Consider the following 57,671-nt stretch of genomic DNA (forward strand, 5'->3'; position numbering starts at 1 on the left):
CAATTGAGTCACTGGCGGAACATGCGGGATTATCTCCCTCCAAGACTCTCTACTCTTTTCAAGCAACAAACCGGCCAGTATTATCAAATGGCGAGACGAAAAGCGCATAGCCTATGCCTGTCAATTATTAGCGCATAGTAATAAACCGATAAATACTATTGCCGATCAAGTAGGTTATAGTGACCCTTTATACTTTACTCGCTGCTTTCGACGGCAGATGGGTAGTTCACCACGGCAATACCGTTGTAGCTATCAAACGACCAATCCTTATTAAAAGTTATTTACGAGCGTTATCCATGGCTAGAAAAATATTTAAATACGTTTTAATTCTGTTCGGTTTATATTTGATTTACGCCAGCTATCAGGCCTATCAAATACTGGATGAAGCAGAGTTATTTAAAACACCGGTATTTGAAACAGAACCGCCCACACTACCCGCCCCAATTCAATGCGTCACCGACACAAAAAGGGATTCTAGTATTTTCAAAAAACCAATGGCTTCCGTCACCAGGAAGCTATTATTGCCGCGAATCAGCTATTCGAAAATTATGCGACTGCACAAGGCTGGCCGATTTTCTTCACCGAAAATGGTGCTATCCATAACCCTGAGCAATTAGCCCGCTTTAAAGTCATTATCTGGAATAACAATACTAATGACGTGCTCACGGTAGATCAGCAAACCGCTTTGAAAAATTATATCGCAGGCGGCGGTCACTGGCTGGGTATTCATGGCGCAGGCGGCAGCCGCAAACATGAATGGCAATGGTACCCACAGCAATTGCTAAAAGCGCAATTTATTGGCCACCCGATGTTTCCGCAATTTCAAACCGGCACCATTATCATCGATAACAACCAACACCCGGCGACGCAACATTTAGCGAGCCACTGGCAACGCGAAGAAGAGTGGTACAGCTTTGATCGCAGTGTCAGAAATATTGAAGGTGTCGAAGTTCTCGCCAGCCTCGATGAATCCAGTTATAACCCAAAGCTGGATTTATTAATGGATAATGATCACCCGCTGATATGGACCCACACCATAGGTAAAGGCATTGTGTTTTATACCGCGCTAGGCCATCAAGGCAGTGCGTATCAAGAGCCTGAATATAAACAACTTTTGGAAAACGCCTTGCAATGGTTAATGCAACAATAAATAACCAGAGATATCATGAAAAATAACGACGAAAAAAATACTGCCCAGCACGCAATTATATCCACCCTGCTTTTAGCCCTGAGTGCAGGATTAACTGCCTGTAATGATGCCGAAGTCGCGACTACCACTGATAGCCCAGCGGCTAAAGCCATTACCGTACAAACGCAAACATTAGCCGCACAAAGCTGGCAAGGTGAAGTCAACACCTATGGCGTGGTAGAAGCAGCGGAAGAAATAAATCTCAGCCTGGATTTTTCTGCCATCGTTGAACAAGTCTTGGTAAACGAGGCCCAAGCGGTTAAAAAAGGTCAGTTACTGATTACCTTTGATCAGGAAAAACGCCAATTGCAATTCAACCAAGCCAGCGAAAATGCATTACAAACTCAAGCCGCTTTAGACGAAGCGTATTTAATGCTGGAACGTAGAAAATCACTGGCTGCTAATGACACGGTTTCGAAAGAAATCCTGGATAATGCTGAACTCGCGCTCAACCGCGCTCAGGCACAACACCGGGAAGCGACCGCCGCCAGAAAATTAGCTCAACGCGAATTAAACGACAGTAAATTATTCAGCCCGGTCAACGGCGTCATTGATATCAAAGCCGTAGAAGCCGGTGAAAACATTACTGCAGGCAGTACACTGCTGACGTTGCAAGCCATTGATACCTTGCGCGTTAAAACCTGGGTAAGTGAAAAAGATATCCGTTTAATTCGCAGTGGTGCCGAAGCAACGATTACCTTATCCGGCCTGCCGGATCAGCCGCTACCCAGTATTGTCGAATCAGTCGGCGTCAATGCAGATGCCAATACTGGAAATTTCCCCGTCAAACTCATTCTTGAACAACGCAATCAATTGATTCGGCCTGGCATGACCGCGCAAGTGGCGATTAAAGGGGTAGTACAGGAAAATCTGTTAATGCTGCCCGAAGCAGCTGTAGTCGACAGAGACCGTAAACGTGTGGTCTTTGTCGTTAACACCAACACTCAACCTTTGACCGCTCTACGCAAGGAACCGTTATTAAGTGTGGGCATGGGCAACCAAATAGTTGTCCTCAGCGGGCTAGAGCCAGGAGTTCAAGTCATTGTTGATGCTCAGGATAAAATCATCAATGGCTCTGCTATTGTTGTGAGCCCATAATCTTATGCATGCGATCATTAATTTTTTTATTGGTAGGCCCTTACTAGTCAACCTGATCATGGTACTGGTATTTATCCTTGGCGCACTCACTCTGGCCAATATGCGTTATGAGTACAACCCTAAAGTTGATATGGGCTCGGTGAATATCACCACAATCCGCGCCGGCTCTGGGCCTGAAGATATCGAACTCGCCATCACTCTGCCGCTGGAAGAAGAGCTGGTCAAAGTCGAAGGGATCGATAAGATCTACTCCAACAGCATGGAAGGCAGTTCGGTTATTTCTATTCGCTTGCAAACCGAGTTGGATAATAAAGATAAAGTATTAAGTGACATTCAAAAAGCGGTTGACCGCGCCGCTACCAGGTTACCTAATGACTTGATAGAAAAACCCTTTGTAGAAGAGCTCTCAACTCTGATCACACCCGTCATTGAAGTCCATGTAACTGGCCCAGCCCCAGAGGCACTGTTAAGAACCGTGGCAAAAAAAGTTAGCGATGGACTGCGTGAAGTGGATGGCATTGCCAGCGTGGTAAAACAGGGCTATCGACGTGCCGAGGTCAATATTCAGGCACAACCGGAAAAAATGGTACAGCGAGGCATCAGTTATAAAGAACTGATTGGCGCTATTAACACACGCAATGTCCGCGACAGCGGTGGTTCTTTAGAATCTTTCACCACGGAAAAAAAAGTCGTTACCATTGGCCAGTTTGAACATCCGAAGCAAGTTGCTGATGTCATTATTCGCAGCGAAGAACCGGGTAACGTTATTCGTATCAGCGATGTCGCCACCGTCATTGAAGGTTTTGAAGAATGGGAGGTACAGTCGCGCACTGACGGCCAACTAAGCATCGCGCTGATGGCCCGCCGCAATGGCTCTGCGGATGAATTACATACAGCGCAAGCAGTAAAAGATTATATCCAGTCAATTCAATCCACTCTGCCAACTACAGTGGAACTGAAATTAGTCAACGATATGTCACGACTGACTCACAATATGCTGGATGTGTTAGTGGGTAACGCCTTGCTCGGTTTACTCTCTGTTTTCGTTATCTTATGTTTTACTCTTAATGTTCGTTTTGCTATTTGGGTCGCCGTCGGAATTCCCTTTTCGATTGGCCTAACGTTTATGTTGTGTGATGCCATTGGCGTCACTATTAACAGTATTACCTTAACGGCTATTATTTTACTAATGGGTATATTGGTAGATGACGCAGTGATCGTTAGTGAAAACACACAACGGCTCCGCGAACAAGGAATAGATGCCAATCAAGCGAGCCTGCTAGGCGCAGCACAGGTATCACAACCGGTTATTTTCAGCGCACTCACCACTATACTTGCCTTTCTACCACTGCTGTTTTTAACCGGTTACGATGCTGCCTTTATGGTGAGTTTTCCAATCACTGTTATTATTCTGCTAATGGTGTCACTCTTTGAAAGCCAGTGCCTGCTACCTTCTCATCTGGCCCATACCCGTTTAACCATTTCAAACAGCGGCAATAATAATACTTTGCTTCAAAAGCTGAGCGTGCGTTATAGAAAAATAATTTACCGTTTATTAGCACGTAAATACCTCACCATTGCTGGCTTCATTGGACTATTTATAGTGGTGATGACACTGGGGGTTTTAACCATAAATTTTGACCTCTACCCAAGCCCGGATATCGATACCATTAATATTAAAGTGGAACTGCCCACCGGCAGTAACTTTGAGCAAACTGTCGCCAAGGTCATCGATATTGAAAAACAGATCCGCCCCCAAAATAAGTCCTGACGACCTATTAAATATTGCCTCACAAATCGGCCATCACAATACCGACCTTTACGGTACTGTTGAAGGCAACAATGAAGCATGGGCAGTAGTATCCATATATTTAAAACCTGTAGGACAGCGTAAAACCAACACCTACCAACTGAGTCAGCAATTACGAAACTGGGCACAAACTCAAACCGGCTACCAACGGCTGGATGTTCAACCCTTGACTGATATCCCCGTCGTCGGCAAAGCCGTTGAGGTAGAAATTATTAGCAATGGCGATGAACGTTTTGCGCTTGCCGAGCAACTGCAACAATGGCTTTCTGAACAGCCTGCAGTGACCAATAGCTGGACCAGTTACAACCCTGGTAAAGATATTCTGGATTTAAAAATCAATTACCCTTTGCTTGCCGCCAGATCACTGTCAGTGAGTGACGTGACCCAAGCGGTGCGTATCGCTCTGGATGGCGAAATTGTTGATGAACTACAAACGCTGGACGAACGGGTCCGCTACCGGCTGCAATTACCACCCTCTAGCAACAGCGTGTTACAGACATTAGAAAATCTCGCCATCATTAATTCCTCCGGCCATGCTATTTATTTAAAGTCAGTCGCAGATTTTCACTTACGTTCGGGTGAAGCGGATATCAAACACTACTTTGGTAAACGCACAATCACGGTATATGCCGACATCGACCGGCAAGCTATTAGCCTGGACCAAATAAACCAGCAAGTGGCAGAATTTATCGCCCGACAACAATGGCAGCAGCACTATCCTTCTACCCGTATTATTCAAACCGGTGAACTGGAACAAACCCAGGAATCCATTGGCAACCTGGGCAGCGCTTATCTCATCGCCATGCTGGGAATATTTGGCCTACTGATCTTACTCTTCAATTCGCTGCTGCAACCGCTACTGATTATGCTCTGCCTACCCTTCGGCTTAATCGGTGTGGTCATCGGCTTTGGTATTCAACAAATTACTTTGGGTATGATGGCAGTGACCGGCGTGATTGGGTTAATGGGGGTATTGGTTAATGACTCGCTAGTGTTAGTTCATACCCTAAACGAAAAACAACAGGACGCCGGCCTACTCAATATCGATGCCATTGCCGATATTGCACAACAGCGTTTTCGCCCGATTATCATCACTTCAGTGACCACCGTTATCGGACTACTGCCGACAGCCTACGGCATTATGGGTAGTAACTCCTATATCACGCCGATGGTAATGGCGATGGCTTGGGGGGTAATGTTTGGAGGATTAGTATCGTTAATATTACTGCCTTGCTTGTACACCGCATTACAAGAGCTGAGACATAAATTTTAATGTGGATTTTCCAACAGCTGCCCAACAAACATAATTAACTTACACAATCATATTTGTCGATAAAACTTACAACTACTAGTTAGTAATATTGGGGCTGTATACGGCCTTACAACGCACAACAGCGATAATAAGATACCGCCAGAAAGTTTTTGCACCAAAAAGAGGCGTCGATATCATATTATCTCCCCAATTGTCGCTCAGCATTACATATCAATCGATATATTTACTAAAAGAATAAATACTACCGACCATTAGCCTTCAAGGCTATGTTTTATATAGATAAATATTATTTGGACTATTTCTTGCTGTATTTAATCAATGTATTAAGTACCTAAGCTTAATGCTGCAAACTCTCGAGACCTTCGCGTCTAAATAAAGAAGCCACAGAGTTTCATACGCGCAGGTCAATAACAATAATAGTGTGGGGTACTCCCCGCCATACACAAAAGGACTAACTCATGCAACAAAGAAACACATCAAGACTAGCGGGGCTCTGTCTTACCTTAGCTATGAGCAGTATGGCTTCGGCCACTTCCTTTGATTTTACTGGTTTACCCGTCACTGGCCCTTGGGCCGGGCTTGGATCAGGTACGGCACCTTTTCTTGATATAGCCAGCGCCGATAGCCAAATCAATGCGCATATCACAGCAGTTGCCGGTGGTACCCATATTGGCGTATTAACATTAGACGGCATCGGGGTGGCAGATGATGACACTTTAGGGCTGTTTGATCTGGCGGGTCTGGAAAGCGGTGAAACTCTTCGTATCGACTTTGACCAGACAATTGATATTGGCACATTGACCATGCGCCAATGGGAAGGACCGGATAGCGTTGTATTAGTAGGCTTTGGTGACGGTCAACAAATCGTACTTGATGACGATAGCTGTGGCTTATGTACTGCTGAAACTTTTGCCGTTAACTTAAGCAATGTTAACTACCTCACGCTAACAGGCTCCAGCAGTATCTCACTGTTAGCTGGTTTGGGAGATGTACAAATCAGTGCTGTTCCCGTCCCAGCTTCAGCATGGTTATTCGGAAGCGCACTGTTAGGATTAGCAGGTATAGGTCGCAAACGAGGTTAATCTCCCGCTATTTACTCACAAAACGCGGGCGCCCTCTCCCGCGTTTTTTATTGCACCTTTACTAATAATTTTACATGCCAATAAACACTGGCTCTCGCTTTTCAAATAAAGCCGTCACGCCTTCCTGCATATCTTTGGTTTCTACCAACGGGATGAATTGCTCTAACTCGTATGCCAGGGCATCAGCCAATGACGCATCCTGACCATGATTGATAACTCTGATAATAGCCGCTACCGCTAATGGCGGCTTGGCAGCCAACTCATTGGCAAAGTCCAATACCGTAGCGTCAAAATTCTCAGCCACGATTACTTCATTTATTAAATGGTAAGCCTGTGCCTGCTGCGCGGTAAGCTTGCTACCACGTAGCAATATTGCCAGCGCATTGGCCCTGCCAACCAAACGTAGCAGCCGGTTAGCGCCACTCCACAAGGGCGCTCCCCCTAAATTTATCTCCGGCAAACCCAGCAACGCGCCCTGCTCTGCTAAGCGAAAATGGCACGCCATGGCCAGCTCCAAACCACCCCCAGACAATAACCCTGAATTGCAGCGATTATCGGTTTCTCCATCGTTGCAATTTGATTAAACAGTTGAATTCGCTGTTCAACGAATTTATTAGGCCCAACCTCTTCGGCGATATGGGCTTCTTGTAAATTGGCGCCTACTGAAAAGTGTGTTGCTTCACCCTCGTCTATACTCTCACCTTTAATAACTATGGCGCGCACTGATTTGTCAGCCGCCAATACCGGTAACAACTGCTCCAATGCCATCACTTGCGCCACACCAATGGGGTTCATGGGTGGATTGTTTAAGGTAAGGAATCCCACACTACCCTGTTTACTGACGATTACTGCTGGCTCCAACATTATAAACTCCTAGTCAATATTATCCTGTAAGAATTGACGCACATCCTTATCAATAGTGGTTTTAAACGCCGTTAACATTAGTCCCAGTTTCAAATTAAAACGGATTGAATGCGCCTGTATGTTAATTTCACCGCTGGCGCCACTGCGCTTAAAACGCAAGCAATCTTCCGAGGGCCAATCACAATTCAGTTGATAGCGGGCAGTCATGGCTTCGGCAAGTTCCACAAGCTTCAACTTCACCTCGTCTCTCGATAAGCTAAATTCGTGCTGGATAGTAATAGTTGCCATCAGTTAACCTCAAAAACATTAAGGAATACTCCTGAATGCGCAAAACCGTAATGGATATATTGTAACCATCACCCAGTTTCACCCAATAAGAAAATTAAGAGGCTGGGATTCTCCCATCCTTCAAGCAAGGAGAAAAAAGACAGCATCAGGGGCATGGATTCGGTGATTCCAGATGGATCATCTCAATGGACGCCAACAGCTCATCACTCAACGACATATCTACAGTTTCGATATTCATCTTTAACTGCTTCATAGAGGTGGCACCGATAATATTGGAGGTCACAAACGATTGCTGATTTACAAAGGCCAATGCCATCTGCACCGCATCCAGCCCGTGCGCCTTCGCCAAGGCCACATACTTAGCTATCGCGATCTGACCAGCCGCTTTCTCGTAACGACTAAAGCGGCCAAATTTCACTAAACGGCTGCCTTCAGGCCGGGCACCATTTAAGTATTTGCCACTAAGCGCCCCTTGCCCAGCAGGCGAGTAAGCCAGTAATCCAACACCTTCACGATGGGAAAACTCCGACAACCCTAATTCAAAGCTACGATTCAGCAGATTATACGCATTCTGGATGGACACCACTTTGGGCAAACCCTTTGTTGCCGCGTAGTGTAAAAACTTTGACAGCCCCCAAGGGGTTTCGTTAGAGACACCGATATGCCGAACTTTACCGGATTGAACCAAGTCTGCGAGCACTGACAATGTATCCTCAATTGCCACAGACTCATCATCATAGTGTTGATAATTTGGGCTACCTAAACCAAAATTATTGAGCTTGCGATCAGGCCAATGCAGTTGAAATAAATCCAGATAATCCGTTTGCAAGCGCTGTAAACTACCCTCTATCGCAGCTTCTAATTGCTCTCTATTGAGCCGCGTTTCTTTACCTCTAATCCAATCATAAGGGCTGCGACCGGTGACTTTACTGGCAATCACTATTTGTTCACGGTCTGAGCGTTTGGCCAGCCAGCTGCCAATTATTTTTTCCGTGCTGCCTTGGGTTTCTGCCTGCGGTGGCACCGCATAACATTCCGCGGTATCAATAAAATTCACCCCATGGTCAAGGGCATAATCCATTTGTTGGTGGCCTTCCGTTTCACTGTTATGGGACCCCCACATCATTGACCCTAAACAAATTTGGCTGACTTTTATCCCGGATTGTCCTAGTGGGCGGTATTGCATGAGAACCTCTGAGTAGTTTTTGAATTTAAATCAAATAATAATTTCTAGAATAAACGGCCGTCATACTAGCAGAGGCTGTAAAAAAAGGGACATTTTCTATATTATTGCCGCCTCAACTTACCGTCTACCACTGATCTATCGAGGCTAATATCATCGCCATGGAAAACAATACCCGAGAAGCTTTCGGCGTTACTATTCTGACTTCACAACATAAAGCCATCCGCCGCACCAAACGTGAACAAGAGACGCCATCCATTCATGGCAATAAATTTTGGGGGTCCAGCTATTTAATTATGGATTACTTGCAACAAAACCCACCCCAAAATGGCTGCAAAGTTTTAGAGCTAGGCTGTGGTTGGGGACTAGCAGGGATTCATTGCGCCAAACATTATCAGGCAGTGGTTACCGGTGTAGATGCCGATAGCGCGGTATTCCCCTACCTACAACTGCATGCCGAAGCCAATGATGTTGCTATCAAAACCAAACGGCAGTACTTTGAAAAAATCACCACTAAACAACTAGCCGAGTACGACTTGATCATAGCTGCCGATATCTGCTTTTGGGATGAACTGGCCGACACCGTATTTAACTTAATTAAACGTGCGTGCAAAGCCGGTGTAGGCAAAATCATCATCGCCGACCCTGAGCGCGCCCCGTTTTTCGATCTGGCCGAACGCTGTATAGATCAATATTATGCTGAGCTGGAACACCGCGCTATCGATCAACCCCGCCGAGCGACAGGCTGCCTGTTAATTATCGAAAACGCCTGAAGAAGCTAGTGTTACATAACTAAATAGTCTTAATAAGCTCATTCACAAATGCGGCTGCTTGCTATACATTTTTAACCGGCAGCCACCCAAATACTGACTCTAAGTAATATACAAATCGTCGGGGGATCATCTAATGAGTTTAGCACCCACTATAAGTAGTTATTTATGCGATCATCAAATCAGTTACCAAATTCTTAATCATCCGCTTAGCAAAAGCTCTTTGGAAACGGCCATCTTCGCTGAAATTAATCCCGACCAACTAGTGAAAGCGTTAGTACTGGAAAACAGCGCCGGTGAGCTCGCTATGGTACTGACCACAGCCAATAAAAAAATTCAGCTGCATAAGTTAAATCGACAACTACATAGATCCTACACTTTAGTCCCGGAGTTCGAATTGGAAGAGCTGTTCCGGGATTGTGAACTAGGTGCTATCCCCGGTCTGGGACAAGCTTATGGCTTAACGACTTATGTCGATAGCGCGCTACTAACACAACCAGATTTATATGTTGAAGCTGGTGATCATCAAGAACTCATCCATTTCAGTGACGCCCAATTTCATTATCTGATGAGCAGCGCTATTGTACTCGATAATATTTAAGGACCCTGCCCAGGGATTTAAGCGAGAATAAAAAATAGCGTCATTGCCATAGAATTCATCAAACTGAAATATTAACGTCACATTGCTGTCATTCGTGCTTACTAACCTAAGCACTATGAAAATCATTGACGATCTATACCAATACGACCTGCGAATGTTGCTATGGTGCAGCCGGACACAGCATGCGGCACTGCACTGCAGGCTTGCCAAGAGTATCTCTAGGACCGGGGATGGCTACCTACAACTTTGTTTACCTCTGTTAATATTGGTACTAGACCAGCAGCAAGGCGATGAATTTTTTAGTTACGCCGCGCTCGCTTTTGCATTGCAAATGCCGTTGTACTGGATACTTAAAAACTGCCTGCAACGGCAGCGCCCCCCCGAAGCCATTCCTACCTTTGAAAGTATTATCATCGCCCATGATAAATTCAGCTTTCCTTCAGGGCATAGCGCGGCCGCTTTTTTGTTAGCCAACCTAACGTTTATTTTCTACGGCAGTATCGCCTGGCCCTTATTTGTATGGGCGACACTGGTAGCAATGTCCCGAGTCGCGTTAGGCGTGCATTACCCCACTGACATTATTGCCGGCGCACTATTAGGCTCTGCCACTGCGTTTGTTATCTGTTATTAAATAAATCCTAGCTCGAGAGATATCACTGAGATCAGGCCACCGGTGAGAACATATACATGAAAATACTTTATGGTGTACAGGGAACAGGCAACGGGCACATCACCCGAGCTCGCGTGATGGCAAAGCAATTTGCTTTAGCAGCACAGATACAACCGATTGAAGTAACCTATTTATTTTCAGGTAGAGACGCGGATAAGTTATTCGATATGGATTGTTTTGGTAAATATCTCCATCGCCAGGGGTTAACGTTTGTTAGCGAGGCGGGCGAAATTAATTATCAAAAAACCCTCAGCAATAACAAACCACTGCAATTTATTCGTGACATTAAAAGCTTACCATTATCAGACTACGATTTAATCATCAGTGACTTTGAACCTGTCACAGCCTGGGCGGCTAAACTCCAAGGGAAACCTGTGCTCGGGATAAGCCATCAAAATTCTTTTGCTTATGATATCCCTACCGCCAGTACAAATTTCATCGCCAATTCTATTATGCGTAACTTTGCACCAGGTAGATGGAAAATCGGACTACACTGGCATCACTTTGGTCACCCTATTTTACCACCGATTATCGACACTGAACTAAAGCCAAAAGCCTGCAATAGCAGTGTGTTAGTTTATCTACCGTTTGAAAATCAAGATGACGTTACTGAGTTATTACACCGGTTCCCGAGACAACATTTTGTACAATACTCGCCCGATCTTGACAACGGTACGCTACATAATGTGCAGCTGCGAAAGACTTGCCATGATGGATTTAAAGCAGATTTATCCAAGTCAAGAGCGGTTATCTGTAACGCAGGCTTTGAGCTAATCAGTGAATGCCTGCAATTGAATTTACCTATTCTTGCCAAACCCCTACAGGGTCAAATGGAACAGTTATCCAATGCGGCTGCTTTAGAAAAATTAGGCTATGCCACGACTCTCAACGTATTAGATCGTGAAACAATAGCGGAATGGCTAGTGCTAGCCAAAAAGCCCCATTATTAAAATTCCCCAATGTAGCCAAAGCCTTAGTCGATTGGATACTGCGGGGTGACCGTGAAAATCCACAGCAGCTTTGCCAGCAACTCTGGAATGACTTCCCCTCGCCACAGCAGCCGCTGAATAATCTTGTGCCACTACATTAATCCCTCACACATAGTTAAACGCCTTCTCCTTGCTAAAAAACACTGATATTCAGCTGAAAAGCTGGTAATTTATCGGCTGGCTGTAGCAAGCGCCCCGACTAATAAACCGAAGGACTGAATCATGAAACTGCTATTTCCCTTATTCTTTGCGAGCATCCTATTATTTTCCACTTTCGCAGCGACCGAAAATCACCAGAACACCACGTTTAAAGTTACCGAAATTAATAAGTCATTGATATTACTACAAGGTAAAGGGGGTAATATCGCTCTAAGCAGAGGTACAGATGGCTTACTGATTATTGATGATGATTATGCCGAGATGTCTACTGCTCTGAAACAGAAAATTGATCAATACGGCGGTGTAAATACATTAAAATATATTATCAACACGCACTGGCACGGTGATCATACCGCAATAATGCCAACCTTGGCGATGGTGTTGATATTGTCGCTCACAACAATGTTCGTGCGCGTCTAAATAGCCGTCAGGAAGTAGCATTTTTCAACATGGTATCGGAACCCTACCCCAAACACGCTCTACCTAATATCACTTACCCTGAATCCATGCAGCTGCACTTTAATGATGACACTCTCAACTTACAGCATTATCCCAATGGCCATACTGACGGCGACACCGTCATCTTTTTCACCAAGGCAAATGTAGTACATATGGGCGATCATTTATTTTTTCCCATGTTTCCTTTTGTAGATCTGGGTAGCGGCGGCAATGTCGTGTCCTATGCAAATAACATTGCTGAAGTCCTGAAAAAATTAATGGTGAAACTGTCGTCATTCCAGGTCACGGCCCCCTTACCGACAAGCAAGGGTTAAGCGAATATCATCAAATGCTCACTGGCACACTCGCCGAAGTAAAAGCCATGAAAGACAGTGGACTTAGCTTAAAAAAGGCGCAGGAAAAAGGATTAAGCAGCCAATGGCAGCAATGGAATGGCGGGTTTATTAAACAAGATGTCTGGATAAATTTTATCTATGGCAGTTTATAACAGCAACGTATCAGTGACTGCTCAATAAGCATCGAGCACAGCTGGAAATTTTGCTACCTATTATTCAAACATAAATAAGTAGCAAATACTTATTCATACTATGGACTGCATTAATTAGGTAAAGTGTAAGCAATCTATTTATGTACAATTAAGTAACGACTAAGGCAGAGTAAAGAATGAATAATAAAAATGCCGATAAACCAATCCTACCATCTACACCTGTAATCAATAGCAATAATCCCACTCCTGATATTGGTAAAGACAGAATCGCCAGCGATCGCTTTTCAAGCCCATCGTATATGCAGCAAGAATGGCCACAAGTATGGCGCCGTGTGTGGAATATGGGGCCCAGAATTGAACAGCTAAAGTCCAGTGGTGACTTTGTCACCCACGAATTTGGTCGTGAGTCTTTTATTTTTATTCGTGATCAGGAAGACCAATTACGCTGTTTCTTTAATGTCTGTCAGCACCGGGGCAATAGACTGATCCATGACTCCGGGTGCGGTAACCGAAAAATATTGAAGTGCCAGTTTCATGCATGGGCCTGGAATATTGACGGCACAATTAAAGCCGTACCCGACGCCGACACCTTCCCGCAACTTGCCAACGGCCTACCCTGTGATGAACTGGATCTAGCAGAGATTAGAATTGACTGCTGGGGAGGCTGGATCTGGTTTAACATTGACGGCAAAGCACCACCATTAACTGAATTTTTGGGCGTTATCCCTGGTCATCTAGCCCCCTACCAGATGGAAAATATGCGGCTCTATGAATACAACAGTTTTCTCTGGGACTGTAATTGGAAAGCAGGCTGCGATGCCTTTAACGAGTCCTATCATTTTCGCGGCATCCATCCACAAATGCTGAAATGGTCTGAGGCTAAAGCCTCAATTGAACTGTTAGGTGAACACAGCCGGATGATAAATCGCTATGGCACTACCAGTCCACCCTACCATAACGACACTGAAATTTTTCCCGAGTTAAAACAATGGATGTCGTTTTATGGCATGGATCCCGAAGCCTATCAGGGAAAACCTGAAGATGTTCGTCTAGCCAAACAAAAATATTCAAGGGAGATGCAAGACACAAGCCACTATCCTTACCAACAGCTTCGTGATGACCAGCTATCAGATGTTTACCACTATTTCGTTTTCCCCAATATTGTATTTAATACTTTTGCTGAGGGCATTAACACTTTTCGCTTTCGACCCCACGCAACCGACCCAAACAAAATGTACTATGACCTGTTACTACTTGCCCACATACCCGCTGATCAGGAGGTTAAACCAGTGCATCGCACTCATAACACCCGAGTGCAATACAGTGACGTATTTCAAGTACCACAACCCACAATCATTACTGACGTCATGCAACAGGACGCAGACAATCTGCAGTTTGTACAAGCGGGTTTAAGCTCAGAAGGTTTTAAGGGTATGTACCTGGGTGATCAGGAGCTGCGGCTTCGTCACTTCCACAATACTCTGGATAAATATATGGATGACCCACTAACTGCCGATTGAATGTATTGACTGAAGGTAGATCTATAAACTGCCTTTAAAAAATTTGATGCTGCAGAAATCAACATCACAGCAGATAAGCTCGATTGTCTATTTCCTAACAGCCATACTTTTGGGTGATCTACTGCGTTCAATCACCCTATATTCTTACCGCATTAGAAGTATAGATATCACAAAGGACATTTACATGAACCTCCAACAACAAACTATTTTAATCGGTGGATCCGGGTCGGGTATTGGCAAAACGACAGCACTGCATTTGGCAAAAAAAGGAGCCAATCTGGCGCTAGGTGATATTAACCTGGGAGCTGCACAAACAACGGCTGACGAAATCAACGCCAACGGAGGCAATGCTCTGGCTATTGCCTACGATCAAGCCGATACAGCTTCTATAGAACATTTAGTAGCCACTGCAGCTGACCACTTTGGCGCTATACACGGCCTGTTTGCCAATGCGGCAGATCTAAAAATTATTTTGGAAGACAGTAACATACTGGATATGGACTTAGCCGTTTGGCAGCGCACACTACAAGTAAACCTGACAGGAACAACTGTTTTAATTCGGGAAACGCTACCGCATTTACTGAACAACAAGGGGGAAGTATTGTCTGTACGTCATCAGCGGCGTCCACTATTGGCGAACGCGAACGCCCATCTTATGCCGCTTCAAAAGCAGCTATTAATTCTCTCTGCCGTCATGTCGCGTCACGCTGGGGTAAGAAAGGCATTCGCTGTAATGCTTTGGCACCGGGTTTTATTGCCACTGAAACAACCAAAGAAAATATGCCTGCAGAAATATTAGATGCCATGCTCAAAGGTTATAATAGCGATCGCCACGGCAACACTTTGGACATTGCCGCCGCAGTTGCTTTTCTAATGTCAGATGAAGCCGGCTGGGTGAATGGACAAGTTTGGCATATCAACGGTGGCGCGTACTACGCCAACTAAAAAATGTGGAGTTTAGTTAACACTAAGATGCTGCAGCGCCTTGATTAAAGGGCACCCGCCAGGTGACATAAAATGAGGGGATCGCTGCCAGTAATACCACAATAAAAAACTGTTGGTAACCTAGTAGCTCCACCAAAAAACCACTGACCGAACCCATCGACCACATACACAAGCCCATAAATCCTGTGCCAAAAGCGTAATGAGTCGTTCGAAACTCTCCTGGTGCCAACTGTTGCATCATATAAATCATATGGCCGGTAGCGCCCATACCGAAAAAAAACTTTTCCAAAGGAATCGCCGCAGCTACTAGCCAAAAACTTTCAGGCTGATAAAGACTAAGCAGCACGTAAAAAATATTCGGAATATTTACCGCGCAACATAAAAACATCAGGCTCGGCTTTAGATCCCGGCGCACAATAAACCAGCCGCCTGCAACTGAACCTACTAAAAATGCTGAAAATCCTAGCGAATTGATATTACCCAAGGCGATATTATCTAAACCCAGACCACCATTACTCAGCGGGTCCATCATAAAAAATGGCACAATTTTTTCTAATAAACCCTGGCTTAATCGATAAAAAAAAGCAAAGGCGATCATGATGCCAATATCTTTTTTTAAGAAAAAACTGGTAAAAGCATGGGTCAACTTAAGCGTAGGTTTTTCTACCACCGGCACTGATGCAGGCGGATCAGCTGGTAATAGTGCCTGATGAATTAACGCAATCAATAGTAAGATGACAGATAGCAATGCAAAAATAATTTGCCACACAGACACCCAACTGCCAAGCGTGCTGAATAAATGACCGCTATAAGCCACCATAGCACCTGCGCCCACTATTGGCCCAAGCCCCCAACTTAAACTTTGTAAACCGATAAACTTGGCCTGCTGCTTATTATCCAAAGCATTTAAATAAACACCGTTGCTCGCAACATCCTGAATAGAGCCGGCAAAAGAGACCAACCAAAGAATAGCAATAACAATCGCAACATAGGCTGGCAATTGCAGGCACAGTGCCACCAAGCCAAAACCCACGGCAATACACAGTTGGGAGCCAACTACATAAAACTTTCTGGTTTTAAAGGTATCAACCAGTGGAGCTAATAAGGGTTGAATCGCATAAGCGAGATAGAACTGACTGGCATAGGCCGCAGCCTCGGCGTAGCCCATACCCAAATTGCGAAACATAATTGCAGAGACTACAACCAGAATTTGGTTTACCAGCCCCATCGCAAAAAAGCTAGATGGCACCCATAACAGTGGTCGCTTGAGCTGCTCAGACCTCAACACAGTATACACATCATAAAATTATACCCGCCTAAGATGACGGCGCCGCTACAGTATTGCGAAAGACCAATTGCCAGGGCAATAGATCCGGTGAGCAAGTAAATTCGGATGATTTAATCTGTGCTATCAACTTATCGGCGGCCTCCTCACCCACTAACTGCGTAGGCTGACGAATGGTGGTTAACTGCGGCCATATTTCGCTAGCGATAGGACTGTCATCGACACCGGCCACCGATAACTGCTGTGGAATTGCAATGTCATTTTCATGCGCGGCTGCCATCACACCGGCAGCCATATGATCGTTACTGGCAAAAATGGCGGTGGGAGGTGTCGCCAGAGTTAACAATTTTTCGCCGCAAATTTTTCCGGATTCAAAGTTAAAATCCCCTTGCACAATATATTTTTCATTTATCGCAACTTTATTCTCAGCCATCGCCGCACGAAAGCCCTTCAATCGCACCACAGCATCACGACGTTCAAGGTTACCAATCACAAAGCCAATCCGCTGATGGCCTTTATCGATGAAATATTGGGTCATGTCATAGGCAGCCTGGTAATCATCACAGAATACTGACTTTGTTGGGTTGGTTTTACCCTTGGGAGAAATTCTTACATAGGGTTTTTCCAATCGTTCCAAACAATCGATCACAGATTTCATATCTGAGATTGGGGGAATTAATACCAAGCCATCGGCATTCGATTGGCGAATCATCGATTCCACTTTATTCAAAGTGCTCTCGTCATCATCACCACAGGGGTGTACCAGTAATGAGTAGCCATGCACCGTTAATTTATCGATTAAGCCAGACTGAATATCATGAATATAGTTACCACTAAAATCCTGATACAACATACTGATCAAAAATGACTGATGCGTCGCTAAGCGACGCGCGGACATATTGGCATGATAGTCAAGAATTTCCATCGCCTGCTGCACTTTGAGCCGGGTATTCTCATTAACGTTGGCCTCATTATTCAGCACCCTGGAGACGGTTTTCTTGGAAACACCGGCGTGATTGGCCACGTCCATCATCGTTGCTTTTGAGGTTTTACTTACACTCACTCGACATCCTTATAAATAATTTTTCTGGGCTAATAATACACTAAATCGAACACAATCCAGCGACAGTTAATACATTCACTGCTAACACTAAATTACCAATGAAACCAATAGTACAACGCCAAAGCCGGTAAAACCGACGATAGTGGATACCAAAGTCCAGGACTTTAGCGTGCTTGCTTCATCCAAATGTAAATACCTGGAAACCAACCAAAAACCGGAATCATTCACATGCGACAGTGCGGTAGCACCGGAAGCGATGGCAATCACCATTAATGCGCTTGCCTGCACAGTTAAATCCAATGACTCCAGCACCGGCGCCGTTAATCCGGCTGCTGTAATCATTGCCACCGTAGCTGACCCTTGCGACACACGGACTAATAAGGCAATCAAAAAACCAAAGACATAGGGGGTCAAATTAAAATCAGCAACAAAACCAGCCAATATTAATCCGGTTTCAGAATCGACTAAAATCTGTTTAAACACCGCCCCGGCACCAGTCACTAACACAACCACACCAGCAGGCTCTAATGCTTTAGTCATAACTTCCCGCAATTGCACTGCGGATAGCTGACTCCCCTTTCGTAGCAATATATACGCTAATAAACAAGCGATCATCAGCGCAGTAAAGGGATGGCCAATAAATACCAAGAGCGAGAAAAGGGGTGACGTAGGCAACCACTGAGCTGCTACTGTTGCCAATACAATCAATAGCAAAGGCGTCAAAATGATCAATGCTACCGTCACCAGAGAAAAGCGGGGCTCAGTGCTACCGCCTGTATCTTCGGCCAGTGCTGTTAAAAAAGTTTCGGCCTTTTGAAATTGAAATATTCGGGCAAATACCGGCCCCGCTAAAATCATCGCCGGAATTCCCGCTATCACACCAAATATTTACCCACCCGAGGTCGGCACCCAACATATCAGCCACTGCAATAGGACCTGGGGTCGGCGGAATAAAAGCATGGGTTACTGTCAATCCGGCTAACGTCGGCATGGCGAAAAACAAAAATACTACGATTGCTTTTTTTAGCCAGTGAATACAACATTGGCACCAGGATAATAAAAGCCACATCAAAAAAAACAGGGATGGCAATAACAAAACCAATAGCACCCAATACCCATGGTGCTCGATCTGTGCCTGTTCTATTAAGTAAGCTACTCGCCAAACTTTGCACGCCCCCAGAAACCTCCAGCAATGCGCCAAACATTGCGCCAAGGCCGACTACCACCGCGACAAACCCCAGCGTACCTCCCATTCCATGCTGCATAGACTTAAGTACAGCCTGTGGGTCCATGCCCACTCCCAAGCCAACCAACATGCTGACCAATAACAACGCAATAAAGGCAGGAAGCTTTATCCGTAATATCAGTACTAGTAAAAAAACCAGTCCTGAAAAAACAACCAACAAACTTGTCAGGTTGTTACTCATCATGGCAAGCCGTGGGTATTAGTTTCAATGCTAAGTAATAAATCATCAGCTGTTATAAATAATGTGCTGCCCCCCACGCCGCCAAAACTACAATTCGATGCCGATCTATCCAGCTTAATCATGCCCAATAGCAAGCCTTTAGAGTTGAAGATATATATACCCCCAGGGCCGGAAGCAAAAATATTTCCTCGTTGATCTACCGCCATACCATCTGGCAGACCGGCCTTACCCGCGGCGACTGCAGCGGAAGCGTCATAGAAAATCTCAGTACTGAGTACTACCCCACTCTCATCTAGCGAGTATTTTTTCCATAACGGGGACTCAGGGTCAGAATTGGCAACATACAGCGTCCGTTCATCCGGAGACAACCCAATACCATTAGGGAAGCTTAAGTCCTTATCAATAGCTGTTACCTGCCCATCGATATCCACACGATATACACCATTAAAATCCAGTACTTTATGTGGTGATTGATTGAGCCCTTTTAAACCGTAGGGTGGATCAGTAAAAAATAACTGCCCATTTTTCGACATTACCAGATCGTTAGGACTGTTAAACGCGTTACCTTGATAGTGTGCTACTAGCGTCGTTTTATTTTGATCGCTCAAATTAATTTTTGATAGGCTGCGGCGACCATGATCCGCTGCAATAATAGACGCGTTATCAAAGCGAATTAAACCATTGCTGCCGGCCTCGCGTAAGTGTTCGCCCCCCGCACCCTCAAATCCCGATGGAAACATAAATACCATTAGCCCGGTCTTCTCATTCCACTTGAATATTTTATTTTGGGGTACATCTGACAGCAACAAATATGGCGCTTTAGCATCATTTATCCATACCGGCCCCTCTGACCACTCAAAGCCACTGGCCAGCACATTAATCACCGCATCATTTGCTATCAACGAATTAAGATCTTTCGAATAGCGCTCGATGGTGCCAGTAAATTGCTTTACATCGGTGGCATCAGGGGAAGTTTTAACCGCTTCTGCCTGTAATCCAATTGAGCTAACAATCATTAAAGCCATTGAAAGTTTTTGCAGTTTTTGCGGCGTCAAACTCTTAACAAAAAAATATCTAAACATGATTTTCATCCAAAAATTATTCTTGATATATAAATGAACCGGACAAACCAGATGCAGCATCGGGACCAACCCAAACATTAAACCGACCAGGTTCGATTACATATTGCATTTGTTGATTGTGAAATTTCAGCATTTCAGGCGTAATCGTGAATAGTACTCGCCGCTGCTCACCAGCAGCGAGGGATACTCGTTGAAAACCCTTTAGCTCTCTTACTGGCCGTGTAACATCTGCCACCACGTCCTGAATATAAAGCTGGACCACTTCTGTTGCTTGCTGATCGCCAATGTTTTTCAGCAATACGCTAACCTCTAAACTGTCGGCAGCGCTGAGTCGTTGCTGATTCGATAGCTGTAATTTTTGATAACTAAATTCAGAGTAGGTTAAGCCAAAGCCAAAAGGAAACGCCGGCCTAAAACCAAGATCCAGATAATGTGAGTCATTCCCTAACGAACTTTGCCAAGCCTGTACAGGAATATCATTGATAGCAACAAAGTCTTTATCATTTGCGGGCCTACCGGTATTTTTATGATTGTAATAAATAGGAATTTGGCCCACCGCTAATGGCCAAGTTATTGGTAGGCGCCCCGACGGCGACTGCTCTCCTAATAATAGCTCCGCGATTGCCGGACCTGCCATAGTCCCGCATAAAATGACACTAATACCGCATCTACTTTATCTATTATCGTCGACAAAGTATTGGGGCGACCTGCCATCAGTACCAACACGATAGGTTTACCCAGTGTAGATAATCGCAATAACAAGTCCTGTTGCGCGCCAGGTAAATCAATATCAGCGCGACTATGTGCCTCACCCGACAGGATGGCTTCCTCACCAGCAAAAAAAACAATCACATCCGATTGATTAGCCGCAGCAAGCGCTGCAGAAAACCCCGCATCATCCACATCTCGGCTGTAGCCAAGCCCGGCAGCGTAGTGCACTTGGCTATCGCCAACAATGCTCTTTATCGCCGCTAACGGTACCTGGCTGTTCACTGCCCTACCGTCAAAAACCCAAGTGCCCATTTGCTCATGCGGGGCATTAGCCATCGGTCCTATAATGGCTATCTGCTGATGTTTATTCAATGGCAATATTCGATTGCTGTTTTTTAAAAGCACCGCACTTTCTAACGCAGCATCTTTGGCGCGAGATAAATGCATTTCGTTCAATATAGAAGACTCACTAGCCGTGACGCGATAGGGTTGATCAAACAGGCCCAATCGAAATTTCATCCGCAATACATTTCTAACTGCACTATCCAATTCAGTTTGCCTTAGCTTTCCTGCCGCCAGCAATGTCGCCAAGTGTTGCTGATACGCTTTACTTGTCATCTCAATATCAAGCCCTGCGCTGAGTGCTAACTGCGCTGCATGGGAGGAATCCTCAGCAAAGCCATGGGCAATCATTTCAGTGACTGACTCCCAATCACTGACTACCACCCCGGCATACTGCCACTGTTGCCGGAGAATCTCTTGCAACACAAATTTATTTCCGGTCGCCGGCACTCCGTTTAATTCATTAAAAGAGGTCATCATGCTGGCAACACCGGCATCACTCGCGGCTTTGAATGGCTTTAAGTAAACATCTCTTAACTCCCATTCCGATATCATCGCGATGTTGTAATCGCGGCCGCCTTCAGCAGCGCCGTAGCCAACTAAATGTTTCGCGGTAGCGGCCATGCTATCGGCACGGGTTAGATCATCAGTTTGAAAACCCTCAACCATGGCTACAGAAAACTGCGAAGCCAGAAACGGATCTTCACCAAAGGATTCAGCAATACGCCCCCAGCGTGGATCTCGTGCAATATCCATCATCGGCGCAAAGGTCCAGCGTATACCAAACTCACTGGCTTCTTTCGCTGATGTTCTTGCCGCCAACTTGGCTTGTTCTGGATTCCAACTAGCCGCCAACCCCAATGGAATAGGGAAAATTGTTTTAAAACCATGAATAACATCGCGAGAAAAAACCAAGGGAATACCTAAACGGCTTTCTTCCACTGCCAGCCGTTGTAATTCATCAACATGATCTACTTCCATTACATTAAGGAATGTGCCGATATGACCGCTACGGACGGCAGCTTTTAGTTGCTCAGATAAGCTACCTTTTTCCCTACTGGATGTTCCGCGCATCGCTAACTGACCAATTTTTTCATCCACTGTCATTGACGCTAGCAACGCATCTATTTTCTGCTCCACTGCCATATCCAGTTCGCACATTGCGATCAGCGGTTTAAAACTAACTAAAACGCCAACACCTATTTTAAATAGGGCAGGAATCCAATATAAACATTTGCCTTTCATCTGTTACGCTCTATTATCTAAATTTTCAATAAATTCAAAAAATCAACACACAGCAATAATATGAACCATAAACACGAGAATAATAAACCACAGCTACTGTTAATCATGGGTGTTTCAGGCTGCGGAAAATCATCGATCGCCAAAACTCTGGCCGAGAAATTAAATTATCGTTATCTTGATGCTGATGATTTTCATACTGAACAGGCCAAAACCTTAATGGCTCAAGGCAAAGCAATCACTGATGCTATTCGAGCCCCATGGGTTAAATCAATTTGCGACCACCTCAACACGCTAGCCGTCAATGAAACCCATTGTGTCTTAGCTTTCTCAGGGTTAAAAAAACAGCATCGTGAAAAATTTTATACACTGCCCTTTCAAGTTAAAGGATATTTGTTATCAGGCAGCAAAACATTAATACAACAACGAATAAGCGCCCGCAAAAATCATTTCATGCCACCCAGCTTATTGAACAGTCAATTCGCTGCACTTGAACTACCCTGCTCAATAGAACCCATTGCGACGGTCGATATCAATCAAACGATCGCAGCTATTTGCGACACTATTATTAGCCAACTTAAATAGCCGTATCGCTAAAATAATCAGATAGTCCCCTCTACACCAAGCCACCAACGCACCAAAGCCTCATCTGCCAATCAAGTCACACCGGGCAAAAAATCGCTGCCAAAAGCTTGGAGTGACTGTACACCTAAACCCTTTATATAAAGACTTGACACCGGTGTCAACTTAGACTTAAATTAAGCTGTACTGTTTATGTTGTGTTTCCGAATCAAACAGTACCCAGCAAGACTGGGTCTCCCCCATTAGGCCACTTTATGTGGCCATTTTTTTAATTCAAAAACCAAACACGTTAAAATTCATTTGAAGGTATCAGTCGTAAATTATCAGGATCAACAGAACTTTCCGTCGGAATCCATGGCGCGAGACAATCACTATCTTTCAAACATGGATCGGTTAACGCTAACAAAAATTCAACCAAGTCATCAACCTGCTGATCGCTCAAGTCGAGTATGCTAAGTGCCGATTCCCCTTCTGCTTGTAACGTTTCAAATTGCGCAAGCGCTAGCTGCGTATTGGCTTCTGCGTTTTCAGCACTAATACCAGTTTGTACATTTTCCGATAGACTTGTCAGCTCAAAATCGTAGGCCTCAATAGCCGCTCGTGGATCAAGGTGGTGAACAACCATATCTCTTAAACTCAGATATGCGCCATCATGGCCATAAGGTGCTGTCATCTCAACATTCAGTAACGCCGGTGTACGGAAAGCATATTTGTATTTATCAATCCAGGTTTCGCGAAAGCGACCAAAATCATCATCGCCAGTCAAACCATTTTCCTTACCACGGCCTATCTGTGGAATGGCCAACACATGAAAATCTTCATCGGTATAAAAATCACCACTGTGGCAGGCTGCACAATCTGCACCGCCATTATCAACTGTGTTATAAAACAATAATGCACCGCGCTTTGCCGATTCAGAGATAGCTGTCTGATCACCAGCGATATAAGCATTCCACGGATTATCAATAAAGATTTGTGACCGTTGATATTCACCCAATGCCAATGCAATATTTTCATAAGTGATTAATGTCATCGCATCATCAGTACTGGCAAAAGCTTGCTGAAACTCCTGCAACCAACTGTTAGGAATTGACTGGTCGGCTAAGCGTTCTGCCAAGGCATCGCGAACTTGCTTATTACGAGTAGCTGTTTTCTCTCTGTTATTATTCTCATCTCCACTCTGAACTAAAAACTTAGCCCGCATTTCCTCTTCGGAGGTGACCGGGAAAAAAGCTTGCGCCTGAATCAAATTAAGCGCACTGGCATCCGCGCTTTGTGGCCACACATCCGGAGTGCGAATATCTGACCCTTCGCCATTACTGGAAACGACATTACCCAAAATTTCGACCCGGCCATCGTGAAAAACTGTCTTATCGTACAGCCCAATGTTAAACGTGGTCGGCGAATTTCTGGGTACGGTAGGTCCACCATCATAGTCGAAGCCGCTGCTAGCATGCTCCCGGCCGGGGCCAATAAAATCCGGATCTACCGCATCCACACCAATAGGCAGCGCCAGCGCATCGCCGCCGGCGAGTAAGGGGTGGTGACAACTAACACAGGCAGAGTCCAATTGACCGCCCAGCGCCTTGGTGAAAAAAAGTTTCATACCAAGCTGAGCTAGCGGATCATCGATTGTAGGTAGATTACGGCCAGCGGCAGGATCGCCGGTTAAATTATTAGCCTGGATGACAACATTCAGCTCGGCATCTTCAACCATCACAGGACCGCTATTGACGACTGCGGAATCACTGGAGCCACCACCGCCGCCACAAGCCGTTAGACCTAAGGTAGAGGTAAGTAGCACCGAGACCAGTGTTTTTGCTTTTATTATATTTTTAATAACCATTTAAACCCCCATCACTTAGCTATAGCAGTATAAATCTCGCTATAGCTTGAGTATTACTCTATCACCAAAAAATAGTATACAAAGCCGCTAATATACCGATTACCGCAGTAGATCCCACCTTGAAATCCAGAGCTGCAGCTGACCGACCGTCCATGGCATCAATAAATTTATCTTCAGCAGAGTTGGAATTATTCAATAAACTGACTACAACCATCATTATTACCAATACCAGAAAGACAATCCCCATCCGATCAATAAAAGGGATGTCCGGAGTCAAATACTTCATTCCTGCAGACAGAGGAATAGTGAGTAAGGCCGCCAATAATGCTGAGGTAGCGGACGCTTTCTTCCAGAATAATCCAACCAGAAATATGGCAACGACTCCCGGTGATACAAAGCCGGTATATTCCTGAATAAATTGAAATGCCTGATCAAGCGCACCAAGCGACGGCGCGACAAACAGTGCAATAAGAAACGCAACGATCACCACCATACGCCCCACAAAAACTAACCGTTGTTGCGACGCGTTAGTATTAATGTAATTCCGATATATATCCATAGTAAAAATAGTAGAAGTACTATTGGCAATGGATGCCAGTGACGAAACAATTGCTGCAACCAAGGCAGCAAAAGAAAGCCCCTTCAATCCCGCCGGTAACAAACTCAACAAAGCGGGATAAGCTTTATCCGATTTAATTAAGCCCGTATCAACATCGGTCATCGCCAAAGTAAAATCACCGACGCCGGCTTCATTTTTTACAATTACATAGGCTGCGATACCAGGAATAACTACCACCAAGGGCATTAATAATTTAAGCCCGGCTGCAAAGAGAATACCGCGTTGAGCTTCATGAATATTTTTTGCGGCTAAAGCGCGTTGGGTAATATACTGGTTACAACCCCAATAACTTAAATTCGCTATCCACATACCACCTATTAATACCGATAAACCTGGTAGATCAATATACGCATCGCGGGTACCACCATTGCCATCGCTGATCATCATTTGGCCTGGCTCGAAAATCATATGAAAATGGTTTGGTGCCTCTTCTTTTAAAATTGTAAACCCAGTCCAAACATCTCCAGTACCGACCATCTCCAGCGCCAGATATGTGGTTACCAATCCCCCCAACACCAGAAAAAACACTTGCACTACGTCGGTCCAGGCCACAGCCGTTAAACCACCATATACAGAGTAAAGCATGGCGAAAGCAGCCAAGCCGATGACGGCATAAATAAATGGTATGCCCATCATGCTTTCGATACTTAATGCTCCGAGATACAACACCGCTGTTAAGTTAACGAATACATAGACCAACAACCAGAAAACAGCCATAACCGTTCTTACTCGGCTATCATAGCGCTGCTCTAAAAATTGCGGCATGGTGTATATACCTTCTTTCAAAAAGACAGGTAAAAAGAACACTCCCACCAATAATAAAGTTGCTGCAGCCATCCACTCATAGCTAGCTATAGCCAAGCCTAGTGCAAAACCTGACCCGGACATACCAATAAATTGCTCTGCTGAAATGTTCGAAGCAATCAGCGAAGCACCAATAGCCCACCACGGCAATGCCTTACCAGCTAAAAAATAATCTTCAGCATTTTTTTCATGCCCTTTTTTTTCTCTGGACACCCACAAACCAATACTAATAATGAGTAAGCAGTAGCCAACAAAAACAATTAAATCTACAGTATTCATAGTGATAGCCTTCTATTTATTATTGCTGATCTTTACTCACACTTAATTGAAGCGCTAGCGGCGCCCTTTCGTGACAACACAACATTACCAAACTCAATTTCAGCGGCAGCAGCACTTTGTAAAGAAAACCCGAAGTAATATTTGCAATATTGACCCCCTCATTAGTAAAACACTTTAAAGCCACAGAGACACTCTTCCACTGCTCATCATCTTCAGAATTTAACAATCTATTAATAGCTAAACCGCCTGCACAGTTATCGCCACACTTCATTAACACTTTTAATTTTCCCGCTAAAGGCTTGTTCACTTTGATATCAAAGGCCAGTACGCCGTTTTCCTGATAGGGTGAGAAATCCATCGGACTGTTTACCGCAACGTAGACTTCCGATGTTCTTTCTCCACTCCAAGTTACCCTGCGAACATCTTCCTGTACTTTTCTATCGGTCGCTTTAACCGTAATCGTATTAAATAATCCTTGCTGATAACTGCGCGTGATCTTGATACTGTTATCACCTTGCTCATGCAAATATAACTGCCACGGTAACGGCGGTTCTTTATCGAACAATACAATTTCATCAAAAGCTGCGGCTGAATCAGCGGCACCCTCTTCACTTAAATTATTGCCGACTGTTTCAGTATTGGTAGCCGCATAAGACAAACCGTAACCATAGGGGAATAAAGGTGAATAGTTATCATCGCCAATATTGACTAACTGTTCAGGTGAGTTTGGCCAGGAGAATGACAAGCGCCCCTGAAAGTCATAGTTAACAGAACCATCAGCACGCTTGAATAATACGTCCGCAATACCTTTCGCTTCAGTACCTGGTAACCATACGGCGACAAATGCATCTGATTGATTCAACTCAGGGTTTACCCACAACGGCCGACCCGAAATAAACAGCGAAACAACAGGAGCCTGGTAAACTTTAACTTTCTTTAACAGTGCCAGATCCGTTTTATTTCCGGGCTGATATTCCAAAGTAGAAATATCACCATGCATCTCTGCGTAAGGGTTTTCACCATAAACCGCAATAACTACATCAAATTTTGCTTCGCCTTCAGCTGGTAGTTCATCTTTTTTAGCATAGACAACTTGGCCACCAGCCGCCTCGACCGCTACCCGAATACCGCCCAAAATTGAACTCCCGCCGGGGAAATCCTCATTACTATTACCATTACCCTGCCAGGATATCGTCCAACCACCGGCCTGCTTACCAATATTATCGGCAGCAGCACCGACAACCAGCACTTTTGAATTAGCCTTGATAGGCAATATATTGCCATCATTTTTCAACAGGACCAGTGATTTCCTTACCGCTTCCCGGGCAATATCTCTATGTTCAGCGGCGCCAATTAATTCGGTTTTATTTGAGTACGGCCGTGTAATCGGGCCACCACGGTCAAATAAACCGGCGCGCATTTTTACCCGTAAAATTCTACGTACAGCATCATCGACCCGAGCCATTGGGATCGCACCTGATTCAGCTTGCTGTAAGGTATTTTCGAATAAGGCTTTCCAATCTTCCGGCACCATAAACATATCAATACCGGCATTAATCGATTGCGCGCAACTTTTATTGTTACAACCAGCTACTTGACCATGACCATTCCAGTCACCAACCACAAAACCATCAAACCCCATGGTGCCTTTTAATACATCTGTCAATAAATATTTCTGGCCGTGCATTTTGTCACCATGCCAGCTGCTAAAAGAGGCCATTACTGTCTGTACACCGGCTTCCAACGCAGTAAAATAACCTGCCGCATGGATATCCCGTAAGGTTTTTTCATCGTCAATATTATCGCCCTGATCAATACCGCCTTCGGTACCACCATCCCCCAAGTAATGCTTGGAGGTCGCAATGGTTTTTGTGTCATCTAAAAAGTCACTACTACCGGCAACACCCTGTAAACCCTCAACGATTTTCTCAGCATAGGCTGCAACAATATCGGGGGCTTCAGAGTAACTTTCATAGGTACGTCCCCAGCGGTCATCTCGCACCACGGCTAAGGTCGGCGCAAAAATCCAACCGATCCCTGTGGCGGAAACTTCTTTGGAGGTTGCAGAACCAATTTTTTCGATTAACGCAGGGTCATTAGCGGCACCTAGCCCAATATTGTGCGGAAATATAGTCGCCCCAATAACATTATTGTGGCCATGTACAGCATCAGTTCCCCAGATAATAGGGATCGCAACACCACCTTCGCTGGTATCCATCGAGGCTTCATAATATGACTGTGCTAAATCTACCCAATCTGAAACTTTGGCGTGCTTATCATTATTGGGCGTAGTGCCACCACCATTCAGCACCGAACCCAAGCGATATTTTTTAACATCATCTGCTGTGACAGAACGGGTTTCGCCTTGAATCATTTGACCTATTTTATCTCGCAGGCTCATAGTGGCCATCAACTTGCTAATGCGGTTCTCAAGTTCAGGGTCAACAGTAATTGGGTGATTTATCTCTGGCCAGATGGCAGGATCAAATTTGAATACAGCTGATGTAGACTGCTCATCAACAACGGTATTTATATTAGCTTCAGAAATACTTTTCTCGTCAGAATCACAGGCAATTAATAGGGTGCCTAGCAAGCACAGCAGTGTTGTCGTTAAGTATTTCATTAGAAAAACTCCAAATATCTTATTTCTATATTTTAAAAAATCCAAAATCACTTTATTAAGGTCGAACAATCCCAAAGCGCTTTATAAAAGCACTTAAAGAACCAGTGAATGACTTTAGGTTATGGTTCGCTGTAGCTTAGGGTTTGGTTCGCAGCAATATTGTCATAGTGACTAACAGTACCGTCTGGCCATATAATTTCGACATTGTCGACTTGCGCATTACTTCCTAGACCAAATATCTGAGTAGTCGGATTTTGTGAAATGAAATTACTACCTATCATTACTTCTCTAATCTGTACTGCACTACCAATCGTGACGCTAATTCTTGCACCAGCAGCCTCGGTATTTTTAGCACCACCGACCAAATTGATCGCTAGATAATTATTGTCATTGTTATCGTTACGATAAATGCTAACTGCGGTAGTTTTTCGCCGATGCGTAACAAAAATATCAATATCGCCATCATTATCGAAGTCTGCGCACACAACACCACGCCCTTGCTGACTGTCATCAACACCTAACGCTTGCGCTTGTTCGGTAAAGACTCCGGCTCCGTTAGAAACAAACAGGCGACTGCGATCGGTCTCCCAATCATCTAAAGCATCAGTATCTACCCAACCATTGGTATGGTAGATATCCAAATCGCCATCCAAATCAAAGTCCGCAAAGCAGGCACCCCATCCCCAACTACCGTCGGCAACATCGGCATCAAAAGTAATATCAGTAAAAACCGCATTATTATTTTCGTACAAACGATTACCTACCACTTCACCGGGCCCCCAGATACCCGTAACAAACCAATCCAGATCACCATCGCTATCAAAATCGCCTACTGCAGAGCCCATTCCATTGCGATCATTAATCTCGCTGCTCGAAGTAGTATTAGTAAAAGTGCCATCCTGATTATTAATAAACACCTGGCTAGTCAAAAAGTCACCTACCACCAACAAGTCTGGATAGCGGTCGTTATTAATATCGGCAAACGTCGGCGTAAAGGTATAGTCATGGTTATCACCTAGCACCCCACTTGAATTGACAATAATGCTAGGAGATATACCTGCGCTTACACTAACGCTGGTATATCTAATACCATCAATCGCGTTACTTTCATTTTTCCATAAGTGTTCAGTATCTAAAGGGCTACCGACTGTACGTGCAGTCCCCCAATGGGCAACAAACATATCGAGATCACCATCCAGATCGTAATCACCAAATGCTGCTGATATAGAAAACCTTGATGACATTGTGTCTATCCCAGAACCTGCAGTCACATCAGAAAAAGTGCCATCGCCATTATTAGCATAAACCTTGGATGGATCCCCTTCGATACCACCAATAAATAAATCTAAATCTCCGTCGCCATCCATGTCTGCAAATGCGGGACCGCTGTGGCGATAATTTTCTGTAGCGGATTTACTATTCGCGACATTCGCTGACGCAGCCACATCTACAAAAGTGTTATCGCCTTCATTGCGATACAGTAAATTGGGACCTATATCTCCACGCACTATAAAAAGGTCAATATCTCCATCGCCGTCATAATCGCCAGCCGCTACTCCACCCGAAAAATTTTCAGGCATAGACAAGGGTGTTGGATTAATGAAGCCATAATCAAATTGAATACCGGAAGCGACAGTAATATCAACAAACATTTTATCGCCAGAAACATTACCGGCCGTGCTGCTATCCGGCGTCTCAGTAGTGGTACTAGTTACGGGTGAACTTGATGATCCGCTGCCCCCGCCACCGCATGCTGCCAACATGGCAGTTACGATCATTAATGGTAGATAATAGTTCTGTTTCATCTAACACATCCCCGCTGCTCTACAGCACCTGTTATTATTTTTTATTAAGCGTTAACTTAATCGCTTTCACCATAAAGCGGTTAAGTTAAAGCTTAATCATGAAGCGCCCATCAAGAGCGCTTCATGCTAACTACGACTTAGAAGTTATAAAATACCCGCACACCACTTTCACGTGCTGGCGCCCACTGATAAGAACTTTGGTAAGCACCTATCTGTGAATCGGCTTTAATCTCTTCATCGGTCACATTATTAATGAAACCTTCTACAGTCCATTTTTCATCAGCCGACAGATACGAGACGCTGACATCAAATTTACTGTAAGCCTCCTGCGTAGCTACATCACTCTCACCTGGATCCATCGCATCAATAGTGCCTGCTGGACGGTCACCGTAATTTTCCTGAGTCAAAAACATTTCATCCTGATAGCTCATGCTAACGCGCGGACGAATAATAGCGCCGTTGGCCAACATAAAGTCATGAGTATAGGCAAGGCTTAAGGCATACTCTGGTGAGAAAGGTAAGGTATTACCATCAAGAATAACCGCTCCATCAACACAAGCACCTGGGCTAGCCAGATCAGGTTCAACACAAGGATTAAATGTGCTTGCACTAGACTGGAATGCACCTGCTGACCCGATAAAGTCATCGTACTCAGCACTTAAGTAAGCAAAAGAACCAGTCAGCAAACCACCTTCGGAAACTTTCCAGTTCATTTCTACTTCCAAACCTTCCATTGAGGCTTCACCAGCATTGGTTTTGGATAATGTTGATTCACCGGTAACGTCATCAACAACGGCACTGGTTACCTGCATGTCTTCATAAGTCATAAAGAACAGGTTTGCATTCAATGTCATCGCACCATTGAGCAATGTTGATTTAACACCGATTTCTAATGATTCATTTTCCTCGGGTTGTTGGGTTAGTTTATTGTTGCCAGCCTTGTCCAACAGACCATTAGTATCCGACGAGTTTTGTCCGTCTACCAATACACCTGATTTCCAACCAGTTGCAAAGGAGACGAATACCATCACATCATCAGAAAGGTCATATTCCAATCGCCCCATACCTGAAGTGTTGTCCCAATTGCCGTCCATATCATTGTATTGACGGACATAACAGCCTTGACCACCATTCAAATCAGAGGCTTGAGCAACAACTGTAGGCAATGCACCTACCACATCATAAGTACAATCAATTGAACGACCACCATTATCATAACGCTCATCATCGGTATAACGAGCGCCCAATGTTACTCTGAAATTATCGGTAATATCATAAGTACCCTGCGCATATAAACTTTCTGACTCCATACCACGATCAGGCTGGATAAAAGTAGAAAGTGTACCGTCAGCACTATCCTGAGGAGTACCACCCCATGAACCATGTGGCATATCGAAGCGAATACTGTTTTCTTCTTCAAATAAGAAAACACCCGCTGTCCAACGCAAACGATTATCGTCGCTATTCTTCAATTGGAATTCATGCTGGGTAGCTTCATGTGTTGAATAAACGGTTTCCCGCAATGTACCATTATGGCCCGAGCCCCAAATTTGAGATTGCGAAAATTCAGTATAACCACCGATATAACTTAAGGTTAAATCACTGTTGAGATCCCAATCAAGTCGTGTTCTCCAGGCATCAGAATCAAGATCAACAGCACCAGGTGCAAGTGAATCATCTTCACGATCACCGGCGTCCAACGTCGGAATATTACCTGTTCCCTGATTTAAAAACTTTTCATAAGATAAAAACCAACTAACAGCTTCTGTTGGTTTGAACATGGAGCTGGCACGATAAGAAGAAAGATCTTTAGCACCGTATTTTTGATAGGCAGAAAAACGTAAAGAATCTCCACTATAGGAAATATCGCCATCCTGCACGTCAGACTTACCAGAAAAACGTACCGCCCACTGATCAGTTAATGGGATGTTTACCATTGCTTCCATGGCGCGACGGTTACGACTGCCGGCAGTAATACCACCACTGGCCTCGAATTCCTGAGTCGGTTTAGCAGTGATTAAACTCATTGCACCTGCAGTTGAATTACGCCCAAACAAAGTACCCTGCGGGCCACGTAATACTTCCACACGCTCCATGTCATACATCAATGCAGTAGAGCCCTGTGCACGCGCGCCAAATACACCATCAGTGTAAAATGCAACCGCCGAGTCACCCGCTTCAGTGACATCAATCGCACCCTGACCACGAATAAATATTAACGGGATATTGTGATCGCCACTTTCACGGATGTGTAAATTAGGAACCATACCTTCTAAATCAAACACATTAGTGACGTGATTAGCCGTTAACGTATCTTGATTAAAAGCAGAAATGGCCAATGGCGTATCCTGCAGACTTGTCGCACGCTTTGTGGCCGTAACCATAACTTCTTCCAGCACAGCGGCATCTGCTGCAAAGGCAGTAATTGCCAACGTAGCATTACCTAGCAAAATTGCTGCGGCCAGTGGTTTGTAATTCATTTGTTTCATTATTCTCTCCAATTTCTGCTTATTAATTATTTTACAGCTTTACCCCTAGAACCAGCCGTGAACGAATATGAGTACAGCGTTTTCACTCAACACATGTCACCGGTGTCATAAGTAAATACTCTTATGTCACCGGTGTCAACAGTGTCGAGATAATTTGTTCATAGTTATTTTTTGATTTTAACTTTCAGCCCTAAATCCCATTTTTTTATTTTATTATCAATAACTTAATATGTAATACCTGCTTATAACAAGCCCTTCTCGCAACGAATAATGCTAATAAATATTGTTTTTATTGATTCTAAAACTAAGGGCTAGGTTTAAATCAGGATCATTTTATTCTGTAGTGGAGTCAATTATGAGCCGATAATTTCATGTTTCGCATCCCTTACGCCTGCAATAAGTTCCATTGATAGAGCTTGCTAACACTTTTAATAAGTTGCAACAAAAGGCGAAAAAAGCAGAAATTTTAACTATTTTAAACGGAGAGGAGGACAGGTTTTTTGGTATTTGAACGCTTAAAAGCATGAAAATTAGAGGTAACTCATTCAATCACAGCGCTTAAAGCCGCAACACACCCTTTTAAACCCGGCTGTGCAGCCAGCACAATAGCTAAAGGAATTTTTGAACAAATCCCGCTAAAACGGCCTTTACTATCAAATCGCTGCCGAAAAATATCTTCATCTAACAAATCTAGTATTCGAGGAATTATGCCCCCTGACAGATAGACGCCACCATTAGCGCCAACCATCAATGCCACCTCACCAGCAACCGAACCTAAAATTGCGCAAAAATCATTAACCGCTTGTATACAATACTTATCACCAGCACGCGCACCAGCGGTAATATCCGGTGCAGTTAATTCACGCTCTAGCCCATCCATCTGGCAATTAGCCCAATACAGATTAGCCAAGCCCATGCCCGATAAAATTCTTTCTACCGACACCCGCGGGTAACGCTGCCATAGAATTTTTAATAAATCGAGCTCATGGTCATTCACGGGAGCAAATGCTACATGCCCTGCCTCTGAAGGTAGAATATTACCCGAAGGCATCATTGCTGACACTCCTAAACCTGTACCTGGGCCAAGCACCGCAATAACCTGTTTGTCGCTAGGGCGTGCAGCTCCCAACCAATGTAATTCGCTATCAAGTAGACTTCCAACAGCCAATACCTGCGCCGCAAAATCATTGATCACTGTAACTGGAACAGTCAACTGAGACTGCAACTCACTACGACTAAAAGCCCAGTGGTTATTGGGCAGATCAATTTCATCAGCCTCTACCGGACCAGCTACCGCCAAACAAATATTAGCAATAGTTTCAAAATGACTCTGATTTATATAGGTGCGTATAGCATCAATAAAAAATGGGAAATCAGCGCAGGGGAAAATTTTAATTCCCTGTAATAGGTCACTACCCGGTACCACGTAAGCAAACCGGGCGTTGGTTCCACCTATATCGGCAACTATATTTACAGGCTCATTCATATTTTATTTTTCTTTTTTATTAACCGCACAGTAGCTTTCAGTAATATTACTCAACCACTATTTTTAGAACGTAGCTGCTACGAGCATGCGACAATTCTTAATCCAAATAATGATAATTACAGCCAGCTAAAACTACTTTCCAAGCCGTGATGCCGCCAGCGCTTGCGCTTCGATAGCAGACCAATCTTTAGCAGCAATCAATGCTTTATCCAACATCCAGGTACCGCCTACACACAACACATTAGGCAATGCTAAAAAATCAGGAGCATTGGCTTCTGTAATACCGCCTGTCGGGCAAAATTTTATTTGCGGTAATGGCCCGGAGATAGATTTCAACATTGGAATACCGCCAGCCGCTTGCGCAGGGAAAAAACTTCATATGGGAAATGCCCCGGTGCAATAAGGCCATAGCCTCACTGGGCGTTGCGACTCCGGGCAAAAGCGGCACAATAGATTGTGCGGCAGCATCTATTAACGCATTCGTACTACCAGGGCTTACCAAAAACTCTGAACCAGCATCGACTGAATGCTGCACATCTTCAGCAGTTATTACGGTACCCGCACCAACAATTGCGCCCGGCACCGACTCCTTAATTCTAGCAATCGCCTGCAAACCATAGGCGGTGCGCAAGGTGACTTCCAACACTTTTAGGCCACCATTAACCAAAGCTTGCGCCATCGGTACCGCATCTTCAATATCGTCAATAACTATCACCGGTATAACCGGGCTGACAGTCATGATTTCTTCAATTTTTAACATCGTATTTCCACCATTTTTTTAAGGGGCCCAATAGACATGTACGGGCACATTATGTTGTTGCAACACTGCAGAAATAGGTGTTTTTAATACATCATCACTGAGCAGTGCTTGTTGGTATACGTCCATTTTTTCTTCACCTGTGATCAGCAGGTGTAACTGCCGCGATTGTAATAAACCATATAAACTCATCGACATTCGCTCGGTCAGCTCGCCAGTCACGGCACTGGGATTTGCTTCTATAGCGACACAAAGATTGTTATCACTGCGATCAAGCCCCTGCACTAACCCGTCCGCATGCGGAAACAGTGACGCGGTATGGCTATCTGGCCCCATGCCTAAAATAGTTAAATCAAAAGGTTTTTGTAATTGTTGGTAACGTTGTTCACACAATGACAAACCCAACTTCGCGGTTGCTTCTATATTTTTCATTGGGATAAATTTTGCCAAGGCGGCATGTTGTTGCAGTAGGTTCTGAATAATAAATGCTTCATTACTACCGGCATGACGGGCATCCACCCATCGCTCATCCACTAACGCCACACTGACTTTTTGCCAATCCAGATCAACCGCAGATAACTGCTGGTATAACGGTTTAGGTGTGCTGCCCCCTGACACTAATAGCGTAGCCGTTTGTCGTTGCTCAATGGCCCGCTGCAATATCTGTTGGCAATCAGCCAGTAGTGCAGCAAACATATCGTCCCGACTGGTAAAAAAATTTTCAGTAATCACTATTCGTCTTTACCTTCCCGGAGTTAAACCAACTATGCCCATCCTGCGCCAATAGGCCATCGGACTCATCCGGCCCCCAAGTACCTGCGCGGTATAAATTAGGCCCGGCTTTGGTGTTCTGCCAAGCTTCAATAATAGGGTCGATCCAACCCCAGGCAGAAGCAACCTCATCGCGATGAATAAATAAACTGGTATTAGCCGCTGCCGCATCAAGAATTAATCGCTTATAGGCATCACTGCGAAACTTGGTATAGGTATCTGAAAAGTTAAGATTCAAGGTGGCCGGTTTTAGCTGCACATCCATATTTTCCAGATTTTTTGACATCATTGTCAGTTGAATAATTTCTTCAGGCTGCAAACGAATCACTAAACGATTAGGCTCTAACGGGCCAGCTGATTCGTCATAGACCCGGTGCGGCACTTCCTTAAACTGAATGACAATTTCCGCACAACGCGCTTTCATACGCTTGCCGGTACGTAAATAAAATGGCACCCGTGCCCAGCGCCAATTATCAATATAAGCTCGTAGAGCAACAAACGTTTCGGTATGACTATTAGGTGATCCCAGCTCTTCCAAATATCCTGGCACTAACTCACCAAAATAACTGCCCGCCACATACTGACCCCGAACCGTATTTTTTGCGACATCTTCGCCACGCATAGGTCTTAATGCACCCAGTACTTTAATTTTCTCTGCCTGGATACTTTTGGCATCGATTTTATTAGGTGATTCCATCGCCACCAAACACAGCAATTGCAACAAATGGTTTTGCACCATATCACGCAGTGCACCGGCATCATTATAGAAGCCGGCACGACCTTCCAAGCCCACTGTTTCTGATATGCTAATCTGTACATGATCGATAGATTTAGCATTCCATAACTGTTCAAAAATAAGATTAGTAAAACGCAGAGCCATTAGGTTCTGAACCGTTTCTTTACCGAGATAATGATCAATACGATATATATTTTTTTCTTCGAAATAATCAGCAATTTCAGTGTTAATAGCATCGGCAGAAGTGGCGTCATAGCCCAACGGTTTTTCAACCACCAGACGACTGTTTGGGGTAATCAATCCGACTTCAGCCAAATTCTGACAGCTCATTCCAAAAATAGCAGGCGGGATAGCTAAATAAAACACCCGTACCTTGTCGATATCTTCATCCATCAACTTTCGCAACGCATGCCAGTGTTCATCGATAGTCGCTATATCAAGCATTAACGGGTAAAGATATTGTTTAAACTCTTCCCAAATCGCTACGCTAAATTCTTCGGCCGCTAAATGCTGCTGTAACGCTAAGGCAGCAGTTTCCAAATAGTTATCAATATCAACCTGACTACGACAACTAGCAATAATACGAGTCTCAGGTAATAACTGATCTTCACGGTAAGCGCGGTAAAGGGCAGGAATTAACTTTCGCAGCGTAAGATCACCGGTGCCACCAAAAATTACAATATCAAAGGACTCAGCCATGCTTAATCTCTATTCCAGTTACAGATAAATGTTGCTATTAAAATATGCTGATTGCTATACATCAAAAACGGATGCTCCATCTTCAGCACTTCCGACCAACGCACGGAAACCTGCAAACATTTCACGCCCCATACCAATCGTTGCTGGCGCGCTATAAAATACGCCTTCTCTTGACAAAAAATCATCGCCAATCACTTGTAACACGCTTTTTTCAGCATCCAGTTCAATCATATCGCCTTCGCGCAATTTTGCTATCGGACCTTGATCTAATGCCTCTGGAGAAAGATGAATAGCGGCAGGTACTTTACCTGATGCACCCGACATACGGCCATCGGTCACTAGCGCAACTTTAAATCCCCGGTCCTGCAATATTCCCAGCACCGGCGTTAATTTATGCAGCTCTGGCATGCCATTCGCTTTGGGACCTTGAAAGCGGACTACCGCGACAAAATCTTTTTCTAGCTCCCCAGCCTCAAATTTAACTTTAATTTCATCCTGATGCTCAAAAATAATTGCCGGCGCTTTAACCACTCGATGTTCAGGCTTAACCGCAGAGACTTTAATAACGGAACGCCCTAAATTACCTTTCAACAATTTCAACCCGCCCTCGACACTAAAGGGCTTGGCACAACTGCCAAGCACATCTTCGTCTAAACTCGCCACAGGCCCATCACGCCAATCAATCGTCGAGCCGCCACCTCGCTGTGCTTCTTTGAGAAAAGGCTCATCACAGTAACGGGCCAAACCGCCTTCACCTAAAATTGTTTTCACCTCATTATGCAACAACCCAGCGGACAATAATTCACGAATCAGTAATGACATGCCCCCCGCCGCTTGAAAGTGATTCACATCGGCCTGACCATTAGGATATATACGGCATAACAGTGGCACCACTTCAGAGAGGTCGGCCATATCTTGCCAATTAATAATGACACCAGCAGCACGAGCAATAGCAATAATATGAATAGCATGATTAGTCGAGCCGCCTGTGGCTAACAGGCCAACTATGCCGTTAATTAAAGTGCGCTCATCAATAATCTCACCCAACGGCGTATAGTTTGCAGACAATGCCGTAATATCAGCCAACTGCTTAACCGCGGCGCGAGTTAATTGCTCACGTAATGCAGTACCAGGATTAACAAAAGAGCTACCGGGTAAATGCAGCCCCATGATTTCCATCAACATCTGATTGCTGTTCGCCGTACCATAAAATGTACAGGTACCCGCACTGTGGTAGGACTGACTTTCTGCTTCCAATAATTCTTTACGGCCAACTTTACCTTCCGCGTACAACTGCCGCACCCTGACCTTCTCAGAGTTAGACAAGCCAGTAAGCATTGGCCCCGCGGGGACAAATACTGTCGGCAGATGACCAAACGCCAATGCGCCGATCAACAAACCCGGTACTATTTTGTCACAAACACCCAGACAGATTACCCCATCAAACATATCGTGTGACAAGGCAACTCCCGTCGCCATTGCAATCAAATCGCGACTGAACAGCGATAACTCCATACCATCCCTACCCTGGGTTACGCCATCACACATTGCCGGAACACCACCGGCAACCTGTGCTACGGCACCGGCATCGCGAGCGGCCTGTTTAATAATTTCGGGGTACTCATGGAACGGTTGATGGGCCGACAACATATCGTTATAGGAAGTAACAATCGCCAGATTGGCTGAGCGATCTACAGCTAGCACTGATTTGTCCTGCTGGTCAGAGGCGGCATAGGCATGAGCAAGATTGCCACAGGATAAACGAGCACGGGTAACACCCTGTTGGCGCGCCGTGGAAATTTTGCTTAAGTAATCTTTACGGCTCTCCCGGCTACGCTCAATGACCCGTTCAGTCACTTCAGCTAATTTTGCGTGGAGAGGAGCCGTAAACTTTGAATCAACCATTTAATAATAACCTTTAGGGGATATTGATATTTGAAACGCTCTGCAACAACTTGCCTTCTAGCCTCTAGTCTCTAGTCTCTAGTCTCTAGTCTCTAGTCTCTAGTCTCTAGTCTCTAGTATTTAATCATAGCCGAGAAAAAAAATGCCCCCAAATAATATGGGGGCGTTCCGAAATCCGGATAAAAAGAGGACGACAGGGAAGTCCTCCGAGACACTCTTTCAGACTCTGCCAACCCTTAAAGGATAAACAGAATTTAATTAAGTTACGCCATTATCCAAAATACCGGTGTAAAATCAAGCCTAAAATGTAATTTAATTAAATTTAATACATTTCCCAGCCTCTATACAGTGCGGCTATTCATATGCACCAACGAAAGTGAGCAGCGTCCGCTATAAAGCTACGCTGATAGCTGGCTAGACTAATACACAACGATTAACGTAACGTTGGCTCTGGCTTATGAGCAGCAAAAATAGTGCCTCCTTTGCCATACCACAAACATTTTCTATCTTGATTAAGGTGAAACTTGATGAAAAGCACCCGCACCGAACATGACAGCCTGGGCGAAATCGAAATTGACAAAAACGCCCTTTATGCCGCGCAGACCCAACGGGCCATCAACAACTTCCCCATCAGCGGCCAGACCCTACCGGAAAATTTTATTCGCGCACTGTTACTGATCAAATTAGCTGCTGCACGCACCAACCAACAGCTAGGATCAATACCAGCCACCATGGCTGACGCTATTTCTCAAGCAACTGAAACATTAATGAATGATCCGGAGTTAATGAAGCACTTCCCTGTCGATATATTTCAAACCGGCTCCGGCACCAGCTCCAATATGAATGCAAACGAAGTGCTGGCCACCCTTGCCACTAAAATCTATGGCGAGCAAGTTGACGCCAATGACCACATCAATTGCAGCCAAAGCAGCAATGACGTCATTCCAACCGCTATTCATGTCAGCGCGGCACTCGCACTGGAGAATGATTTGATACCAGCCTTAGATCATTTATCCCATACTATTCGCGGAAAAGCCGACACCGTTGGCCATCATATTAAAACCGGACGTACTCACCTGATGGATGCAATGCCGGTGCGTTTAAGCCAGAGTCTGTTAGCCTGGGCCGATCAAATACAACTCAACATCAACCGCCTACACGCCTTACAACCAGACCTTCAATCTCTCGCCCAAGGCGGGACTGCGGTCGGAACAGGAATAAACACACACCCGCAATTCGCCGAAATCTTTAGCCAACACTTAAGCCAATTGACCGAGCTAGACTTTACTCCAGCAAGCAATTTTTTTACGCATATCGGCTCCCAGGACATCGCCGTCGCAGTTTCCGGTCAACTCAAAACCACCGCGGTATCCATCATCAAAATCGCCAATGATTTACGCTGGATGAATTCTGGCCCCTTAGCCGGGCTGGGAGAAATTGAATTACAAGCACTTCAACCCGGCTCATCCATTATGCCGGGCAAGGTCAACCCGGTAATTCCTGAAGCCGCGGCCATGGTCGGCGCCCAAGTTATTGGTAACGATGCAGCCATTACTGTCGCTGGGCAATCAGGCAATTTTGAACTAAACGTCATGCTGCCGCTGGTTGCGTCTAATTTATTATCATCCATTGAAATACTCAGTAACGTCAGCGTATTAATGGCTGACAACGTCATTGCCAGTTTCACCGTAAACGCCGACAAACTAACAGATGCACTCACTCGTAATCCTATATTAGTCACTGCACTCAACCCGATAATTGGTTATGCGCAAGCAGCTAAGATAGCCAAGCAAGCCTATGCCGAAAAGCGACCTATTATTGATGTGGCTGAAGAAAATACCGAACTAAGCCGAGAGGAATTAACCCAACTGCTCGACCCTGAAAAATTAACGAATGGAGGAGAAGATAAAAAATGAGACCAACACACAGGACACTTATTCGGTAGTCAGAAGTAATTTACTCAGGTAAATTTTAACGCTGCGCTTGCGGCCTAAAGCTAAGATTTATTCCAACAAAGGCACTGGAACCGACATCGGTCTCTATGGATTCAATATGAGATCCCGATAAGCGCAATCCACGAAGCCCTCCGATACCTGCTTCAAATTCTAGCCAAAATCCCGTTGCTAAATGATGCATCACACCCACCCCAAAATCCCAGGCATCCAGATTTGTCGCTACACTCCCTCCCCTACTATCAATTGACCAGGATGCCCCAGAGGGTGAAGCACCAATGCGCAATGCCCAATTCTCATTGGGTGCATAACTAATCGCAGGCCAAGGCATCATAGCTGCGACCGTCCATTGTTCATTGATTTCCCATGAGGCCCCTATATAAGGAAGATATAAATCCCCCGAAGGAGCGTTATCCACATAAAAACCAAAAACCCACCACAGCTGCTCACTTTGAACATAGCGAGTGAATACGCCACCCATGAATTGCCAGTTATCTTCCCCATTTTCAAGAGTACTGGAGTGATACAGCGGCATAACAAACGCGGCAAGCTGCCAGTCTATATCCATTTGCCTTAACCAGCCGATTGGCAGGCCCGCGGAATTAACAGAAAAATCATCTAACGCATCGCCCTTTAAATCAAAATCAGTACGGGATAAGTATTCCCCCACCACCAGCATATCCTGGCTGCCAATAAAAAAAGGGATACCCGCTGCCTGCGAAATAGTTTGCGCATCATATTCGAAAGCATCACCACGCCCCGCAGCAACACGAGCATTGGCATAGGTTTTTGCACCTAAATAAGCCAGTGGCATAAAAGGGAGATTCGATTCAGATCGGGTAAAATTTATTTGACTTGCGGCCAAGTCATCCTGGGTACGCGTGATAAAATTTACTTCCGGCATTGACTGCGCCTGAACAACACCACACCCAGTTAGCAATAATACAAACTTCAATATATGCTGAAAACCGCTGCTCTTGAAAAATCTGAACGCAACACTATAGTTGGCAATTTTATCCACACAAAACCTTATTACCGCAGCCGTAAATTTAGGAATAAAAACCTTTGAGGCACTGCTCAATACAGTTCACAGAGAACATTTTTAAAAAGCAGTATTACTTATTTGGCAGCATCAAACTATCCAAACTACGGCGCAACTTGGCTGCCCAGCTATCTGTCATCTGCTTAACTTCTCGCCAACTGGTAATTGAATTCGCCCGCATCAGGTTTTGCGGACCTTCCGCTTTACCTTTATCAATCGCTCGCGCCAAAATGGTGCCTGATTGAGAATCGTACAGCTCCAGCACCAAAGTTGCAGAGCCTACTTCCGACACAAATATCTCCGTACGCCCAACACTTCTTGGTGGCACATTCGAAACAACGTCCTGCAATTTACTTTTAATCAGCAATACATTAGGGCCTGCCGCAGAAGCCACAGTAAACTTTTCACTCTTGGCTAACCCTGAAGTAAAGGATTCTGTCGCTATAGAAAGGAAACGTTCTTTTTGCTTATCATCCATTGGGAATTCGCTTTGATCGCTTCGAATTGAAGAAACCGACCTCACTGGTTTATAGCTAACCTCTGCCGTTTGAAATATAACTTGGTCATATTGTGATAAATCTGCATCCGCCCGCATCCACACATCGTCCAACACAGTGTGATCAACTTTGGTTAAGCCATCGTATGAAACTTCTGCATCTGCACCTGTCTGCAAGGCTGCAGGCATTGAACAAGCTGAAAGTATGGCAGCTACTGCAACAATGGCCAAAGTAACGCGATTGTTTATTGTCATTTTTACTCTCCCTTAAAACATGAAGTATTAAATTATCTTTAAATAAACCAAGTAAAAAAGGTATAAATCACTAGGATTTATAGCAACTGATTTATTAAGCACTTTTATAAAAAAATAAAAATCTGCGGAAATAATAAATGGATGACAGGGCATTCGACTACAGTTTTTTAGCAAAATTTTATCCTTTACTGACGACCTAAAAGTCTCGCCCTTCCAAAAAAGCCAAGATGTGAAATAGATTCGCTTCCATCCTGAAAGCCTGCGAGGCGTTAACCAGAAAATTTATAAAAAAGCATAACCGTATTCATTACCACCAGAGGCTGCCCAGCGAAATAAATAGCTAACTCACGCCGATACTAGGTGACTATATTTTTGTTTGCAAGTATTAAAAAAGCCCCCCTGTGGGTGAGCCTGTACCAGTTGAGCGCTATCTTAAGGCCAAGCGTGGATTGATAATGAAAGCCTAAGCGCTTTGGCCAGCGTCGCTCTGCTCCTTGTCCAAAATGCTTTCGCATTTTGTCGAACAGGTGGTCAGTGTGGCCCGTGAGCAACGCGAATGCTGTGGCCATCTCACCGCTGTATCAGCCAATTAAAAAAAGGCCCACCCTTGAGGGTGAGCCTTTTTTTAATTGGTACAACCGAGTGGATTCGAACCACCGACCCCCACCATGTCAAGGTGGTGCTCTAACCAACTGAGCTACGGTTGTATAAACTGTTCAACATTGAGCAAGGGGCGCGATTATAAAGAGATCAGGTGGCTTGTTCAACTCTATTAGGGTACTTAGCCCAAGTATTATTACCATTACACCCTATTTGTCATTTATGCTTTATGGCGACCAATGCCCGCACCTATTAATGTCCAGAAAATGTTAACTGTGAAACGCCTACTCCAGCCTTAGTGCACACTAATTACCCTATAAAAAAGCCTGCTGCTTTAATCCCGATAGGCGATCACGGGTACTGGCCGCTTCCTCAAACTCCAGGTTTTTCGCGTGCTGGAACATTTTTTCTTCCAATCGCTTAATTTCCTTAGCCAGCTGCTTGGGTGTTAACTTGGCAGCTTCAACCTGGTAATCCGCCGGAGTCTCAGCCACTAACTTGCCTTTGGCATCTCGGACAAAGCGCTTACCTGGCGTTCTGGCGCCCTCCATAATATCGGCTATATCTTTTTTCACACCCTGCGGTACGATTCCGTGTTTTTCATTATGGATTATTTGCTTTTCCCGGCGACGACTGGTTTCATCTATTGCCCGCTGCATCGAACCGGTCATTTTATCCGCATATAAAATGGCTTTACCATTCAGGTTGCGCGCCGCCCTGCCGATGGTTTGTATCAACGATCGATCGGAACGTAAAAAACCTTCTTTATCTGCATCAAGGATTGCGACCAGAGAAACTTCTGGCATATCCAAGCCTTCGCGCAGCAGGTTAATACCAACCAACACATCAAATTCACCTAAACGTAAGTCACGGATTATTTCTACTCTCTCAACGGTATCGATATCGGAATGAAGATAACGTACCCGAACGCCGTGCTCACTTAAATAATCAGTTAAATCCTCAGCCATCCGCTTGGTTAAGGTGGTTACTAATACTCGCTCCTCCAGTGCTACCCGCAAATGAATTTCCGACAGTAAATCGTCTACCTGCGTAGTCGCGGGACGAACTTCTATTTCGGGGTCGATCAAACCCGTAGGCCGCACCACCTGCTCCACTACACGAGCCGCGTTTTCTGCTTCATACTTTCCTGGCGTTGCTGATACAAAGATGAGCTGCGGCACCAACTGTTCCCACTCATCAAATCTCAAAGGCCGGTTATCTAACGCTGAAGGTAAGCGGAAACCATATTCCACCAAGGTTTCTTTACGAGAGCGATCGCCTTTGTACATGCCACCTATTTGCGGCACTCCCACATGAGACTCATCAATGACAACTAACGCATTTTCAGGTAAATAATCAAATAATGTGGGTGGTGCCTCGCCAGTGGCACGACCGGAAAGATAACGGGAGTAATTTTCAATGCCGGTGCAATAACCAAGCTCGCGAATCATTTCCAAATCATAGCGAGTACGCTGCTCCAAGCGCTGGGCTTCTACCAGCTTATTATTATCACGAAACTGGCTAAGACGCTCTCGCAACTCATCCTCGATATGATCCAATGCACCCAATAACGTATCACGTGAGGTGACATAATGGCTTTTAGGATAAATTGACACCCTTGGCACTCGGCGAAAAACCTCGCCCGTTAACGGGTCAAAAATTGATAAGTTATCAATTTCTTCATCGAACAATTCAATTCGCACCGCTTCTTTTTCGGAGTCCGCGGGAAAAACATCAATCACATCACCACGAACGCGATAGGTGCCGCGGGCGAAATCGATATCATTGCGCTTGTATTGCAACTCTGCCAGACGGCGTAAAATATAGCGCTGATCCACCATATCGCCACGATCCAGATGCATCATCATTTTTAGATACTGTCCTGGATCCCCCAAACCATAAATAGCGGACACCGTTGCCACCACAATAGTATCCTCTCGCTCCATTAATGCCTTGGTTGCCGATAACCGCATTTGTTCAATATGCTCATTGACGGATGAGTCTTTATCGATAAACGTATCTGAAGCAGGCACATAGGCCTCGGGCTGGTAGTAATCGTAGTAGGAGACAAAATACTCTACGGCGTTACCGGGGAAAAAATCTTTGAACTCACCGTAAAGCTGCGCTGCCAGAGTTTTGTTCGGCGCCATCACGATGGTCGGTCGCTGAATTCCCTCGATAACATTGGCAATGGTAAAGGTCTTTCCGGAGCCGGTTACCCCTAACAATGTCTGAGAATGCAGCCCAGCCTTAACTCCCTCCAGCAATCCGGCAATAGCCGTTGGCTGATCGCCTGCAGGCGCGAATTTGGATACCACTTTAAAAGGTTTGGACATGAACCGCTTCCGAGCAAAAGGCAGCAGTTTACTACAGCCCTCCCCCATAGCTCCAACCCCTTATATTTTGCATCGTACAAATAAGCATCAATTACCGCTTTTACCAAAAAATTCATAGCCTTAGCGCGCAAAACTATTGACGACTAAAGATCAGAGCTTTAATATTCGCGCCTCGTTAACGCAAGTGACGACAATTCCGGATTAGCTCAGCGGTAGAGCAGTTGACTGTTAATCAATTGGTCGTTGGTTCGATCCCAACATCCGGAGCCATATTTTAAAGGGCTGCCTCTGGCAGCCCTTTTTTATTGCCCAATAATTATCCAACAGCCACAAAAAAGGCCGCTTATTGCGGCCTTGGTAGTTTTAATGGCTTTGTTTAGCGAAATGGAACGGGCGGAAACATGACGTTTTGACAATATTCTGTCTTACGCGCCTCAGCCAAGTGGCAAGCGGGTTGCGGCTTAAGCAGCTCAACTATGGAATCTGTGGGCTGCTGTATAGCTTGTGATTGCAGCGCTAATGGTATTAATAGCAACAACAGCGATAATTGTAATAATTTCATCTCTAACTCCTTCGTTGAGGGGTTTGCTCTAATCAGCCCTATTTCCAACGATAAAATCTATACTAGTTTCTTCACTTACAACTCAAATAATAGCCGCTGTAGCTACACTCTGCATCCGTATAAATACCAACAGCGCAAATTTAATTCTTCTTAAAACGCTTTTAACGTAACTGAAAGTTATAACAATTCAGCTAAAAAGGCCACACTATCGGTACGATCAACACGGTTGTTATGCCTACGAGGACCGTCAATGGCAGCCCGATCTTAATAAAATCGGTAAACCGGTAGTTTCCGGGACCATAAACCATCAGATTAGTTTGGTAGCCAATCGGAGTAGCAAAACAAGCAGATGCCGCCAACATCAAGGTTATCGCAAACGGTAATAAGTCTACGTTCAATTGCTGACTAGCAGCCACAGCAATGGGGAAAACCAGTACCGCCGCCGCCAGATTCGAAATCACTGCAGAAAAAAGTGCCGTCATCACAAACACCGCCGTCAACACTGCACCTGGAGAGTTCCCCGCCAAACTCACCATCGCCTCTGCTATCACCGTAGCGGCACCGGTTTTTTCCAATGCCCCACCGAGCGAGATGGAGGCCGCGATAACTAACACTACCTGCCAATTAACACTTTCTCGAGCGTCCTGCACTTTGATACAACGGGTTATTAACATTACCCCTGCAGCCAGCATCGCCGCTTTAAACATCGACAACCAACCCAGCGTTACCGCAAGCACCATCACTACCATAATGCCCGCAGCCAAATTGCGCTGCTCGTGCCTAACAGGCCTTGAGTTCTCGATCTCACTGACCAATAAAAAGTTTTTGCTATAACGCTGCTGACTTACAAACTGATCATTGGTTTCCAACAACAAGGTGTCACCGGGGCGCAGATAGATATCACCGATCTTGGTTTTTATACGCTCACCATCTCGTGCTACAGCAATAATCGCAGCACTGTAATTATTGCGAAAACGCATATCTCTAACAGTCTTCCCAAGCTGGGGGAAATTCCGCGAAATGACTACTTCAACTAAACACCGGGAATGAGCGGGATCCCCTAATTTAAACACTTGCTTTTCAGCTACCTTCAGGCCGTGGATATTTTTCAAATCCACTACCGAGCGCACATCCCCGGCAAAAATCAGGTGATCACCAGCCAACAACATTTCTTGTGGCGATACCGCTGACAGTAAACGTCCATTGCGATTAATTTCTACTAAATACATACCCGGCAACTGACGCAAGCCGGCCTGCTCTATCGTTTTACGATCTAAAGAACTATTTTGTTCAACTTCCATTTCAACAATGTATTGACGAGCATCTTCAAATACTTTTTGCTCACCTTTATTACGGTGCGGCAATAACCAACGACTGAAGCCTATTGTAAATAGCACCACCACAAGGACACAAGGCAACCCAACCCAGGCTAATTCAAACATTGCCAAACCAACCTCATGGCCATGGCTTTTCAACATGCCATTAATCACCAGGTTAGTGCTGGTTCCTACCAGCGTACAAGTACCCCCAATAATGGCGGCATAACTCAAAGGGATCATTAACTGCGACACCGACAAGTTATTGCGTTTGGCCCAGTCCGTTACCGCTGGCACCATCATGGCGACTACCGGTGTATTGTTCAGAATGGTACTCATAGTCGCGACAGGTAGCATTAAACGCAGCTGTGCGGAGGCAGTATTTTTAGGACGGCCCAACATGCGCTGTGATACCCAATCGACCACACCGGTTTGAGCCAAGCCCCTAGCTACGACAAATAAAACAGCTACAGTTGCCATCCCTTCATTGGACATGCCTATCAGGGCCTCGTCAGCGGTTAACACGCCAAGCAAGGTTAATAAAGCAACACCACCGACCAAAATAGCATCGGCAGGATAGCGAGAAAAAATAAGCATACCAAAACACAGCGCAATGACGGCTATCGTTAGGAGTGCCTCGGGAGTAAATGCCATAATCACTATTTTAGCGTTACCTTATCTGGAACTAACTTTTATTATTTATCTCAACATATTGCTGGCGATTATTAACCATAAAACTCACTAAAGCGACGAATAAATTCACTGAGCTGATCGGCAGGTAAATCATTTACACCTGCAGCGGCAGCACGGCCACCGCCAGTAGCGAAACTGCGGCATAATTCGTCGGCACCGACTTTATTTTCCAGCGGAGCACGGACGCTAATTAAATAATTTCCATTAGCCTTTACGGTTAAAACAGCATGCGCTCTGCCAGGCGTACCGTTGGCCAGGTCATTACTGTAAACGCCACTCACCCGTCGCGCCCACGGCGCATCCGGCAGAATATAGGCAGCGACGGAGGCGTTAGAAAATTCAGCCTGTAAATTTGCCGCTGATGCCATATCAGATTGATAACCATTCTCCAATTTTTCAAAACTTTCACGCCCCTCATTAATAAAATCGAAAGGACTAACAAAAGGGCTGACCTGTCGATATAAATCCTCGGGAGTAAAATGCAGATCTTCGAGATTGGAGCCATAACCATTGTAATTAATATAAATGCCTAAATTTTCCAAACTACTCAATTGTTGCTCAGATAAATTCAACGGTTTAGCTAAAGCCTGGGCACTATTTTTTAAATTATCTCCAAAAGCTCCGGTTATCGCCCACTCAACGAACTGACCGTTTAAATGCTTGTTCACCAAAATACTGGTACAAACATCCGGAGCGGTATTAATAATGGCAGTGAGCCGGTCGCTTTGAGGAATATCACCAGCAAAATGGTGGTCTGAGTAAAACACTTCGGCACCAGCATCTAGCGCCTTGATTAATCCCTGTCGATTTTTATCCAGCGAGATATCCAACACCGTGATTTTATCGCCAGCTTGCGGATCGATTTTATCGAGCAATTGAATATCACGTTTTACACCCGTTACCAGCACACTATCAGCTGGTTGCGCATTTCTAATTTGAGTTAAAGCGCAGATACCATCTGCATCGCCATTAAAAACATCAATAATTGCCACAGCCAAGTCCTATAAAATTGGTTTATCAGTAAATATGGCAGCTAGCTTAGCATAAGCAGAGAATGGCGCGCTCACACAAATAGGTGGGGTTTTGACATTTAAACAACGGCTGAGGGATGAAGAAGAGTGCTGCAAAATAAAGTGGCTAGCAACTAGCCAGCCACTAAAAAGGACACTGAATGAGGGCTTAGTTCACTACAACTTTATCGTTATTGACGACGATTCTGTTGCGATTTTTGCTTAATAAAGACTCACCGATGCCTTTAACAGCGACCAGCTCATCAACCGCTTGAAACTCACCATAAGTCTCACGATAAGCAACTATCGCTTCTGCTTTACTTTGCCCCACTCCAATCAGGCTAGTCAGCTGGGACACATCGGCGGTATTGATATTAACCATTGCCGATTCTTCAGCAAACAGTAATGATGGGGATAAAAAGCTTAAGCAAAGGGATAAAAATAAAAGACGAAATGTACGCATGATAACGCTCCTTGTTTTAGTAACAGTTGCTCGACATGAGCAGTCTTAATCCATTAAACACGGGCTTGTACCCGAGCAGAAATACTACCACGGATCATTTATTAAGCAACCCTAAGGAAGATAATTTCCGCCCGGTTATACACCTAGCTCACTATTGATTGCTGCCAGCGCCTGTAAAGGGTCCGCAGCTTGAGTAATGGGACGGCCGATGACCAAAGAACTACTGCCATGTTCCATAGCCCATGCCGGAGTAGCTATACGACGCTGATCGCCCTGCTCAGCATTGGCTGGGCGAATACCAGGAGTCACCAACTGAAAATCTGCACCTAATTGTGCGCGTAATACAGGTGCCTCCTGCGCTGAACAGACAACGCCATCCAAACCACACGCCTTGGTCAGCTGCGCCAAACGTTGTACTTGATCCAGTGGCGTACAATCCAGACCAATAGCCTGTAAATCCTGCTGCTCCATACTGGTTAACACGGTCACAGCAATCAGTGATGGCGCTTGTTGGTAGTTTGCTAACGCTTCTCGCGCTGCCGTCATCATTCTGGCACCACCGGAGGCATGTACATTGACCATCCACACCCCCAAATCAGCTGCCGCCTTAACCGCCCCTGCTACAGTGTTAGGGATATCATGAAATTTCAAATCGAGAAAAATCTCGAAGCCTTTATCCTGTAATAAACGAACGACTTCAGGACCACAATACGTAAATAGCTCCTTGCCTACTTTTAACCTGCAGCTGGCTGGATCCAGTTGTTCAGCAATCGCTTCTACAGATGCTAAATCTGAATAATCCATAGCCACAATAACAGGAGATGCAATGGTTTTTTTTGTCATAATATTTTCATAACTAATGTATAAAGGAATTTTTAACGCAGTGAAGTTGCTAACCGGATTAATCAATCACCCTCTGCACCGCGAATGGCTTTGACCTGCCCCCAATGTTTGCAGCCAGGGCAGAGCCAGTGTAAATGCTTGCCAGCAAAACCACAGTGTTGACACTGATATTGTGGTTTGGCTTCGAGCAATTGCTCAATGAGTAGCTGCAGAATACTGAAATTTTCCCTGGCACGTCCACCGCTATTATCAATATGCAATTCTACAAACTTAGCCAGACCACGTAATGAAGGCCTCTCTGCCAAGGCTTTGCCTAAAAATTCAGTCGCTGCAAGGTCACCTTGTTTTGATTTGATTAATTCTACTAACGCTAATAAAGTGGTGACCGATGGGCAGATATCCAGTGCTTGCTTTAAATCATTTTGAAAGGCCTGATCGTCATCGAGTTTTTGATAACAAGCCTTAAGCAAAGGGACTGTCTCTGGGATAAATACCGGATCCTGGCCCCACACCTTGCGCAGATTTTGTATCGCTTTAGGAAGGTGGCCCGTGCGATACTCTACCTCTGCAGCCAACAGCGAAGCTCTGACGCAAGACCTGTCATAAGACAAGGCCTGTTTCAGATAATTACGTGTAGAATGGAAATCCTTTTTTTGCAGCGCCAACTCCGCTAACTCACAACAGTAATGGGCTAAAGCATCGTTGATACTAGCATCCACTGGCGGTGAAGCCTTTAAGAGGTATCGCTTGGGCAATAACTGCTTGGCAGTATCAATGGCCTGCTGCCACTCCTTTTCATCCTGATAAATTTCCAATAAGTGGCGCATGGCCACCGCTTTTAGCTCTGGCGCATCTTTTATTAAATCCAGCAATAAACCCTCCGCCCGATCCCAAAGGCCTGCGCTAATAAAATCTCTTGCTAATTCTAAATGTGCTTGATGCAGATGCACTCGGGATAAGCTCGGACGCGATAGTAAGTTTTGATGAATCCGAATAGCCCGTTCAACCTCGCCCTTACGGCGCATCAGATTTCCTATCGCGATATGGGTTTCCAGCGTTTCACTATTCACTTCAAGGGCCTCGATGAAGGTATCCAACGCCCCATCAGGCTGATCATTTAATAAGAAGTTCAGCCCTTTATAATATTGATGATGTCGCACAGCGGGCACGTCATTAGCCTCAATCTTCGGCTTACGCCCCAGCAGCCAGCCTATAGCAATGGCAGAAACCACCAGCAGTAATTGCCAAGGATCAAACATGATTAGCTTTTTTCACCCCGACCCAGCAAAGCTGGCTTTGCCTCACCAGTACGAAACTTAACCAACTCCTTATCCTGCTGCTCCACCTTGCGCTGAAGCACCAGTACTCGCCCTTTCAGCTGTGCCAAAGCCACCACACTGATCAACATGCCGACCACTCCACCGAAGGCGAACGACAATATTACCCATAAGGACACCGATCGCGGAGATAACTGCAGAACCAACAAGTCCAACGCTGTTTTATCGGTATTCTGAATTGAGAACAGCACTCCGAATGCCAATACGATGGCTAGCAGCAACAACACCAATAAACGCTTAACCCACTGCACGATTACCCTCCCCACTTATGGCCATAAAACCCCAGCTTAGCAGCCATAAAAAAACGGCATAGCCAAAGACCATACCGTTCTAAAATTGTCTTATCAACCAATAACTTAAGTCGATTGATACCCAATCACGCCTGCGCCTGCAAACTTTCATTAACACGATCACGCATTTCCTTACCTGGCTTAAAGTGTGGAACATATTTACCACTTAATTCCACGGTATCACCCGTCTTGGGATTACGCCCAAGTCGTGGCTCACGGTAATGCAATGAAAAGCTACCAAATCCACGGATTTCAATCCGCTCACCGGCAGCTAAAGTCTGCGACATTTGCTCGATAATGGTCTTAACAGCTAATTCCACATCCTTTAATGACAACTGTGTTTGTCTGGATGCAATCTGCTCAATTAACTCAGATTTGGTCATATCTACTATCCGTTACCTATCCCATGGAAATCAATATAGGACAAGAGTAGCACCGGATAACGATATGCGCGAATTAAAAATGGGGGAAAAATTCACCCCCATCAATAACTTAGCCTAAAAAGTGAGGTCAAAGACCAAGCCGAAGCTTAGTCTTTATTCTCCATTTGGGCCTTGATCAAGTCACCAATTGTGGCCGGAGCAGCTGCTTCAACTGTTGACTCTTTATGTGCCTTAATAGCTTCTTTCTCATCAGCCATGTCTTTCGCTTTGATAGACAGTGCGATAGTGCGGTTTTTACGATCAACAGTAATGATCTTAACTTCCACTTCTTCGCCTTCTTTCAGCGCGTTGCGAGCATCTTCAACCTTATCACGGCTAATTTCTGAAGCCTTCAAAGTACCTTCGATGCCTTCAGCTAAAGTAATAACAGCTGCTTTAGCGTCAACTTCTTTGATCACACCCTTAACGATGCTGTTTTTATCGTTTTCAGTCACGTAATCATTGAATGGATCAGCATCTAACTGCTTGATACCTAAAGAAATTCTTTCACGCTCAGGATCTACAGACAGGATAACAGTCTCAATGGTGTCACCTTTCTTGTACTGACGAACCGCTTCTTCACCGGTTTCATTCCAGGAGATGTCAGACAAGTGAACCAAACCATCGATAGCACCATCCAGACCGATGAAGATACCGAAGTCAGTGATTGACTTGATAGCACCTGAGATCTTGTCGCCCTTGTTGAACTGACGACCAAATGCATCCCATGGATTTTCCATACACTGCTTGATACCCAAAGAAATACGACGACGTTCTTCATCGATATCCAGGATCATCACTTCAACTTCGTCACCTAGGTTAACGACTTTAGAAGGGTGGATGTTTTTGTTGGTCCAATCCATTTCAGAAACGTGTACCAGACCTTCAACGCCTTCCTGAATTTCAGCGAAACAACCATAGTCAGTCAGGTTAGTGATAGTCGCCTTAACACGGGCACCTTCAGGGTAGCGGCCAGTGATTGACAACCATGGATCTTCACCCAATTGCTTAAGACCCAGCGAAACGCGGTTGCGCTCACGGTCAAACTTAAGGATTTTAACGTCGATTTCATCACCAACAGTGATGATTTCTGAAGGATGCTTAATACGCTTCCACGCCATATCAGTGATGTGCAACAAGCCATCAACACCACCTAAATCAACGAAAGCACCGTAGTCAGTCAGGTTCTTAACGATACCTTTAACCGCCTGGCCTTCCTGCAGAGTAGCCAACAACACATCACGCTCAGCACTGTTTGCATCTTCCATAACCGCGCGGCGAGAAACAACCACGTTGTTGCGCTTCTGGTCTAGCTTGATAACTTTGAATTCTAACTCTTTACCTTCCAGATGAGTGGTCTCACGCACTGGACGCACATCAACCAAAGAACCGGGTAAGAACGCACGGATAGAGTTAACGTCAACGGTGAAACCACCTTTAACTTTACCGTTGATAACACCGATGATGGCTTCTTCAGCAGCGTAAGCTGCTTCCAATACTTTCCAGGCTTCTGCGCGCTTGGCTTTTTCGCGAGACAGTTTGGTAGCACCCCAACCATCTTCAACCGCTTCCAACGCGACCTGAACTTCGTCGCCAATTTCCAATGACAGCTCACCGCGTTCATTAACAAATTCGCTACGGGAGATTACGCCTTCTGATTTCAAACCAGCGTGAACTGTAATCCAATCACTATCGATATCGATAACCACGCCGGTGACAATCGAACCGGGTTTCATATCAATAGTTGATAAACTTTCTTCAAAGAGATCCGCGAAACTTTCGCTCATGATGTATACCTATTTATAGAAGCAAGTGATCGAGTCCGGCTGCCTCAGGCTAGCGTCAGATCTTCATCACCCTCCATAGAACCAGCATCTATGGGCCATTTTTAAGAAAACCATCCCCGGCAATGGCTGGACGTGCACCGAGAACGGAGGTTTAAACCTTTATAATCAAACACTTAAGCGAGGGCTAGCGAATTGCTACAACCTCGGCAAGCACTTGCTGAAAAACATCCTCAATCGCTATCGCCGTACTATCGATGATAATTGCATCATCGGCGGGCTTTAGCGGCGCAACAGCACGGTTCATATCCCGTTCATCACGCAATTGGATGTCCTCCAAAAGGGCCGCGAGGTTAACAGATTCGCCCTTGGCAAGCAACTGCTTATAGCGCCGGTCGGCGCGCTCTGCAGCGGAGGCGGTGAGGTAAATCTTCAACGGAGCTTCGGTGAAAATCACCGTCCCCATATCACGTCCGTCAGCAACCAAACCGGGGGCCTTGGCAAAGCTGCGCTGAAGTTCTTTCAACGCTTCGCGAACACCATTATGGATAGCGACTTTAGAAGCCAATGCACCTGTGGTTTCTGCCCGCACCTGATCACTGATATCTTCATCATCCAGAATGACTGCGGCAGGCTCACCGGCCTTGCCCGGTCTAAACTCAACATTCAACTGCACGGCCAGCTGCGCCAAGGCGCTGTCATCGTCAAAACTGACACCGTTTTTTTGCGCAGCCAGACCGACGATACGATACAGGGCACCGCTATCCAGCAAATGCCAACCCAATTCCCGCGCCAGCATTTGGCAAAGGGAGCCTTTGCCGGAACCACTAGGACCATCAACGGTTATCACTGGGGTTTGCGTCACAACTTAATACCTCTAAGGATTCCAACAAGCTTACACATTAATAAACACCAAGCGGCTACTCAAACTCACACACATATCGTCTTAAACAACTCGAAATAGGTTGGGAATGTTTTAGCAGTACAATCCGGATCATTAATTGTGATAGCGTCCTTACCCATAGCTGCCAAAGAAAAACACATCGCTATACGGTGATCATCGTAAGTATCGATAGCGGCAGACGCGATACTGGCAGGCGGCGATATGGTGATAAAATCTTCACCTTCCACGACTTCAGCCCCCACTTTTTTTAGCTCGGTCGCCATCGCCGACAAACGGTCGGTTTCTTTCACCCGCCAATTATAAATATTGCGGATGGTGGTTGGCCCATTGGCAAATAACGCGACCGTAGCAATCGTCATTGCCGCATCTGGAATATGATTCAGGTCGACATCAACCCCATCCAACCTACCCTTACTGGCCTCAATATAATTGTCGCCATAATTAATCTCTGCACCCATTTTCGCCAGTACTTCTGCAAACCGGATATCGCCCTGCACAGAATTTTTACCAACACCGTAAACCCTTACAGTGCCGCCCTTAATCGCTGCAGCTGCTAAAAAATATGAGGCTGATGACGCATCACCTTCCACCATCACCTCTCCAGGCGAGACATACTTTTGGCTACCACTAATAGCGAAAACCTTGTAATCCTGATTCATTACCGATATACCAAATTTCGCCATTAAATCCAGCGTAATATCGATATAGGGTTTGGAAACCAGTTCTCCTTTTACAGTAATGGTGATATCACCCTGAGCCAAGGGTGCAGACATTAATAACGCAGTTAAAAACTGACTGGAGATACTGCCATCAATTTCAATCTGCCCACCCTGCAAACCTGACCCAACAATCTTGAGTGGCGGGTAGCCCTGATCCTTAATATATTCGACATTGGCACCTAATGGATTTAGCGCATCAACTAAATGTCCTATCGGGCGCTCATACATCCGCGGTTCACCTGTCAAAGTAAACTGACCACCAGCACACAAACAAAGTGCTGCGGTCAATGGCCGCATGGCAGTGCCAGCATTGCCGAGAAACAATTCATACTCACCCTCAGAAGCTAAAGCACCACCTTTGCCGTTAACTACACACGTCGTGCGATCAGCAGATAATGTGTACTTCACACCCAGTTGCTTTAACGCATGCAACATATGCCGGATATCATCAGAGTCGAGCAAGTTAGTAATTGTGGTTTGGCCGCCAGCCATAGCCGCCAGTAACAAGGCACGATTAGAAAGACTTTTCGATCCAGGAATAACAACTTCACCGTCAACGTGTGAAATGGGCTCCAGAACTAACTGCTTAACTGATGACATTATTGGGCTCTATTTAAATCGCACTTATTACTGTTAACTTATCTATTTTTCGAGACATTCTCGTAAAAAATAAATTACTCGCTTGCATCTTTACTTTGTTTTTCCAA

General features: G+C 45.0%; 49 protein-coding genes, 2 tRNA genes and 5 pseudogenes (1 of these 56 running past the window's edge). 19 read left to right on the top strand and 37 right to left on the bottom strand.

The window, feature by feature from the left end; all coding sequences use genetic code 11:
• Nucleotides 1–31 precede the first annotated feature (31 nt).
• The 6 genes and pseudogenes from UNITIG_RS25430 to UNITIG_RS23345 all read left to right on the top strand — a co-directional run bounded on the left by UNITIG_RS25430 (nucleotide 32) and on the right by UNITIG_RS23345 (nucleotide 6,452).
• Complete coding sequence (locus tag UNITIG_RS25430; RefSeq protein WP_369809177.1) at nucleotides 32–274, top strand: helix-turn-helix domain-containing protein; 243 nt, start codon at nucleotides 32–34, stop codon at nucleotides 272–274.
• Between the two features lie 219 nt (nucleotides 275–493).
• Nucleotides 494–1,150, top strand: a pseudogene (locus tag UNITIG_RS03635) (ThuA domain-containing protein); the annotation flags it as partial.
• 15 nt (nucleotides 1,151–1,165) lie between these two features.
• Nucleotides 1,166–2,287 carry an efflux RND transporter periplasmic adaptor subunit gene (locus UNITIG_RS03640; protein ID WP_101757173.1) on the top strand — a complete coding sequence of 374 codons (1,122 nt, stop codon included), beginning with the start codon at nucleotides 1,166–1,168 and terminating at the stop codon, nucleotides 2,285–2,287.
• Nucleotides 2,288–2,291: 4 nt separating this feature from the next.
• Nucleotides 2,292–4,058 (top strand): efflux RND transporter permease subunit, encoded by a 1,767-nt coding sequence (locus UNITIG_RS24905; RefSeq protein WP_101757174.1) that lies wholly within the window; start codon nucleotides 2,292–2,294, stop codon nucleotides 4,056–4,058.
• A complete protein-coding gene (locus UNITIG_RS24910) occupies nucleotides 4,024–5,370 on the top strand; it encodes an efflux RND transporter permease subunit (protein WP_159931074.1) in 1,347 nt (448 codons plus the stop codon). Before UNITIG_RS24905 ends, UNITIG_RS24910 begins: the two co-directional genes overlap by 35 nt.
• A 458-nt stretch (nucleotides 5,371–5,828) precedes the next feature.
• On the top strand, nucleotides 5,829–6,452 hold the full coding sequence (locus UNITIG_RS23345) for a VPLPA-CTERM sorting domain-containing protein (protein WP_200821172.1): 624 nt from the start codon (nucleotides 5,829–5,831) through the stop codon (nucleotides 6,450–6,452).
• Between the two features lie 70 nt (nucleotides 6,453–6,522).
• Here UNITIG_RS23345 and UNITIG_RS25435 read toward each other — a convergent pair.
• The 3 genes and pseudogenes from UNITIG_RS25435 to UNITIG_RS03675 form a co-directional block, all read right to left on the bottom strand.
• Nucleotides 6,523–7,316, bottom strand: a pseudogene (locus UNITIG_RS25435) (enoyl-CoA hydratase/isomerase family protein).
• Nucleotides 7,317–7,325: 9 nt separating this feature from the next.
• The gene (locus UNITIG_RS03670; protein WP_101757178.1) at nucleotides 7,326–7,604 is read right to left on the bottom strand and encodes a polyhydroxyalkanoic acid system family protein; all 279 of its coding nucleotides are present in this window, start codon (nucleotides 7,602–7,604) and stop codon (nucleotides 7,326–7,328) included.
• Nucleotides 7,605–7,749: 145 nt separating this feature from the next.
• Entirely contained in the window at nucleotides 7,750–8,790 is a 1,041-nt protein-coding gene (locus tag UNITIG_RS03675) for an NADP(H)-dependent aldo-keto reductase (RefSeq protein ID WP_101757179.1), read from the bottom strand.
• A gap of 158 nt (nucleotides 8,791–8,948) precedes the next feature.
• Here UNITIG_RS03675 and UNITIG_RS03680 point away from each other — a divergent pair, with 158 nt between their 5' ends.
• From UNITIG_RS03680 to UNITIG_RS24920, 10 genes and pseudogenes are all read left to right on the top strand, one after another.
• Nucleotides 8,949–9,560, top strand: coding sequence for a methyltransferase (locus UNITIG_RS03680; RefSeq protein ID WP_101757180.1), 612 nt, complete (start codon nucleotides 8,949–8,951; stop codon nucleotides 9,558–9,560).
• A 133-nt stretch (nucleotides 9,561–9,693) separates the two neighbouring features.
• Nucleotides 9,694–10,158, top strand: coding sequence for a YbaK/EbsC family protein (locus tag UNITIG_RS03685; protein WP_101757181.1), 465 nt, complete (start codon nucleotides 9,694–9,696; stop codon nucleotides 10,156–10,158).
• A gap of 115 nt (nucleotides 10,159–10,273) precedes the next feature.
• Nucleotides 10,274–10,789 carry a phosphatase PAP2 family protein gene (locus tag UNITIG_RS03690; RefSeq protein WP_235015254.1) on the top strand — a complete coding sequence of 172 codons (516 nt, stop codon included), beginning with the start codon at nucleotides 10,274–10,276 and terminating at the stop codon, nucleotides 10,787–10,789.
• Between the two features lie 56 nt (nucleotides 10,790–10,845).
• Nucleotides 10,846–11,778, top strand: a complete 933-nt coding sequence (locus UNITIG_RS03695) for an MJ1255/VC2487 family glycosyltransferase (protein WP_200821173.1) — start codon at nucleotides 10,846–10,848, stop codon at nucleotides 11,776–11,778.
• 261 nt (nucleotides 11,779–12,039) lie between these two features.
• A complete protein-coding gene (locus tag UNITIG_RS23350; RefSeq protein WP_200821174.1) occupies nucleotides 12,040–12,396 on the top strand; it encodes a hypothetical protein in 357 nt (118 codons plus the stop codon).
• A gap of 29 nt (nucleotides 12,397–12,425) precedes the next feature.
• Nucleotides 12,426–12,749 (top strand): hypothetical protein, encoded by a 324-nt coding sequence (locus UNITIG_RS23355; protein WP_200821175.1) that lies wholly within the window; start codon nucleotides 12,426–12,428, stop codon nucleotides 12,747–12,749.
• A gap of 14 nt (nucleotides 12,750–12,763) precedes the next feature.
• Complete coding sequence (locus tag UNITIG_RS23360; RefSeq protein WP_200821176.1) at nucleotides 12,764–12,922, top strand: hypothetical protein; 159 nt, start codon at nucleotides 12,764–12,766, stop codon at nucleotides 12,920–12,922.
• 176 nt (nucleotides 12,923–13,098) lie between these two features.
• The gene (locus tag UNITIG_RS03705; RefSeq protein WP_101757182.1) at nucleotides 13,099–14,442 is read left to right on the top strand and encodes an SRPBCC family protein; all 1,344 of its coding nucleotides are present in this window, start codon (nucleotides 13,099–13,101) and stop codon (nucleotides 14,440–14,442) included.
• 184 nt (nucleotides 14,443–14,626) lie between these two features.
• A pseudogene (locus UNITIG_RS24915) lies at nucleotides 14,627–15,010 on the top strand (SDR family NAD(P)-dependent oxidoreductase); the annotation flags it as partial.
• Nucleotides 14,953–15,387 carry an SDR family NAD(P)-dependent oxidoreductase gene (locus UNITIG_RS24920; protein WP_255399583.1) on the top strand — a complete coding sequence of 145 codons (435 nt, stop codon included), beginning with the start codon at nucleotides 14,953–14,955 and terminating at the stop codon, nucleotides 15,385–15,387. The pseudogene UNITIG_RS24915 and the gene UNITIG_RS24920, both read left to right, overlap by 58 nt.
• 22 nt (nucleotides 15,388–15,409) lie before the next feature.
• On the opposite strand, the gene UNITIG_RS03715 is transcribed toward UNITIG_RS24920, so the two are convergent.
• The 7 genes and pseudogenes from UNITIG_RS03715 to UNITIG_RS03735 form a co-directional block, all read right to left on the bottom strand.
• Complete coding sequence (locus tag UNITIG_RS03715) at nucleotides 15,410–16,675, bottom strand: MFS transporter (protein WP_200821177.1); 1,266 nt, start codon at nucleotides 16,673–16,675, stop codon at nucleotides 15,410–15,412.
• 28 nt (nucleotides 16,676–16,703) lie between these two features.
• A complete protein-coding gene (locus UNITIG_RS03720) occupies nucleotides 16,704–17,735 on the bottom strand; it encodes a LacI family DNA-binding transcriptional regulator (RefSeq protein ID WP_101757185.1) in 1,032 nt (343 codons plus the stop codon).
• An 87-nt stretch (nucleotides 17,736–17,822) separates the two neighbouring features.
• A pseudogene (locus UNITIG_RS24925) lies at nucleotides 17,823–18,726 on the bottom strand (GntP family permease).
• The gene (locus UNITIG_RS24930) at nucleotides 18,653–19,165 is read right to left on the bottom strand and encodes a GntP family permease (RefSeq protein WP_200821179.1); all 513 of its coding nucleotides are present in this window, start codon (nucleotides 19,163–19,165) and stop codon (nucleotides 18,653–18,655) included. Before UNITIG_RS24930 ends, UNITIG_RS24925 begins: the two are co-directional and overlap by 74 nt.
• Nucleotides 19,162–20,244 (bottom strand): SMP-30/gluconolactonase/LRE family protein, encoded by a 1,083-nt coding sequence (locus tag UNITIG_RS03730; protein WP_200821180.1) that lies wholly within the window; start codon nucleotides 20,242–20,244, stop codon nucleotides 19,162–19,164. The genes UNITIG_RS24930 and UNITIG_RS03730 overlap by 4 nt, the downstream gene beginning before the upstream one ends.
• Nucleotides 20,245–20,260: 16 nt before the next feature.
• Nucleotides 20,261–20,506, bottom strand: coding sequence for a fibronectin type III-like domain-contianing protein (locus UNITIG_RS25440; protein WP_369809178.1), 246 nt, complete (start codon nucleotides 20,504–20,506; stop codon nucleotides 20,261–20,263).
• Nucleotides 20,507–20,680: 174 nt separating this feature from the next.
• Nucleotides 20,681–22,542: pseudogene (locus tag UNITIG_RS03735) on the bottom strand (glycoside hydrolase family 3 N-terminal domain-containing protein); the annotation flags it as partial.
• Between the two features lie 60 nt (nucleotides 22,543–22,602).
• Between UNITIG_RS03735 and UNITIG_RS03740 the strand changes: the two are divergent.
• Nucleotides 22,603–23,124, top strand: a complete 522-nt coding sequence (locus tag UNITIG_RS03740) for a gluconokinase (RefSeq protein WP_101757186.1) — start codon at nucleotides 22,603–22,605, stop codon at nucleotides 23,122–23,124.
• Nucleotides 23,125–23,410: 286 nt separating this feature from the next.
• On the opposite strand, the gene UNITIG_RS03745 is transcribed toward UNITIG_RS03740, so the two are convergent.
• The 11 genes from UNITIG_RS03745 to edd all read right to left on the bottom strand — a co-directional run bounded on the left by UNITIG_RS03745 (nucleotide 23,411) and on the right by edd (nucleotide 39,940).
• Complete coding sequence (locus tag UNITIG_RS03745; protein ID WP_101757187.1) at nucleotides 23,411–24,967, bottom strand: cytochrome-c peroxidase; 1,557 nt, start codon at nucleotides 24,965–24,967, stop codon at nucleotides 23,411–23,413.
• Between the two features lie 61 nt (nucleotides 24,968–25,028).
• A complete protein-coding gene (locus UNITIG_RS03750) occupies nucleotides 25,029–26,669 on the bottom strand; it encodes a sodium/sugar symporter (protein ID WP_200821181.1) in 1,641 nt (546 codons plus the stop codon).
• Between the two features lie 19 nt (nucleotides 26,670–26,688).
• A complete protein-coding gene (locus UNITIG_RS03755; protein WP_200821182.1) occupies nucleotides 26,689–29,292 on the bottom strand; it encodes a glycoside hydrolase family 3 protein in 2,604 nt (867 codons plus the stop codon).
• 119 nt (nucleotides 29,293–29,411) lie between these two features.
• Nucleotides 29,412–31,097 carry a CRTAC1 family protein gene (locus UNITIG_RS03760; RefSeq protein ID WP_101757189.1) on the bottom strand — a complete coding sequence of 562 codons (1,686 nt, stop codon included), beginning with the start codon at nucleotides 31,095–31,097 and terminating at the stop codon, nucleotides 29,412–29,414.
• Between the two features lie 137 nt (nucleotides 31,098–31,234).
• On the bottom strand, nucleotides 31,235–33,586 hold the full coding sequence (locus tag UNITIG_RS03765) for a TonB-dependent receptor (protein ID WP_101757190.1): 2,352 nt from the start codon (nucleotides 33,584–33,586) through the stop codon (nucleotides 31,235–31,237).
• Between the two features lie 541 nt (nucleotides 33,587–34,127).
• A complete protein-coding gene (gene glk / locus UNITIG_RS03770; RefSeq protein WP_101757191.1) occupies nucleotides 34,128–35,072 on the bottom strand; it encodes a glucokinase in 945 nt (314 codons plus the stop codon).
• A gap of 132 nt (nucleotides 35,073–35,204) precedes the next feature.
• On the bottom strand, nucleotides 35,205–35,411 hold the full coding sequence (locus UNITIG_RS25445; protein ID WP_369809140.1) for a hypothetical protein: 207 nt from the start codon (nucleotides 35,409–35,411) through the stop codon (nucleotides 35,205–35,207).
• Nucleotides 35,332–35,832 (bottom strand): hypothetical protein, encoded by a 501-nt coding sequence (locus UNITIG_RS03775; protein WP_369809141.1) that lies wholly within the window; start codon nucleotides 35,830–35,832, stop codon nucleotides 35,332–35,334. Before UNITIG_RS03775 ends, UNITIG_RS25445 begins: the two co-directional genes overlap by 80 nt.
• A gap of 18 nt (nucleotides 35,833–35,850) precedes the next feature.
• A complete protein-coding gene (gene pgl / locus UNITIG_RS03780) occupies nucleotides 35,851–36,561 on the bottom strand; it encodes a 6-phosphogluconolactonase (protein WP_101757192.1) in 711 nt (236 codons plus the stop codon).
• A complete protein-coding gene (gene zwf, locus UNITIG_RS03785) occupies nucleotides 36,551–38,035 on the bottom strand; it encodes a glucose-6-phosphate dehydrogenase (RefSeq protein WP_101757193.1) in 1,485 nt (494 codons plus the stop codon). Before zwf ends, pgl begins: the two co-directional genes overlap by 11 nt.
• Nucleotides 38,036–38,089: 54 nt before the next feature.
• Complete coding sequence (gene edd / locus UNITIG_RS03790; RefSeq protein WP_101757194.1) at nucleotides 38,090–39,940, bottom strand: phosphogluconate dehydratase; 1,851 nt, start codon at nucleotides 39,938–39,940, stop codon at nucleotides 38,090–38,092.
• A gap of 527 nt (nucleotides 39,941–40,467) precedes the next feature.
• Between edd and UNITIG_RS03795 the strand changes: the two genes are divergently transcribed.
• Entirely contained in the window at nucleotides 40,468–41,856 is a 1,389-nt protein-coding gene (locus tag UNITIG_RS03795; RefSeq protein ID WP_101757195.1) for a lyase family protein, read from the top strand.
• Nucleotides 41,857–41,911: 55 nt separating this feature from the next.
• On the opposite strand, the gene UNITIG_RS03800 is transcribed toward UNITIG_RS03795, so the two are convergent.
• From UNITIG_RS03800 to uvrB, 4 genes are all read right to left on the bottom strand, one after another.
• Entirely contained in the window at nucleotides 41,912–42,796 is an 885-nt protein-coding gene (locus tag UNITIG_RS03800; RefSeq protein ID WP_145999074.1) for a DUF6268 family outer membrane beta-barrel protein, read from the bottom strand.
• Between the two features lie 211 nt (nucleotides 42,797–43,007).
• Nucleotides 43,008–43,685: a DUF3313 family protein gene (locus tag UNITIG_RS03805; protein WP_101757197.1), complete on the bottom strand. Its 678-nt coding sequence runs from the start codon at nucleotides 43,683–43,685 to the stop codon at nucleotides 43,008–43,010.
• A 630-nt stretch (nucleotides 43,686–44,315) separates the two neighbouring features.
• A tRNA-Val gene (locus tag UNITIG_RS03815) sits at nucleotides 44,316–44,392 on the bottom strand.
• 207 nt (nucleotides 44,393–44,599) lie between these two features.
• A complete protein-coding gene (gene uvrB / locus UNITIG_RS03820; protein ID WP_101759180.1) occupies nucleotides 44,600–46,621 on the bottom strand; it encodes an excinuclease ABC subunit UvrB in 2,022 nt (673 codons plus the stop codon).
• Nucleotides 46,622–46,816: 195 nt separating this feature from the next.
• On the opposite strand from uvrB, the gene UNITIG_RS03825 reads away from it, so the two are divergent.
• Nucleotides 46,817–46,891: transfer RNA gene (locus UNITIG_RS03825), tRNA-Asn, on the top strand.
• 106 nt (nucleotides 46,892–46,997) lie between these two features.
• On the opposite strand, the gene UNITIG_RS03830 is transcribed toward UNITIG_RS03825, so the two are convergent.
• The 12 genes from UNITIG_RS03830 to UNITIG_RS03885 all read right to left on the bottom strand — a co-directional run.
• Nucleotides 46,998–47,183, bottom strand: coding sequence for a hypothetical protein (locus UNITIG_RS03830; protein WP_101757199.1), 186 nt, complete (start codon nucleotides 47,181–47,183; stop codon nucleotides 46,998–47,000).
• Nucleotides 47,184–47,374: 191 nt separating this feature from the next.
• Nucleotides 47,375–49,153, bottom strand: coding sequence for an SLC13 family permease (locus UNITIG_RS03835; RefSeq protein WP_101757200.1), 1,779 nt, complete (start codon nucleotides 49,151–49,153; stop codon nucleotides 47,375–47,377).
• A gap of 71 nt (nucleotides 49,154–49,224) precedes the next feature.
• The gene (locus UNITIG_RS03840; protein ID WP_101759181.1) at nucleotides 49,225–50,184 is read right to left on the bottom strand and encodes an acetyltransferase; all 960 of its coding nucleotides are present in this window, start codon (nucleotides 50,182–50,184) and stop codon (nucleotides 49,225–49,227) included.
• A 187-nt stretch (nucleotides 50,185–50,371) separates the two neighbouring features.
• Nucleotides 50,372–50,665, bottom strand: coding sequence for a ComEA family DNA-binding protein (locus UNITIG_RS03845; protein WP_101757201.1), 294 nt, complete (start codon nucleotides 50,663–50,665; stop codon nucleotides 50,372–50,374).
• Between the two features lie 135 nt (nucleotides 50,666–50,800).
• Nucleotides 50,801–51,508 carry an orotidine-5'-phosphate decarboxylase gene (pyrF, locus tag UNITIG_RS03850; protein ID WP_101759182.1) on the bottom strand — a complete coding sequence of 236 codons (708 nt, stop codon included), beginning with the start codon at nucleotides 51,506–51,508 and terminating at the stop codon, nucleotides 50,801–50,803.
• A 62-nt stretch (nucleotides 51,509–51,570) separates the two neighbouring features.
• Nucleotides 51,571–52,767 (bottom strand): lipopolysaccharide assembly protein LapB, encoded by a 1,197-nt coding sequence (gene lapB, locus UNITIG_RS03855; RefSeq protein WP_101757202.1) that lies wholly within the window; start codon nucleotides 52,765–52,767, stop codon nucleotides 51,571–51,573.
• 2 nt (nucleotides 52,768–52,769) lie between these two features.
• Nucleotides 52,770–53,096 carry a LapA family protein gene (locus tag UNITIG_RS03860; protein ID WP_159931076.1) on the bottom strand — a complete coding sequence of 109 codons (327 nt, stop codon included), beginning with the start codon at nucleotides 53,094–53,096 and terminating at the stop codon, nucleotides 52,770–52,772.
• 125 nt (nucleotides 53,097–53,221) lie between these two features.
• Nucleotides 53,222–53,518, bottom strand: coding sequence for an integration host factor subunit beta (ihfB, locus tag UNITIG_RS03865; RefSeq protein ID WP_101757204.1), 297 nt, complete (start codon nucleotides 53,516–53,518; stop codon nucleotides 53,222–53,224).
• 146 nt (nucleotides 53,519–53,664) lie between these two features.
• The gene (gene rpsA, locus UNITIG_RS03870) at nucleotides 53,665–55,344 is read right to left on the bottom strand and encodes a 30S ribosomal protein S1 (protein WP_101757205.1); all 1,680 of its coding nucleotides are present in this window, start codon (nucleotides 55,342–55,344) and stop codon (nucleotides 53,665–53,667) included.
• A gap of 184 nt (nucleotides 55,345–55,528) precedes the next feature.
• The gene (gene cmk, locus UNITIG_RS03875) at nucleotides 55,529–56,206 is read right to left on the bottom strand and encodes a (d)CMP kinase (RefSeq protein WP_101757206.1); all 678 of its coding nucleotides are present in this window, start codon (nucleotides 56,204–56,206) and stop codon (nucleotides 55,529–55,531) included.
• A gap of 65 nt (nucleotides 56,207–56,271) precedes the next feature.
• Nucleotides 56,272–57,564 (bottom strand): 3-phosphoshikimate 1-carboxyvinyltransferase, encoded by a 1,293-nt coding sequence (gene aroA, locus UNITIG_RS03880; protein ID WP_101757207.1) that lies wholly within the window; start codon nucleotides 57,562–57,564, stop codon nucleotides 56,272–56,274.
• A gap of 74 nt (nucleotides 57,565–57,638) precedes the next feature.
• A protein-coding gene (locus UNITIG_RS03885) for a prephenate dehydrogenase/arogenate dehydrogenase family protein (protein ID WP_101757208.1) crosses the window boundary here: on the bottom strand, nucleotides 57,639–57,671 show its 3' end. The gene runs 861 nt beyond the window's last position; 33 of the gene's 894 nt are visible here — the last part of the coding sequence; its start codon lies off the right edge, out of view; the stop codon is at nucleotides 57,639–57,641.

The sequence above is a fragment of the Oceanicoccus sp. KOV_DT_Chl genome (assembly GCF_900120175.1).
Taxonomy (GTDB): domain Bacteria; phylum Pseudomonadota; class Gammaproteobacteria; order Pseudomonadales; family Dasaniaceae; genus Oceanicoccus.

Bases quoted from the DNA above. Each gene is read 5' to 3' on its own strand.
- pyrF (WP_101759182.1), bottom strand. From the start codon at position 51,508: ATGACAAAAAAAACCATTGCATCTCCTGTTATTGTGGCTATGGATTAT.
- UNITIG_RS03800 (WP_145999074.1), bottom strand. From the start codon at position 42,796: ATGCCGGAAGTAAATTTTATCACGCGTACCCAGGATGACTTGGCCGCA.
- UNITIG_RS03675 (WP_101757179.1), bottom strand. From the start codon at position 8,790: ATGCAATACCGCCCACTAGGACAATCCGGGATAAAAGTCAGCCAAATT.
- UNITIG_RS03705 (WP_101757182.1), top strand. From the start codon at position 13,099: ATGAATAATAAAAATGCCGATAAACCAATCCTACCATCTACACCTGTA.
- UNITIG_RS03680 (WP_101757180.1), top strand. From the start codon at position 8,949: ATGGAAAACAATACCCGAGAAGCTTTCGGCGTTACTATTCTGACTTCA.
- lapB (WP_101757202.1), bottom strand. From the start codon at position 52,767: ATGTTTGATCCTTGGCAATTACTGCTGGTGGTTTCTGCCATTGCTATA.
- UNITIG_RS23360 (WP_200821176.1), top strand. From the start codon at position 12,764: ATGCTCACTGGCACACTCGCCGAAGTAAAAGCCATGAAAGACAGTGGA.
- uvrB (WP_101759180.1), bottom strand. From the start codon at position 46,621: ATGTCCAAACCTTTTAAAGTGGTATCCAAATTCGCGCCTGCAGGCGAT.
- UNITIG_RS03730 (WP_200821180.1), bottom strand. From the start codon at position 20,244: ATGTTTAGATATTTTTTTGTTAAGAGTTTGACGCCGCAAAAACTGCAA.
- UNITIG_RS03830 (WP_101757199.1), bottom strand. From the start codon at position 47,183: ATGAAATTATTACAATTATCGCTGTTGTTGCTATTAATACCATTAGCG.
- UNITIG_RS25445 (WP_369809140.1), bottom strand. From the start codon at position 35,411: ATGTTGAAATCTATCTCCGGGCCATTACCGCAAATAAAATTTTGCCCG.
- UNITIG_RS03740 (WP_101757186.1), top strand. From the start codon at position 22,603: ATGAACCATAAACACGAGAATAATAAACCACAGCTACTGTTAATCATG.
- UNITIG_RS03745 (WP_101757187.1), bottom strand. From the start codon at position 24,967: ATGGTTATTAAAAATATAATAAAAGCAAAAACACTGGTCTCGGTGCTA.
- UNITIG_RS03685 (WP_101757181.1), top strand. From the start codon at position 9,694: ATGAGTTTAGCACCCACTATAAGTAGTTATTTATGCGATCATCAAATC.
- zwf (WP_101757193.1), bottom strand. From the start codon at position 38,035: ATGGCTGAGTCCTTTGATATTGTAATTTTTGGTGGCACCGGTGATCTT.
- UNITIG_RS23355 (WP_200821175.1), top strand. From the start codon at position 12,426: ATGGTATCGGAACCCTACCCCAAACACGCTCTACCTAATATCACTTAC.
- UNITIG_RS23350 (WP_200821174.1), top strand. From the start codon at position 12,040: ATGAAACTGCTATTTCCCTTATTCTTTGCGAGCATCCTATTATTTTCC.
- UNITIG_RS23345 (WP_200821172.1), top strand. From the start codon at position 5,829: ATGCAACAAAGAAACACATCAAGACTAGCGGGGCTCTGTCTTACCTTA.
- UNITIG_RS03765 (WP_101757190.1), bottom strand. From the start codon at position 33,586: ATGAAACAAATGAATTACAAACCACTGGCCGCAGCAATTTTGCTAGGT.
- edd (WP_101757194.1), bottom strand. From the start codon at position 39,940: ATGGTTGATTCAAAGTTTACGGCTCCTCTCCACGCAAAATTAGCTGAA.
- UNITIG_RS24905 (WP_101757174.1), top strand. From the start codon at position 2,292: ATGCATGCGATCATTAATTTTTTTATTGGTAGGCCCTTACTAGTCAAC.
- UNITIG_RS03775 (WP_369809141.1), bottom strand. From the start codon at position 35,832: ATGTTAAAAATTGAAGAAATCATGACTGTCAGCCCGGTTATACCGGTG.
- UNITIG_RS03835 (WP_101757200.1), bottom strand. From the start codon at position 49,153: ATGGCATTTACTCCCGAGGCACTCCTAACGATAGCCGTCATTGCGCTG.
- UNITIG_RS03755 (WP_200821182.1), bottom strand. From the start codon at position 29,292: ATGAAATACTTAACGACAACACTGCTGTGCTTGCTAGGCACCCTATTA.
- UNITIG_RS03795 (WP_101757195.1), top strand. From the start codon at position 40,468: ATGAAAAGCACCCGCACCGAACATGACAGCCTGGGCGAAATCGAAATT.
- UNITIG_RS03695 (WP_200821173.1), top strand. From the start codon at position 10,846: ATGAAAATACTTTATGGTGTACAGGGAACAGGCAACGGGCACATCACC.
- ihfB (WP_101757204.1), bottom strand. From the start codon at position 53,518: ATGACCAAATCTGAGTTAATTGAGCAGATTGCATCCAGACAAACACAG.
- UNITIG_RS03750 (WP_200821181.1), bottom strand. From the start codon at position 26,669: ATGAATACTGTAGATTTAATTGTTTTTGTTGGCTACTGCTTACTCATT.
- rpsA (WP_101757205.1), bottom strand. From the start codon at position 55,344: ATGAGCGAAAGTTTCGCGGATCTCTTTGAAGAAAGTTTATCAACTATT.
- UNITIG_RS03760 (WP_101757189.1), bottom strand. From the start codon at position 31,097: ATGAAACAGAACTATTATCTACCATTAATGATCGTAACTGCCATGTTG.
- UNITIG_RS03670 (WP_101757178.1), bottom strand. From the start codon at position 7,604: ATGGCAACTATTACTATCCAGCACGAATTTAGCTTATCGAGAGACGAG.
- aroA (WP_101757207.1), bottom strand. From the start codon at position 57,564: ATGTCATCAGTTAAGCAGTTAGTTCTGGAGCCCATTTCACACGTTGAC.
- UNITIG_RS03805 (WP_101757197.1), bottom strand. From the start codon at position 43,685: ATGACAATAAACAATCGCGTTACTTTGGCCATTGTTGCAGTAGCTGCC.
- UNITIG_RS03845 (WP_101757201.1), bottom strand. From the start codon at position 50,665: ATGCGTACATTTCGTCTTTTATTTTTATCCCTTTGCTTAAGCTTTTTA.
- UNITIG_RS03640 (WP_101757173.1), top strand. From the start codon at position 1,166: ATGAAAAATAACGACGAAAAAAATACTGCCCAGCACGCAATTATATCC.
- UNITIG_RS03690 (WP_235015254.1), top strand. From the start codon at position 10,274: ATGAAAATCATTGACGATCTATACCAATACGACCTGCGAATGTTGCTA.
- glk (WP_101757191.1), bottom strand. From the start codon at position 35,072: ATGAATGAGCCTGTAAATATAGTTGCCGATATAGGTGGAACCAACGCC.
- UNITIG_RS24930 (WP_200821179.1), bottom strand. From the start codon at position 19,165: ATGATGAGTAACAACCTGACAAGTTTGTTGGTTGTTTTTTCAGGACTG.